Source organism: Francisella salimarina (genome assembly GCF_007923265.1).
Lineage (GTDB): Bacteria > Pseudomonadota > Gammaproteobacteria > Francisellales > Francisellaceae > Francisella > Francisella salimarina.
On record NZ_VOJA01000003.1, the window covers coordinates 403,701 to 461,371 of the forward strand.

Sequence of the window (57,671 nt, forward strand, 5' to 3'; positions counted from 1 at the left end):
AGAGGCATATCAAAATGGAGTAGCTCCAGAAGTAGTGCTTGAGTCAACTAATGAGAAAACTCTACAAGTAGTTAAGAAAGAATATCTGTTAGAAAAGACTCATTCTGTAGAGGTTTAGTGTATAATTTTACCTCAAGAAGATAAAAGGTATATTTACAAATATTAGATGGTCAAATTGCTAAAATAGACCTTTTATTTTAAATAATTCTTTAGGGTTGTGGATGACTATATCAGGCTGTAATTGAATGCACTCGTTAGTATCTCCATATCCATAACTTACAAAACAAGATTTTAAACTACAATTCTTGGCAAATTTGATATCTGTTAAAGTGTCACCAATAATATATGTTTTTTCTTTTTCAATGTTAGGATATTTAGCACTAATAACTTCTGAAATCAGCTTTGGGTTAGGTTTATTATACTTACAAGAATCAGCTCCAATAACTTCATCAATATATCTATCAATCTTATTGTACTTAAGAATCTTTTCTATTGATTCACTTCCTTTATTACTTAGAACTAAAATAGTAACGTCTTTCTTTTTGAGAAAATCTAGAAGTGCAGTAATACCTTCATAAACGTTTATATATTTATATCCATTATTATTATATAAGTTTCTATAGATCTTAACTAAGAAATCTATGTCGAAATCTAAGTTAAGACTTGTATTTATTTTTGAAAAAGTCTTTTCCAGTGAGCATCCTAGTTTTAAAGTATCCTTAATAAGATCCTTGGATATATTTTTATTTAGTGACTTGTATGTCAAGTCTGTAATATTTAAGATACTATCTTTTGTATCACAAATCGTTCCATCAAAATCAAATATGGCTAAAATCATAATGAGTTCCTGGGATAATTGATTAGTATAAGTTATAAGAAAAAATCATTTATTAAAAGAATTTTTATTCTGATTTATTAATTATAATAACGAATTTATGAATACTTTTTATTTAGTTTATAAATTCCAAAAAGTAGCATAACTGTTGCTAATGCAAAGATAAATTGAAAAATTGGAGATGCTATCACTAAATCTCTATCATGATAGAAACTTATAAAATAACTTCCGCTTGCAGCAATCATATTTTTGATAAAGTTAACAATCGAGTTAGCTGTGCCAAAACTATGGTCAATTTGATCAATTGCAAATGAATAAATAAGAGTTGAGCTAAAGGCTACATTTCCACATAAAACAAACATTATTAATGTATAAAAAAAGGCATTATCAAGATTTAGGCTATTAAAGATAATTGAAATAATACAGCTTATAGTTATAAGTGCGACACTATAGTATAAAAATTTAAGTTGTTGAACTTTGCTTGAGTGTCTTTTTATCAAGTAATTTGCAAATATAGCAGCAACACAGCATAAACCATAATATATACAGTACCATAAAGATCCTGTTGCATAGCTACCTAGGTAAATTAAAGCTGATGATGAAATATAGATAAAAAGAGCTGCAAAAATAGTACCACTTGCTACTGTAGCAAGCATAAAGCGTGGATTAGTTAAATGTTGAAAGTAGCTTGGTATTAATTTTAGAATACTAGACTTTCTATCTTTATGCTCTAGAGTTTCTTCAATTAGAAAAGCACATAGAAGCATAACTACACCATATATAGTTAAAAAGTGAAATGTACTTTGCCAAGTATGAGTTAAATTTGTAAGAATAGTACCAATTATTGGAGCTACTATTGGAGCTATTAACAATATTATTATTATTGATGCTACAAGGTTTGTAAGTTTAGCACCTTTGTAACAATCACGAGCTATTGAGAAGGCTATTACAGCACCTACTGAGTCAGATAATCCTTGTATCAAACGCATTATTTCAAGCATTTTGAAGTTATAACTATATGAACATAGGACAGTACTTATGATATAGATTACGCTACCAATGATAATAATCTTTTTGCGTCCATATTTATCAGAGATAGCTCCCCAAAAAAGCATACCGAATGAAAAGCCAATAAAATATGTTGCAAAGGTTGTAAGAACTGTACTATTGCTAACACCAAAGTCATTAGCTATCAGTGGAATAGCAGGAGCATAAGTGTTGACAGCTAGTGGTGGAAGGGCAGCAAACAAAGCCAGTACTATAGGGAATAATTTAGAATCTCGAGTTATATTTTTCATAATTAGATAGCAGAGAAAATGTCATATATTATTTTATGGTATCAAGTATATACTCTTTTAATTTTTTACCAACTATTTCATATCTCCAACCAACTAATAGCTTATTATTCGAGTAATTGGGATCGATACTAAGATTGTATGTTACTGAGCGAATATCTTTTCTTGATGCTATTAGTGAAGCATCGAATTTGAAGTTTCTTGTTTCAAGATCAAAAAAATTAGTTATTTTGTCATTTATCTCGGTGGATATTTTAGCTCCAGATTTTTGCTCTAAGTTTATATGCTCTAGATTCTGTTTAGAGTTTATAACTGTTATTATGCTTTTTTTGATCCAAGGCTTAAGTTTTTTTAGTTCTTCAGTATCAAATGAATTTAAAGACTTAGGATTTTTATGAGCTATTGCATAGAGAATTTTATTATCAAAAATAAATCTAACAGGAATATTTTTTTGTTGAGCGATAGATTCACGCCATTGAGCTACCAATATAGCGTTTTTTTGAGTTTTTTCATTAAATTTTTGGATATTACCAATTTTATTATGGATATTATCAACAGTGTTAAACTCTGTTTTTTGTATCTCTAATAGTTCTTCATGGAAGTATTGCTTATAATCAGTTTGATTAAGTTTTGATTCAAGATGGTATTTGATTTCTATAAGATGCTCAACATCTTTTAGAGCATAGTCAAACTGCTTTTGAGAAAGCGGTCTTTTACGCCAGTCTGAAAACTGTGATTCTTTCTCCACTTCAATATCAAGTATATCTTTGAGTAGAGCTTTGAGAGATATCTGCGATTGAGTACCTAAAAATGAAGCTGCAAGCTGAGTATCAAAAATATTATTAACCTCACAATCAAAAAATCTTTTTATAATTGGGATATCATTTGTTGCCGAGTGGATTATTTTTTGGATATTAGTATCCTCAAAAATATCTTTAAGTTTACTAAAATCAAGATCTTCTAGTGTGTCTATCAAGAAGATTTCATTTTCAGTAGCTATTTGTACAAGACAAAGCTCTGGGTAATATGTACGCATCCAGTAAAACTCTGTATCAACAGCTATTTCTTTTGCATTTTTGAGAGCTTTTACAACATCTTCTAATTTCTTATTTGTATCTATTATCATTTTTTTAATTTGTTGAGAGGTTTACGCCATGCAAGGGTGGCTATTTGTTTAGCATTTTGGGTGATTAAATCTCCGTGAGCGAGAATGATTTTATCAAAATCCCAATCTAGAATTTTCTGTAAAGAGTGAGCTGCAAGTTCTTTATCACTCCAACCGATTTGATATTCTGGAGCAGGTTTAGCTTTGTTCCACATTCTAAGAATTAGCCACCATATCTTTATACCCCAGCCTATATTGTTTGTATTACTACCTATATTTTCAATAACATCTACTAATATTAGAGTTTTGGTGTTTTTATGAAGAAAAGCAACTTCGTTCATAATTTTATTACCCAGAATGGGTTGCTGTAGTAATTCTTCCGAGATAGGCTCATCTGTAAGTATCTTATCATATTTTAGGCCAGGCTGTTTCTTATCCACACCTTGGCAGATATAAGTTTTAGCCTTAGGAAAAGCATCTTGTGCAGATTTGACATGTAAATGATGGAAGTTTCCAGGAGCTATTATACAGCTAACGTCACCAATCTTTAAAATCCTATTCTTTAAACTATTGTCAATCTTACATGGAGAGTGTATTAGTATGGAATCATCCTTTAGCTTTACTAGTGTTGTTCGGGAGCTAAATTTTATCCTTGAATACTTAACTGGATACTCAATAATCCATATTCTATCAGTTATAAAAGGGTATATTTCATACATTAGTTTGTATTTATTAATAAGTAGTAGATTAAACTAGGTATATGTTATCATTTTCATAGATTTATTGTTTAATAAAATTAGATGATTGCTGATAATTCTAAAGATTTTGATTTAAAAAGTTTCTTGGCTAACTTGACTACACACTCCGGTGTTTATCGTATGCTTGATAAGCACGGAGAGATAATCTATGTCGGTAAAGCAAAAAATCTCAAAAATCGGGTAAATAGTTATTTTTCTAAAGGTGCGAAAGATAGTAAAACTCTAATGATGGTAGAGCAAGTAGCTCGAATTGAGATAACTATTACTCCTAGTGACTATGAAGCATATTTGTTAGAAAACAATCTCATTAAGCAACATCGTCCTAAATATAATATTCTATTTAAAGATGATAAAAGTTATCCATATCTAGTAATTTCTCGTGATAAATTTCCTAGAGTATCTTTTTATCGTGGTAAATCAGCATATAAAAAAGGTCAATGTTTTGGACCTTATGTATCTATATCATCAGTTAAGAATACTCTAAATATCATCCAAAAAATCTTTCCAATCCGTCAGTGTGAAAACTCATACTATAAGTCTAGGGTTAGACCATGTTTGCAATATCAAATTAAACGCTGTCTAGCACCATGTGTAGGCTTGGTTTCTCAAGAGCAATATGATGAACAGTTAGCTATTTTGAAGAAGTTTTTAGCGGGGAAGTTTAGTAGTGTTTTAGAAGAAATTTTAGCTAAAATGTATCAAGCTTCTGAGGATATGGAGTATGAGAAAGCTCAAGTTTATCGCGACCAGTTAGTGATATTACGCAAGCTACAACAGCAGCAAATAGTTGATATTCAAGAAGATAAAACATTTGATGTAATTGGTATCTATATGCAAGATAGCTATGCAAGCATAGCATTATTACAAATTCAAAATGGTGATGTTGTCGCAGATAGACATTGGAGTATCGATGCCAAAGGCCAGGATAAAACTTCAATAATGCATGCATTCTTATCACATTTTTATTTAGGTGATGAAATTCGTAATATTTGGCCAAAAAATATAATCATATCAAAAGTTGAGTTTGCTGATATTACTGATCTTATGAATAGTATCTCTCAAAAAATCGGTCAAGCCATAAATTGGATAGTTGCACCAGCTGCTGACAATCTCAAATGGTTGAAATTAGCTGAGGTAAATGCACGACAAAAGTTAAACATCTACACAAGTTCAAAATCTCAGTATCAAAAACGCTTAGAATCACTCAAAGAATTTCTTGAGTTAGAAAAAAATATTAAGCGTATTGAGTGTTTTGATATTTCGCACTTTCAAGGTGAGGCAACCATAGCATCATGTGTTGTATATACAGATGAAGGTGAGGACCGCAAATCTCATCGCAGATACAATATCAAGGATATTAAAGCCGGAGATGATTATGCAGCAATTCATCAGGCAGTATCGCGTCGAGTTAGTTCAGGGTTAGAAGCTGATAATCTTCCTGATATTATGATAATAGATGGTGGTAAAGGGCAGATTCATCAAGCAGAAGCCGTTTTTAGAGAGTTTGGAATTCAAGATAAAGTCCAACTTGTAAGTTTAGGTAAAGGTGTTGAGCGTATAAGTGGTAAAGAAAAAATCTATAAAGGTTTTGATGATACCGAATATACACTAGATGAACACAATCCAGGGTTTTTATTATTACGACAAGTTAGGGACTCTGCTCATGATCATGCGATTAAAGGTCAGCGTAAAAAAGTAAGTGCAAATAGACAATCATCAATTATTGAAGAAATAGAAGGCGTTGGACCAAAGCGCCGTAAAGCTTTGATAATGTATTTTGGAGGCTGGCAAGAACTATCTAGAGCATCTGTTGATGAAATAGCAAAGGTTAAAGGAATTAGTAAAAAATTGGCTCAGGAAATATGGGAGTGCTTTCATTAAAAAAATACTAAACATCAGCAACATAATGGCGTAGAATATTCGCATTTTAAAAACTATCAAATTAAGAAAATGAATAAAAAAGGTTTGCTACTAATTATTTTAGGAATATTTTCAATACTCTTTTGTTACTACTTTGTCGATAGACAAATTGTTTGGTTTCTATATGCGCATAATTCTCGACAATACACGATTATGAAGTTTTTCTCAGATGATATTATTTCATTTATAAAAGTTTTGGTATTTGTATTTTATGTATACTATTTCATTAAGCTTATGCTCAAAAAAGTAGTAGATATTGATACAAAATTCTTGCTAGTAGCTAATGCAATTATAATTGGGCAATTTATCAAAGATATTTTAAAGGGTATTTTTGGTAGATATTGGACGGAAACTTTTAAAAATAATCCTTCTTTGATTAGAAATGATTTATATGGGTTCAATTGGTTTTCATTCGATAATATTAACAACTCTTTTCCATCTGGTCATGCTACATTTATATTTTCATTTAGTGTAAGTATGTGGATATTATTTCCAAAATATAGATGGCTTTGGGCATTGTTGGCATTTTTAGTCGTGGTTACACAATTGTTACAATACTTTCACTTTGCTAGTGATTTAATTGCTGGATCAATGCTAGGATCAATAACTGGGTATTATGCGGCCCAGTCTTATAGTCAGAAAACTAAACAGTCTTAAATAGAAATACAAATCTCACAAAACTATAGTTATAAAATATCGATATGTTAAAATTATTACAAATATTTAATATTTGATTTAATTAGACAAAATAACAATGGAAAACAAACAAGTTAAAGCAGTATCACTAATCTCTGGTGGTCTTGATTCGATGCTTGCAACAAAAATGATGCTAGAGCAGGGTATACATGTAGAAGGTATAAATTTTTTTACTGGTTTTTGTGTTGAGGGACATACTCATGCAATTCGTAAGCAAGATAAAGAAAAACAAAAACGTAACAATTCACTATGGGTTGCTGAGCAGTTAGGGATTAAGTTACATATTATTGATGTGATTGAAGAGTACAAAGATGTCTTACTAAACCCTAAATATGGCTATGGTGCGAATATGAATCCATGTCTAGATTGTAAGATTTTTATGGTGCGTAAAGCAAAAGAATGGGCAAAGGAAAATGGCTTCGATTTTATAATTACAGGTGAAGTAATAGGTCAAAGACCAATGTCACAGCGTAAAAGTACAATGCCAGTTGTTCAAAAACAATCGGGTGTAGATGATTTATTACTTAGGCCGCTAAGTGCTAAAAACTTGCCAGAAACAAAACCTGAAAGAGAAGGTTGGGTTGATAGATCTAAGCTAATGGGAATAACTGGTAGAGGTAGAAAAGATCAAATGAGAATGGCGCGTGAGTGGGGTATAGAAGATTATGCATCTCCTGCTGGAGGATGTTGTTTTCTTACTGATAAACAATACTCTGATAAACTAGTTGATTTATGGCAGGCGCGTAACTCAAAAGAGTATGAATTTGATGATATTATGCTTCTTAAAGTAGGCAGGCATATTCGTTATAAACCTGAGTATAAACTTATAGTCGGTCGCGAAGAAGGTGAGAATAATTATTTAAATGGCTATAAAAATCAATTTATACATGTTTACTGCTCATCCCATCAGGGTCCTTTAATTCTTATTGATGGCGACTTTGACAAGGCTGATGAAGATTTTACGGCACAAATTTTAGGCAGATTTACTCAGGGTAAAAATGCTGAAAGCGTAACAATGGTGTTTAACTATCTTGACGGTACCAGTAAGGAAGTTGTGGTCAAGCCGATGCCTGCTGATGAGATTAAAAAAGAGTGGTATATATAATGCAACAATTAAACTTAGAAAGACTTCTTTGTCCAATGCCAGTTATCAAAACACAAAATGCTTTGAAAGCCATGCAGTCAGGTGAACAACTAAAAGTAGTTTGTACAGATCCGGGGACTATGCATGATATTCCAGCATGGTGTAAAGTAAATGATTATATACTTGTCAAAGCAGAACAAGTAGCAGATAAATATGAATTTATAATAGAGGTGAAATAGTGGATCATTCGGTTTTAAATGTGTTGGTTTGTCCAGCTTGTAACTCAAGCTTGCATTATGACAAAGAAAATCAGCTTTTAATTTGTAAGGCTGACAAATTAGCCTATCCAATTCGTGAGAATATTCCAGTAATGTTAGTTGAAGAAGCCAAAAAACTAACGCTAGAAGAGGTAAAAAAATATGGCTAATATTCATGTTGTAATTCCTGCTAGACTTAAGTCAACACGTCTACCTGGCAAGATGCTTGCAGATATCGCTGGTAAGCCAATGATTCAAAGAGTATATGAACAGGTAGCTAAATCAAAATTTAAGAGCATAATCATAGCTACAGACTCAGAAGAAATAAAAGAAGTTGCAGAAAAATTTGGTGCAAAAGTAATCTTAACAAGAGACGATCATGAATCTGGTACAGATAGGATAGCTGAGGCAGTTACTAAGCTAGGTTTTGCTGATGAAGATATTGTTGTCAATGTACAGGGTGATGAACCTTTGATTCCAATTGAAAATATCGAGCAAGCAGCGCAATTATTAATCGAAAAGCCACAAGCAGTTGTCTCGACATTGTGTGAGAGAATTACTGAACCTGGAGACATATATAATCCAAATAATGTCAAAGTTGTTTTTGATAAAAATAATTATGCTTTATATTTCAGCAGAGCCTCAATCCCTTTTGAAAGAGGTTTTTCAGAGAATCATCAAGTTAGTATATCTGAGTTTTTTAGACATATTGGTATATATACTTATAGAGTTGGCTTTTTGAAGCACTATGCGGAACTTGAAATATCACCAATCGAAAAATATGAAGCTCTTGAGCAACTAAGAGTGTTATATAATGGTTATAAAATTGCTGTTGAGCAATCAGCTAAACCAACTCCTGCTGGTGTTGACACGCTTCAAGATTTAGAAAAAGTAAGGAAACTGTTTGATGTTTAAACTAGATTCTCGTTTAGAGGCAGATACATTTGAAATTTATGAACACTTAGACTGTAAAGTTTTGCTAATGAATAACTCAATAGTGCCTTGGTTTATAGTTGTACCGTTTACAGATAGAACAGAGTGGTATCAACTTGATGATTCACAGCAGTATAATATTAATAAGATTATTAATAAACTATCTAGCTTTGTAGTTAAAGAATATAATACAGACAAACTAAATGTAGCTACTATAGGTAATGTAGTTAAGCAAATGCATATTCATGTAGTAGGACGTTTTGAAAATGACCCTGTATGGCCAGCTCCAGTTTGGGGTAATATTCAGTCTAAAGCATATACTGAACAAGAAAAAAATAACTTATTAGAAAAAGTCAAAAATATATTCTAGTTAGATTAATCTTGATTAATCATCATATACTATTTATTTCAGTTAACATTTAAATTATTAATTAGCTATAATATTAAGTAAATAATTTTTTATTTTAAATGGCTTAAATTTCTATGAAATTAAACAAGATATTAATAACAGTTTCAATTTTATTTATCCCTATACAGTTTTGTTATAGTTTTGCCCTTACTACAGGTGGTCAAATCAAAGACATGGTCCAAAGCTATGCTGAAAAAAAATATAATAGACAATATAAAGTTGAGAGAACTTATGATCGAGGATTATCTGTAGTTTTAGGAGAGTATGTTGATACAGGCTGGTTATCTAGTAAAAAAGTAAATGAATGTACTGTGTTTGTGGCTAATCAACTTGATAATAATCTTGTGAATGCTAACCCTACTGTGCCTAGCATAGACGGGAAGTACAACGTGAATAGTGATAACTGTGGTGAGAATATACTAATGTCGAAAATCAAAAAGTATATAGAAAGTAACTTTATAAAAAATTACTATAGCTTAGATACTATAAGTCTTCATTTAAAAATAAGCTATAACTCATCAGAAAACTATCGTGATCTTGAAAGATTGTCTTATAAAAATAAACGTACTTATGAAATATTTAATCAAGACAATAATTGGCTATTAAGTGCAGAAGAATGGTTTGCTAAATATAAAGGCCAACTTAAAGTTAAAAGTATTGTTATAGATATTTATAACCAACCTAAAAATCCTATGAGTATGACAAAAGCAATAGAGTTTGGCTATAATCTTGATTCTTATTTACGTTATTTGACAGATAGTAATAATATACAAGGGCTTTATATTCACGTAACTTCTTTAAGTTCTCAAGAGCTGAAAGATAAAGGTGGTTCCAAAACTAAAGTTGAATTATCAAAAGAACATCCTAGAGGAGTTATTTATAATTACTATTTTGGTATAGCTAATGCAAAAAATGAGCCACTTACAAAATCAAATATATTTGAACATGCCTATCTTACAGATTCTAATAGTGAAACTGGTTACATACTTGTTAAAGATTCAAAATACTATCAGCCGATTGAGAAAATATTAGCTAAAAAATAAAAGCTATTGGTTAATAAGCTACTAAAGTTTATAGAAATGAATATATTAAGCCTGTTGTAACGATATTTACAGATGTATTGTTAAAATTTCTGACATAAATATAATTCACACCAACACTTAAGTTGTCGATAAATTTAACAGGTGTTCCTAAGCTAATAGGGAAAATTACAAATCCGGTTTGAGAGTTATCACTATTAAGATATGATTCAGGAGCATTATTCGCATTGTCTATATTGAGTATATTATTATGACTAAGGCCAGCTCCTACACCAGCACTTAAATTTAAGTAATTATTTATTTTATAATAGTATTTTAAGATGCCCATATAGTTATTATTGACTAATGTAGTAGAATACTGCTTAGATATGGCAGCAGCATAGCCAAATTCAGCACCAAAGGATTCTGTAAATCTATATCCAACAGTCGTAAATACTATACCACTGGGAGATCCAGCCGTAGCTTGCCCCCATCCTCCACTAACTCCTACAAATGGTGCGGGTTCGAAATCTTTACTATTGATATCATCAAAGTTATATACGTTGTAATAGCTTTTTTTATCAAGTATATCCTCATCATGGAGCGGTTCTGAAGCAAAAGAAAAGTGTGATGTGATCAAAGCTATAATAGTATAAAAAAATATCTGAATCTTATAATAAATTGTAGTCAATTTTGACTCTAATAATTTACCAAGAATAGTCATTCTAGAAATTCATAGAATATCAGTTATTTTTATCACATATTATATGTGTGCCTTTACAAGCTTTTGAAATATAAAAAGTTGGTTTTATATTAAACTTCTCAAAATAGTTTTTTTCTAAGTACTTTGTATAACTCTTCAAAAGTTTAGTTGGTAAAAGGTGTATAGTTGAGCCTCCAAAGCCACCGCCAGTCATTCTAGCTCCATAAACTCCAGTAAAACTTTGAGATAGCTCGACTAAGTAATCAAGTTCATTACAACTAACTTTATAATCATTTTTTAAAGAGTTATGAGATTGGTACATTAAATTACCTAAATCATTCCAATCTTTACTTATCATTGCATTAGTAGCATCTATTACTCTTTGATTTTCTGTGTAGACATGCAATGCGAGTTTATAGTCTTCGTTATTAAAATTAGCTTTAGTATGCTCTAATTTTTGTATATCTAGCTCACGCAGTGATTTTATATTATTAAATTTAGCTATATCTTCACAAACTTGACGACGTTTGTTATAGGCAGAGTCTGCTAGATTATGTTTGATATTTGTATCACAAATAAGCACCGATAGATTGTCAAGTTCAAAAGGTATGTTGTTACAATGATTATCATTACAATCAATCATTGTTGCAGCATTCTGCTCTGAAAATAAACAAGCCATCTGATCCATAATTCCACATTTTGTACCAATATATTCATGCTCGACTTTTTGAGCAATTTCTGCAAGCTCAAGTTTAGAGATGTTTAGTTTATAGATCTCATTATAAGCATAAGCTAATGCAGTATTTAAAGAAGCAGATGATGAAAGACCAGCTCCAAAAGGTAAATCACTAAAGATATAAATATCCGCACCTCTGATATCTTTATGGAAATCTAATTTAATTATATCTATAACGCCTTTTATATAGTTTTGCCATGTGTTTGATACTTCTTGGTTTATTTCATTGATATTAAAAGAAGTTGAGTCATCAAGATTTTCACTATAGACATTTACAACATTATCACTTCTTGTTGCTATAGATATAAAAGTGCCTTTGTTGATTGCAAATGGCATTACATAACCACTATTATAATCAGTATGTTCTCCAATTAAATTTACTCTGCCAGGCGAGAAAAAAACTTGGGGAGTTCTACCATAAAGTTTAACGAAACGATTGATTAGATTATCTTTGATACAGTCCATCATAATTATAGCTCTCTTAATACTTGTGCTGCTAGCTCTGGAGTAATATCTCTTTGCGATTCTCCAAGCATTTCAAAACCAACCATAAATTTCTTAACTGTTGCTGAACGCAATAATGGCGGATAGAAATGTGCATGAAGCTGCCAGTAATCAGATTCTGTAGCATTTATTGAACCGTGCCAGCCCATTGAATATGGGAATGAAGTATCAAATAGCTTATCGTATTTTACTAATAATGTTTTAAGAGCATTGGCAAGTGATCTTCTTTGCAAATTATTCAGATGATTAATATGAGCGCATTTGAATTTTGGTAGCAATAATGTTTCATAGGGCCATGTTGCCCAAAATGGTACAACGATTAACCAGTCATCATTTTGATAAACAATTCGGTCTTTTTCATTTATTTCTCTATTAGCATAGTCTAACAGCATATTAGACTTGTTTTTCTCAAAGTATTGTTGTTGCGATTTATACTCTTTTTGAGCCTCTGTTGGTAAGAAGTCACAAGCCCAAATTTGTCCATGCGGATGAGGATTTGAGCAACCCATAATTGAACCTTTATTTTCAAAAACTTGCACCCACTGATATTTTTTACTGAGTTCACTAACTTCGGCTGCCCATAAATCTACAACTTTAGTTATATCTTCTTCTTGCATTGATGCCATTGTCAGATTATGTTTAGCAGAAAAACAAACAACCTTAGCAATACCTGTAGCACCACTTAATTGAAATAAATCGTCATTTATTTCAAGTTTAGGGTCTATCTTTTCCTTAGAAAGTGCTGAGAAATCATTCTCAAATACAAAAGTTTCTTTGAAGTCAGGATTTACTTCTCCATTTGCTCGAGTATTAGTTGGACAAAGATAACATTTATCATCATACTCAGGAAGGGTGTTTTTTTGTGTTTCTTCTGATTGACCTTGCCAAGGTCTATTTAATCTGTGAGGAGATACTAATACCCATTCGTTAGTCAAAATGTTTTTACGACGATGGGAGAATTTTAGTTGTGAGACTGTAGTCGAAATCTTCATTTATAATTAAAAAAATGTTGTTTTGTATTTTGAGTATAGTATATCATGAGTAATTGTAGTGTTTAGTAAAAATTAATGTAGGAAGTTTGTATGCAGAGTGAGAAAAAAATAAATTTTGTAGTCATTCGTGTGGCTATAATAGCAGCACTTGCTGGGTTACTTTTTGGTATGGATATTGGGTATGTCAATGGTTCATTACATTTTATATCCCAGACATTTGACTTAAGTGTTGCTGAGAGTGGTCATGTATCTAGCGTATTGTTGCTAGGTGCTGCTTGTGGAGCGTTATGTAGTGGCTTTTTATCAAAGCACTATGGACGTAGAAAAGTTTTATTAATTGCAGCTGCTATATTTTCTATATTTACAATCGTGGGTATTTTAGCTCCAAATTATGAAGTGTTTATTTCATCAAGATTTGTTTTAGGTATAGCAGTAGGTATAGCTTCATTTATAGCTCCATTATATTTATCTGAAATCGCTCCAAAAGAGTTTAGGGGAGCGCTTATAGCTTTGTATCAGTTAATGATTACTATTGGCTTATTTTTGGTTTTCCTGACAAATTCCGCATTAGAAAGTACTGGTTCATGGAGAATAATGTTAGCTGTATTAGCAGTTCCATCTGTGATAATGTTTTTTGGGTGTTTGACGTTACCAAGAAGCCCAAGGTGGCTAGTATTAAAGGGCAATAATCAAGAAGCTGCGTTAGTCCTTAAAAAGATAAGATCAAGTGAAGCTGAAGCTCTAGAAGAGCATGAGGAAATTAGACAAACAACTCATACAGGAGTTAGTGTCTTTTCACTACTTAAGAAAAAGTTTTTTATAAAAGTAGTATTACTAGGTATTGCTTTACAGGCATTTCAACAGTTTACTGGTATGAATGCTTTTATGTATTATTCAACAGATATTTTCAAACTAGCAGGATTTACTAATCCTTCAACATCAACAATAGTAATTGGTTTACTGAATATGTTGACTACGTTCTTAGCTATTAAGTATGTTGATAAGTTTGGACGTAAACCTATTTTATACTTTGGATTAAGTTTACTTATTACATCATGTCTTGTAGTAGGATTTATATTTAAAGCTCACTTTGAATATGGCCAACCAATGGTTTTATCTCAAACACTACAATGGACTGCTCTAATTTTCTGTTTATTATTCATTTTTGGGTTTGCTATATCTATGGGTCCTGTAATTTGGATTTTATGTTCAGAGATTCAGCCTATCGAAGGTAGAGACTTCGGTGTTACAGCTTCAACTATGAGTAACTGGATTTGTAATGCTATTATTGGTAACTTTGCATTAACTTGGCTGACATTTCATCCAGATAGTACATTCTTTGGATTTGCTATATCTTGTATAATTTGCGTTTTATTTGTGAAGTTTTTTGTACCAGAGACAAAAGATGTATCTCTAGAGGAAATTGAAAATAATCTAAGAGCTGGCAAACGTCTAGCTAAAATTGGTAATTAATTTGTTAATTATTGAGTAACTAGTGAGGTTAAAGTATGGATGCTCATCAAGAATATAGAAAAATAGTTTATCTGATAGCGGCAATAGCGGCATTAGGCGGGTTGCTATTCGGTTTAGATCAGGGGTTTATTGGTAATGCTGGTGACACTCTCAATAAGCTTTATGGTTTAGACCCAAATGCTGCTGGTAGCTTCAATGCTATATTAGCAACAGGAGGTATTTTAGGTACTATTTGTAGTGGCTTTTTTACTAGATTCTTTGGTAGAAAAAATACATTAATGATTGCTGGATTTGCTTTCCTAGTAGGTGCTTTAATTTCATCTTTTTTGCCACCTATTAATATATTAACTTCATGTAGATTTTTACTCGGTTTTGGAGTTGGTTTGGCATCATTTGCTACTCCATTATACCTTGCTGAAACAGCACCGACTAAGATTAGAGGAGCAATTTCAACACTATTTCAGCTAATGATAACTTTTGGTATATTTTTGATTTCTCTGACCAATATTATTATTGTGATGTGGTTGGGGCATCAAGAAATTTCATTAACTATGATGTTTAGTGTTATTACGCTCTTCGCATTTTTAATGTTTGTTGGGTGTTTTTTCTTACCTAAAAGTCCAAGATGGTTATTATCAAAAGGTAGAGACAGTGAAGCTCATAAGGTTCTTTCAAGATTAAGGGCTGCTCATGAAATTGATAAAGAAATTGCTGAAACCAAAAAAGTTCTTAATACAGATCATGGTTCAGTTGTAGAGAGTTTAACCAAAAAATATTTCTGGAAAATATTAATCGTTGGTGTAATTATTCAAATGTTCCAACAATTGGTTGGTATTAATATGATGATTTATTATGCACCTCATTTTTTATCTGATGTTGGACTTAATGTATTAGTAGCAGCTCTTGCCGTGTATTTGGTTAACTTCTTATCTACATTCCCAGCTATAAGATGGGTCGAAAAATGGGGAAGAAAGAGGTTGTTAACAGTCGGTGCTATTGTGATGATGTCTTCATTGATAGTGTCTGCTATATGTTTTTACTTCATCAAGCATACTCAAGATCCAGCTGATTTTATCAAATATGTATTGCTTATATCTTGTTTGGTATATATTTTTGGTTTTGCTTGCTCATGGGGACCGGTTGCATGGACCCTTTGTTCTGAGATTTTCCCTATTAAAACTAGAGAGATAGGTATGACAGTTACAACAGTTGTTAACTGGACATTTGCAGGATTTGTGATTGCAAATTCAAATGTTATTATGACAAAAGTAGCATTTGGTGATGTTATCATATTCCTAGTTTATGCAGCATTTTGTTTAGCAGCTATATTTTTCTTAAAAATGTTTGTACCGGAAACTAAGGGCACTAGTTTGGAAAAAATTGAAAATAATCTTATTTCAGGTAAAAAACTTCGTGACTTAGGTCATTAGTCGCTTCTTAATAAAGTTGTATATTTCTACCAAATAATGTATCCTAAGCTTTGTAATTACTAATAGTTAAATCAAAAAATAAGGAACTATAATTATGAAAGCTTCAGCTAGACATTTACTAGTACAATCAGAGTCTGAGTGTCAACAAATTAAAAAAGATATATCTGAAGGTAAAATAACTTTTGAAGAAGCAGCTAAAAAACATTCTTTATGTCCATCAGGAGCTAGAGGTGGTGATTTAGGTACTTTCTCTCAAGGTCAAATGGTTCCTGAGTTCGATAAAGTTGTATTCAACGATGAACTTCACAAAGTTCACGGTCCTGTTCAAACTCAATTTGGTTATCATTTATTAGAAGTTACATCTCGCGGATAATTTTAAATTTCTCAAAATTTTCAAATTATTAAATAAATTTCTCATATAAAAATTTACGGACAAAAATGAATTCTGAAACTAAAAAAGATTTTAGTCAGCTTGGGCTGAATCAAGATATTATAGACACTGTTATAAAATTAGGATACGAAAACCCAACACCTATTCAACAGTATGCTATTCCATATATCTTATCGGGTAGAGATGTGCTTGGTCAAGCACAAACGGGTACAGGTAAAACAGCAGCTTTTGCATTACCTTTAATAAACAATATGGATATGGAATCTCGAGATAGAGCTCCTCAAGTATTAGTACTTGCTCCAACAAGAGAACTAGCAATACAAGTAGCAGAACAGTTTGAGGCTTTTGCTAAAAATATACCAAACCTAGATGTTACATGTATCTACGGTGGTCAAGAATATGGTTCTCAGATAAGAGCACTTAAGCAAGGAGTAAAAGTTGTAGTTGGTACTACTGGTCGTGTGATGGATCATATCGAAAAAGGTACATTACAACTAGATAATTTAAGAGCATTAGTATTAGATGAAGCAGATGAAATGCTCAGAATGGGCTTTATTGATGATGTTCGATACGTTCTAAGTCATGTATCAGATGAGTGTCAGAGATTGCTTTTCTCAGCGACTATTCCTACTGATATAGCAGATATTATCCAAGAATATCTTAGAAATCCTTGCAAGATTCAAGTAAAAGCAAAAACAAAAACAGCAAATACTGTGACGCAGAAGTTTATGGTTATTAAAGGCTTTAGAAAGATAGATGCTTTAGATAGATTGCTTGAAGTTGAAGAAACTGACGGAGTTATTATATTTGTCAAAACTAAAACAAGTACCATAGAGGTAGCTGATAATCTAAAAGCTCTTGGTTATAAAGTGGCTGCTATTAATGGGGATATGCAACAATCTCAGCGTGAGTATATAGTTGATCAATTCAGAAGTGCTAAATCTGATATCTTAGTAGCTACAGATGTGGTTGCCAGAGGTATAGACCTTGAGCGTATTAGTCATGTAATTAATTATGATATGCCAAATGATACAGATACATATGTACATAGAATTGGTCGTACAGGTAGAGCAGGTCGTGAAGGTACATCTATCTCTCTAGTTCCACTAAAAGAAATGAGATTTTTGCGTACTTTAGAGAGATTTACAGGCTCTCCGATGCAAGAAGTATTTATGCCAAGTGCCAAAGATTTAGCACAAAGTAGAATCGATCACTTCAAAACTAGAGTCGCTTCAGCATTAGATAAAAACAAGTCTTTGGATAAATACAAAGAAATTATCACGGGTATTCGCGATGAATTAGAGTTAGATTCAGATGAACTTCTAGCAGTACTTACTTTATTAGCGCAAGGTAAGAAGTCGTTTTTCCCAAGAGAAATTCAAGCTAGAGATGACAGATCTCAAAGAGATAGGAATTCTAGAAATAATCCTAGAGATGGTCGTAGAAATGATAGATTTGAGCGTAGAGGTGAGCGCGGTGATAGAAATAACCGTTTTGAAAGATCAGATAGAAAACCTCGTAGAGCTGTAAATATTGATTTGACGACATATAAACTTGAAGTTGGTCGCGATAATGATGTTCAGCCTAGAAATATTGTTGGTGCAATAGCTAATGAGGGAAATATTGATAGTAAGCATATTTGTAACATTTCTATTCAAAAAGATCATACATTAGTAGATCTTCCAGCTAACTTATCTCCAAAAGTTATCAGTCATCTCAGAAAAGTTTGGGTTGCGGGTAAAAAGTTAAATCTTATAGCTCAGTAAAAAACTTTCTACTTTTATTTATTATTTTTTAATCTGTATATCTTAATTCCATCTTTTATGTTTAGGATCATTAATATTATATTTATTAGTCCTGCTAATAGTTCAATTATTTGTATTATATAAAAAGTTTGATTGAAAAACATTCTAGATGCTAGATAGTTTAGGACTATAGCAGAAGGTATAAGTATAAATATTCCATTAAATGTAATAAGAATCATTCTTTTCTTTTTTTTAGTTACGATACCTTTTTTTGATTTTGTCATTATAGACCCACTTATGCCAGTTGCTACAATAAAGGGTATTAAAATAAACAAACCTGGAAATAATATAAGTTTTTTTACTATTGCTATATTTTCATAATTACCTAATACCTCACTAACTACAGTAGCAGAGAAGAACAAAGTGATACAAAAAGTAGCCATAAGTGCAGAAAGTTTATGTATTATAATTTTCATGATATGTAAGTTAGATTAAAGTATTATATAGATTTGATGCTATATTACATTTTTTAAAATGTCAACATGTTGTCGGATTTGGAGTTATGAAAAAAGAAATAATATTTACTAACCTCGTACTAGAAACATTTAAAGCTAGTGGAATACTAAATATACAGGGTGATAATTTAACAAAAGAGTTTGGACTTACATCTTCTAGATGGAAAATATTAGGAGCAATTAAACTATCTAAAGCTCCTATGACGATAGTAGATATATCTAGTTATATGGGACAAAGTCGTCAGGCTGTACAAAGAATAGTAAAGACAATGATTAACGAAGGTTTAGTGAAGCAAGTAGATAATCCAAGGCACAAACAATCTAAATATATAGAGCTAACAAAAAAAGCTAATGATATATATGAGCCCTTAGATGAAAAGCAGTCAAAATGGGCTAAAGAAAGTTCTAGCTATTTTAATGAGTCAGATTTGTGTATTGCTTTAAATGTTTTGAATCATATAAATAAACTATATTCATAGTTGAATTTATAAAATTTAATAGATAAAGGAAATAGAAAATTTTGTAAAGCTGCCGGTACTGATTTCTTATATTCTCAAATAAATAATTTCTTGTGTATTATTCTATTTACTGATCTAAAGTTGTATAATTCATCGGACTATCTATACAATAATTTTTTTCTATAAATGAGTAACTATATTTTTATAGTTTCTGCGCCTTCTGGTGCTGGCAAAAGCTCCTTATTAAAAGCTTTTTTAGAAACTGAAATAGGCAAAGAAAATTTTGCTGTTGCAACATCACATACAACTAGAGATCCTCGAGTGGGTGAAACTAATGGTAAAGAGTATCATTTTGTTTCAATTATAGAGTTTGAAAAGATGCTAGACGCTAATGGCTTTATTGAATATGCCAAAGTTTTCAAAAATTACTATGGCACATCTAAATCTGAAATAGATAAGTTGCTTGCGCAAGGTAAAAATATAATACTTGAGATTGATTGGCAAGGTGCCCAACAAACAAGATCTATATATGGAAACAAGGCAAAGAGTATATTTATTTTACCTCCGTCTATGGATGAGTTGAGAAAGCGTCTAGAAATTAGAAATACAGACTCTAAAGATATTATAGACTATCGAATGAGTCAAGCAGAGTCTGAAATCTCTCATGCAGGTGAGTACGATTATCAGCTTGTAAATGATGATTTTAGTCAATCATTAGAGCAACTATGTAAATATTTCGAAGAAAATATCCAAAGCTAATAACTAAGGAGACATTTGGATGTTAAATCAAAAACTTATAAAAGACAAAATATCACAAGCTAGACAAGAGTTACCTAGTTTGAAAATAAAAGATACTGAAAAGCAACAATATATTCATGAAATACAAGAGCTATTGAAGCAGAATAATGCTTGCTTGGTAGCACATTATTATGTTGATGCAGAAATACAAGAGTTAGCAGAAAAAACTGGTGGTTTTGTTGGAGATTCGCTTGCTATGGCAAAGTTTGGTCTTGAAAGTGAATGCGATACTCTCGTGGTTGCGGGTGTTAGATTTATGGGTGATTCTGCTAAGATCCTTAGTCCTGAGAAAAAAATTCTTATGCCAACTTTAGAAGCTGAGTGTTCGCTAGATTTAAGCTGTAGTAATGATGAGTTTAAAAAGTTTATAGCAGCTAATCCTGATAGGGAGGTTGTTGTATATGTTAATACATCTGCTGAGATTAAAGCACTAGCTGACTGGACCGTAACATCATCAAATGCTTTAGAAATATGCTCACATCTGCATAAGCAAGGTAAAAAATTACTTTGGGGACCTGATAGATTTCTTGGGGATTGGATTATAAAACAAACAGGGGCTAATATGCTACTATATGATGGTAGTTGCATAGTACATGAAGAGTTTAAGGCACAAGCGCTTGATGATCTGATGCTTGAATATCCAGATGCTGCAGTTTTGGTACATCCAGAGTCACCTGCTGAGATCATAAAAAGAGCCGATGCAGTAGGATCAACTTCTCAATTAATAGCTGCAAGTAAAGAGATGGAAAATGATAAGTTTATCGTAGCAACTGATACAGGTGTGTTTTATAAGATGAAACAGTTATCACCGCATAAACAATTTATTCCAGCACCTACAGCAGGTCGTGGTGCAACATGTCAATCATGTGCAAAATGTCCATGGATGAAGCTAAATCAACTTAAGAATCTAAAAGATTGTTTGATTAATCAAGATAATGAGATATTTGTAGAAGAAACAGTGCGCCAAAAAGCTCTTATTCCTCTAAACAGAATGATAAATTTCTAAGGAAGTATTATGTCTGAAATAATGTTAAATACTAATCAGATTACTAGTGTTCCAGAGAATGTTATTAAAAAATTAGTATCAGAGTCTTTAGTCGAAGATATTGCAGATGGTGATATTACTGCGCAGCTTGCCGAAGATGTAGATACGACAGCATTTTGCATTACACGTGAAGATATGATTTTATGTGGCCAAGAGTTTGCTAATGAAGTTATAAATCAAGTGGATAAAAATATCCAGATAATATGGTTTTATGATGATGCAGACAAAATATCTGCTGGTGAGAAGATTTTTGAGCTTAGGGGTAATGCTAGGAGTATTTTAACAGCAGAGAGAGCAATGCTTAATTTTATTCAGATGCTCTCCGCTACAGCTACAGCAACAAATAATTTAGTTGAATTAATTGCTGATTATAAGACAAAGCTTCTTGATACGCGTAAAACTGTTCCATGTTTTCGTATGGCTCAAAAATATGCTGTTAAATGTGGTGGAGGATTTAATCATCGCATAGGCTTATTTGACGCATATTTGATTAAAGAGAATCACATCCGCTCAGCTGGCGGCATTACAAAGGCTGTTTCAAAAGCTGCTCGTTTACAACCTACAAAAACTATAGAAGTTGAAGTGACTAACCTTGATGAGTTAAATCAAGCGATTCAAGCTGGTGCTAATATCATTATGTTAGATAATTTCTCGATCGAGGATATAAACAAAGCAGTCGAGATTGCTAAAGGTAGAGTAGCGCTTGAAGTATCAGGTAATATAGATAGTAAGTCTATAGTGAAGATGGCTCAAACGGGTGTGGATTTTATATCTGTTGGGGCAATTACTAAACATATTACAGCGATAGATTTATCTATGCAGGTTCAATTATAACAATGATTACTAGAAAGCATGATGTAGTTATAGTTGGCGGAGGATTAGCTGGTATAGTAGCCACTATTGAGTTAGCTGAGCATGGATTAAATGTGGCTTTAATTTTTGATCAAAAATTAAGCCATAGCGCAAGCTCGTATGCTCAAGGCGGAATCGCAGCAATAGTTTCTCAAGAAGATACCATACAATCACATGTAAACGATACATATATAGCTAGTGGTAAGATTGCAAATCTTGATAGTATTACAAAAGTAGTGACAGAATCTAACTCCGCAATATCGTGGTTAGAAGAGCATGGCGTAGAGTTTGATAGGAAGTCAGATGGTGAATATAGCTTACATTTGGAGGGAGGGCACTCCTTAGCAAGGATTTTGCATATTAAAGATTATACTGGTCGAGCTGTTATTACTAAGTTGTACGAAAATCTTGATAGATTAAAGAATATCACTATATATTCTGAACATAATGTTATTGAATTGATTAAAAAAGATAATAAATGTATAGGCTTATATACTCATGATGTAAATCATAATGTGACCAAGTTTATTGCAAAGAAAGTAATGTTAGCTTCAGGAGGTGCATCAGGGCTATACAAATATGTAACTAATGCAACAGCTGGCACTGGAAACTCTATGATAATGGCTTATGATATTGGTTGTGAGCTTGAGAATTTAGAATTTACACAATTTCATCCAACATGTTTTTTTGCTCGAAATGGAGATCCTGTATTAATATCAGAGGCTATTCGTGGTAGTGGAGCAGTACTAGAAACTGAGAAGGGCTTACGAATAATGAAGTCAGTCCATGAAAGACAAGACTTAGCTCCTAGAGATATTGTTGCACGACAAATATACATAAATATGCAAGCTGGAAGAGATATTTACCTAAATGCTACTCACTTGAGCTCTAGTCAATGGCAAGAAAATTTCCCGTATATATATCAGAAGTTATTAGATAATAATATTGATCCTACAAATGATAGAATCCCAATATCTCCGGCAGCGCATTATAGTTGTGGAGGGATTAGTGTAGATAAATATTCTCAAACAAATATCGATGGACTTTATGCAGTTGGTGAGGTTTCTTGTACTGGTCTTCACGGAGCAAATAGGCTTGCGAGTAATTCTCTACTAGAGTGTATTGTGTATGCACTTGCAGCTAGTAAACATATTTTAATAAATATAAAAGATACTTATCTAGAGGACAATCAACAGTTAAAATTAGTTGAATCTCACTGTGATTATACAAAACAAATCACTCATATACGCCAGTTAATGTGGGATAGTGTTGGATTAGTTAGAAAGCAAAATGAGTTAATAAATGTCTATAAAGAGCTAAAAGTATTAGAAAAATCTATTGTCCATAATTATGATTTAGGAAATTACGATTTAAAATTAGAGGCTTATCGTAAAGTAATCAAGTTAGCTAAACTTTCTGTAGAACAAGCAGTAAATAGAAAATATAGTGTAGGAAGCCACTTTCTTAGGTCTTAATTTTTAAATATTAATTGTTTTATTCTAATCACAGTTACTCCAATTAACATTGCATATGTAAAATTGATGAAAATAGGAATAACATAGCCAAAAGAATACATAAACACACCATCAAGAAAGACTAAAGTTTGCTCTGGAGTTTTATCAAAATATATAGCAAACCATTGTATAAAATTTTCACTAAAGAATAACTGATTTGCTACATGAATTTTTGTAGTAAAGATAATATTGCAAAGAGCTCCAACAAATATTCCAGGATCAGTTAGTAAGTGTCTATAATCTATACTACTAATTTTTATAGTTTTTGTATGAACAATTTGTAAATGATTATATTCACATAAAACAAAAACTATCAGAAAAATAATAATGTAGATTTTAAAATTAGTGGGTGGTAGTTTGTTTAACAAATATAGCTTGATTATTAAAGTTACTAGAATGCAAAATATAAAAGAGAAAATATATATTTGTGCACTTAAGTAAGAGGCTAGTATTAAAATAAACGAACAGAATATCAACCAGTTAAATAATCTAAGTAATTTTGGTTTGATAATATTTGCATGATCTTCTATGTTATCAGAGCTTTCAGGCTCTGAAGAATCAGTAGAAATTTTACTTTTAAAAAACATAAGGCAATTAATTAATTTTTTACATATTATGGGCTTTTAAAAGTTTTTGTAAACCATTATAGTATCTTTACTATATTAGGAGTTTTATTATATATGAAAAAGTATCTATTAATGTTGGTGAGTATATCAATATTTGGTATGTCATTTGCAATGACACCAAGTAGCTTTATAGCTAAACCTACGCCAAGCAAATATGAGTCTGAAATCATGCACGCCGATGAGCAAATTATAAAGAGTATAGCTGAGCGACAGGAGTTAAGAAGTAAGATGTTGGATTTACAAAAAGAGCAAAACTTACCAGATTCAGATCCGTTCCAAGATAAGGACTTAGAAGCTACGCGTACAAATTTTGCAATAGAGTATAATGTTAATCCTAAACTTGTGGATGAGATTTTTAGTATTTTGAATTCTCCGGATCAGAATACACCAAAGTAGTTTTTAAATAATGTATATAAGAGGTGATGGAATGTCGATTTACGACTTTAAACTAACTAAAAATGATGGTTCGGAATATTATTTACCGAAAGATAAAGTCCTTTTGATAGTTAATGTTGCAAGTAAGTGTGGGTTTACTAAACAATACAGGGGACTTCAACATTTACATAAAATACATCCGGATTTAGAGATAGTAGCTTTCCCTTGTAACTCGTTTGGAGGGCAAGAACCTGGTAGTGATGAAGAAATTAAAAACTTTTGTGAAACTAACTATGATGTTACTTTCCCAATAATGAAAAAGACAAAAGTAAATGGTAAAGATGCTGAACCTATATTTGAATATCTCAAGGATAAGGCAAGAGGCGTACTAGGTACAGAACGTATAAAATGGAATTTTACAAAATTTTTAGTATCAAAAGATGGTGAGACTGTCATTAGATATGCGCCTAAAACAATTCCTGAAGATCTAATATCTGATATCGAGAATTTTCTTAAAGATTAAGTTCAAAAATCTGTATAATTTATTTATCTCTGTTTTAAATTCTAAAATATGATTTCAACTTCATTATCTTATATATCATCTTTATTACTTATATGTAGTCTTATAGTTTTGTTATCAAGTAAATCAAAATCAAAATTATTTGAATATTTTCCAGCGATTGTAATTATTTATTTTGTCATAGTAGTACTTTCAGCTATGGGATTTTGGGATTCAAAATCTTCAGAAATTATTCAAACAAGATTACAGCTTCAAGACTTAATATTGCCTGTGATGTTATTTTTGATGCTTATTCGCTGTGATATTAGAGTAGTTATAAAGCTAGGTAGAAAGTTACTTATAGCATTTTTTGGAGCTACAGTAAGTATCATGATAGCTTTTATCATAATGTACTTGACTGTTGGTAGGTACATATCACCAGATGCTTGGAAAGGATTCGCAGCTTTATCAGCAAGTTGGATGGGTGGTACTGGTAATATGATCGCTGTTAAGCAAGCTCTAAGTACTCCTGATAATCAGATGGGCTATATACTATTGACAGATTCTATTAGTTATTCTATTTGGTTTGCTTTTCTGTTTGCGCTAATTTCTCGAGCAAATATATTTGATAAATGGACAAAAGCCGGGTGTATTGAGGAACATATACGCAAAGTAGATATCAATAACCCTTATGATGTCAAAGGCGATATTAACTTTGTTGGAATATTTGTACTAATTGCAATGGCATTTACTGCTACTGATATAGCAAAGATTTTATCAAGTTATTTACCAGCAACAGATTTAATATCTGCTAAGACTTGGACAATACTGCTAGTAACACTATTTGGGTTTGTAGGTGCTATGACTCCATTAGCCAAAATTAGAAGTGATAGTATTATTGCAAGTATCTTCTTATATTTTTTGGTCGCACTTATAGCATCAGGCTCAAGTTTCAAAGGGTTTTCTCAAGCACCGATATACATAGTTTGTGGACTTATGGTCCTTGTTATTCATGCTATACTTATGATAATAATTGCCAAGATATTTAGGCTGAATTTAGCAATATGCTCTATTGCCTCTTTAGCAAATATTGGTGGAATAGCAGGGGCACCTATATTAGCAAGTGCATATACAAGAAGTTTGGTATCTATCGCAGTTGTTATGGCTTTACTTGGGTTTTTGATTGGTACCCAAGGTGGATTAATTGTAGCTAAGATACTTTCAGGATTTGCAATATGAGTAAGATAATTGATATAAAAACATCTATCATCAAAATACCTCTTAAAAGAACATTTATAACAGCTGTACGAAGTACAAACCATATTGATTCCTTAGCAGTTGAGTTAACTTTAGATAATCAAGTTAAAGGTTATGGTGTAGCTCCAGCAACCACAGCGATTACTGGAGATACGTTGCAGGGTATGCAATATATTATTCGTGAGATATTTGCTCCAGTGATACTTGGCTCAGATTTATCTGATTACAAACAAACTTTAGAACTAGCTTTTAAAAAAGTGATGTTTAACTCCGCTGCTAAAATGGCTATAGATTTGGCGTATCATGATTTATTAGCCAAAGAACAAGATATATCTGTTGCTAAATTACTTGGAGCTAAGGCAAACTCTATAGTAACTGATGTTTCTATAAGTTGTGGAAATGTTGCAGAAACTACACAAAATATTCAAAATGGTGTCGAAGCTAACTTTACGGCTATTAAGGTTAAAACAGGTGCTGATTTTAATAGAGATATCCAGTTGCTTAAAGCTCTTGATGATGAGTTTAGTAAAAACATTAAATTTAGGTTTGATGCTAATCAAGGTTGGAATCTAGCACAAACAAAGCAATTTATCGAGGAGATAAACAAATATAGTTTAAATGTAGAGATAATCGAGCAACCTGTTAAATATTACGATATAAAAGCAATGGCAGAGATTACTAAATTTAGTAATATTCCTGTAGTTGCAGATGAGTCAGTATTTGATGCCAAAGATGCAGAGCGAGTTATAGATAAACAAGCGTGTAACATGATTAATATTAAACTTGCAAAAACAGGTGGTATTTTAGAAGCTCAAAAAATCAAGAAACTAGCAGACATTGCAGGTATATCATGTATGGTGGGTTGTATGATGGAGTCACCAGCAGGTATTTTAGCTACAGCTAGTTTTGCATTAGCAGAAGATATTACAGTAGCTGATCTTGATCCTTTAGACTGGGTAGCTAAAGATTTGTATAGTGATTATATTACATTTAATGAGCCTAATATTATTCTAAAAGATAATCTAAAGGGTTTTGGTTTTAATCTGTAAGTAATACATATAACGATGAGTAAAGATAAAGTTGTAATTTTGGTACATGGTTTTATTAAAAATAGTAAAGACATGTCATCTTTAGCTAATTTTTTGAAAGATGGTTATGATGAGGTTATAGCAGTTGACTTACCAACAACATTTGTAAGTATTGATATAGCAGTTAATAAACTATGTCAAATTATAGAAAATATTCCATCATCAAAGTCGTTGATATTTGTAGCTCATAGTATGGGTGGGATAATATCATGTATGACTATTGATAAGTTACAGCTTACGAATGTTGAAAAGTGTGTATTTATAGCTTCGCCATTTGCTGGGTCAAGAGTCGCAAATTTCGGTGACAGGATTCCATTTTATTCCAGAGTGCTAAAACCAAATAAAGATCTCAAAGTAACTAATAAATATTTAGAAATTTGTAATCGAGTAGCAGACAAAGTATCAGTAGGTCTTATTGCTGGTAATAAGTATTCAAAACTTAATCTCTTAGCAAGATTATGTCTGAGAAGTGAGCATGATGGTTTGGTAGAGGTATCATCAGTGTTTTCTATAAACAGTATTGACAGAATTACTCTAAATAAAAATCATAGTGAAATTCATCATGATGAGGAAACTCTTACTAAAGTATCATTTTTTTTGAAGACAGGTAACTTTTATCTTAAAAGTTAAGTTTCTAGTATTAAGAACGAGGCTTGCACGCGAGATTCATTTCAGGCTCTGAGAATGAATTGTGACCCACCTCATGAGCATATCTACAATTTTTACTATTAAGCTGGGTAGCTTCAAAGAATTTGTTATCATTAGTGTGTATTGAGAATCCTTGATTAAACAAGATTATAGATGTGATCAATAGAGCTATTTTTTTCATTTTTTTTCCATCAAGTTTTAATTTTATTGGTATTATGGCAGGTAAATCATATATGTAAAACTAATGATTTTTATATTTCATATTAGTTTAACTTATAAATGGATATTGATTTAGAGATCTTTTATCTGATCATATATCATGCTGGATACTAGATAGATAATAGATAGTCATTAATATACAATGATTTAGTCGTAAAAATACAAGGAGATGTATATGAATAAAAAGAAAGTTCTTTGTATAGGATGGGAGCCAAATTCTGTTGATTACTCCAAATATCCTGGTATGGATCCCGAAAGGCTTCGTAGTGTACTTGAAGTAGATTTACAAAAGTTAAATGATATTGGTTATGATGCTCAAATGGGATATATAACTAGTGAAGAATCTGCAGTTAAAGAGGTTGTTGATCTACTTTCCAATAGAAGGTTTGATATTGTTCTAATAGGTGCAGGTGTACGTAAAGATGATGATTGTTTTTATCTATTTGAAAAATTAGTCAACGTGGTTCATCAATATGCAACTACTGCAAAGATTTGTTTTAATACAGGACCAACTGATAGTGTACAAGCGGTTCAGCGCTGGGATTTATAACTTACTCTAAAAGGTATTTTATGATATCAAAAGTTTTATCTTTCACTTATTATATTTATAGACTTAGTAATTTTTAGGATTTTTAAAAGTGTATTTCTTAACAGAAAAACAAAACCGTGAAATTGAAGAGTATGCTATTTTTCAAGGATTAAATCTAATCGAAAATGCTTCAGATGAAATTGTTAAATTGATTAGTGCTAAGTTTGATAAACAAAGTAAAGTTTTAGTAATAGCGGGTTCTGGCAATAATGGTAGTGATGGAATTGCAGCTGCGATCAAGCTTTTAAATAATGGCTATAGTGTTGATGTTTATAGAGTTTTTGCTAAGGGAAATCAAGACAACCAAAACTATTATCAAAAGTTTTCAAAGTTAAAGGCTCCTTTAGATAAATTGCTGGATATTAATAATTATGATGTCGTAATAGATGGAATATTTGGCATAGGGCTAGATAGAGATTTACAAGGAGATATTTTAGAACTTGTTAAAGTTATAAATCAAAATTCAAAATACACATTAGCTATAGATGTACCGAGTGGATTAGGTGCTTTTAATGCCAAAGTATATGGTGAGGCTATTCAAGCTAATGAAACAATTACATTTTTAGCTAATAAGCAAGGGCTACACACAGGTGATGGTTTAGATTATGCTGGTCAGGTAACTGTCAAAGAGCTGATTGACAATCAAAATATCAATATTACTCAATCAGGCTATCAAGTTTATAAAAATCATGTTCAAGATATAAATCTTGTTAATATCCTTAGGAAAAAGAAAAATACCAATAAAGGTACTTATGGTGATCTAGCTATAATAGGCGGTAATGTTGGTATGAATGGAGCTTTGCAATTAGCTGGTAAAAGCTCGTTATATTGTGGTTGTGGTAAGGTCTCGATGATATCTCTAGATAAAGACTTTCGTGCTGATATGTCTATACCTGAGCTAATGACAAAACCATTAAAAATTATTAGCAAAAATTTAGCGATTTTCTCAGCTTTGGCAGTAGGGGTTGGTTTTGATACAACTGATAACTCTCAACAGGTTTTAGAGTTAATAATTGATAATTTAACTCAACCTGCAATTTTTGATGCAGATGCTTTAAATATAATCTCAACTAATCAACAAATTAGAGAAAAATTTATCCAGTTAGAAAATAAAATAATAACACCACATCCCGCAGAAGCAGCAAGACTACTTGGTTGCACTACCAAGGAAGTCCAAGATGATAGATTTGTAGCAGTTAGAGCATTAGCTAAAAAGTATAACGCTACAGTAGTACTAAAAGGAGCTGGAAGCCTAATTTGTAAATCTGATGAAATCTATATAAATACTACAGGCAATCAAGGTATGGCAGTAGCAGGGCAAGGCGATGTATTATCTGGAATCATAGGAGGATTTTTAGCTCAAGGTTTGGATACGCTATCAGCAAGTAGATTAGCTGTATATATTCATGGTTTAGCTGGAGATAATATCGTTAAAAAACTAGGTGGCTATGTTGGAATATTTCCTAGTAGAGTGGCTGAGGAGATTAGTATTATTTTGAATAATTATTAGTTGTCAATAAGTCATTTTTAAAACTCTTATCCAAAATCGTCGACACATCATCATGAAATCTCTCTCTTTTTTGCTGTGTAGATCTACCACAGAACAACTCAGCGAATCTGCTAGTTGGCCATTCAGCATCGACATGTACAGCTCCATCAATTTTGATAAGAGTATTATCTTTTAGACTTGTTATGAAGCCTTCGTAGTTATTATTGGCATTACATGCGCTTGCTGGGGCAGCTATTATATAGGTTGGGCAATTTATATTCTTGGCGGCTTGAGAGCCAAGATTGCCTACATCTACAGGGTCTAATCCTATCCAAAGCTTGACCCTAGTATTCTCTGATGTCGCTATCAAAGTAGCTAATCCTCCAGCAGAGAAACCAACCAAAGCAAGATCATTATTTATAATGCTCTTATAGTCGCTATTGCTATAGATATAGTTTATTAGCTCAGATATAAATTTAGCATTTCTATTATGATTAGCCCAAAATGGTAGATTAGGCACTACTACAAAATATCCGTGGCTAGCTAGGAAATTTCCCCAACCAGACATATTATCTTTTGATCTTGAGAAACCATGTACGACTATAACTACTGGTAAATTTCGATTAGATTTTTGATAAAAAATATCGTAGTTGGAACTCGCAATATTTAGAGAAATATTAGCCGTTTCTTTGATAATTTTAGATGAGTTTTTGCTATCTTGAGCATTTGACATACTAAAAGTAAAAAATATAGAAAATAAAATAAAACTAAGAGAAAACTTAGTTTTTAGCATCAGATTTAATTAAGAGTCGATTTCTATATCACTAAATTGGATATCCATAACATTATTTTGAGCATCAACTACTTCTACATAAGTTATAGTTTCACCACCTTTTAGAGTTACTTCTTTAAGAGCTTTTGACAGTAATTCAGTCTTAGGAGTTAATACTAATGTCCAATCATCTGTAGTACCGCTAAATTTAGTATTGAAATTATCGTAGATTACTTTTGAGTCACCCTCTAATACAGATAAGAATACTTTAGAGAATGAGAATACCATTGGGCTATCTTCTTCACCAAATACAGATTTTGGACTATCTGCAGTCTTAATTGTAATAGTATCTTTTGTTGCTTTTAGAGAAGATTTAAACGGTTTCTCTTGGTTCCACTCTAACCCATCTTTCTTAGATAGCTCAAATTCACCAGATGCAAGAATAGGCTTGTCTAAACCTTGAATTTTGCGTGATTGGATGAAGTGACCAGAGTAATTATCATTTTTAACTAGCTGTTCTTCTACTTTAGCAAAGTCTGCTGAAGGGGCAGCATAAACTAATCCACTAACTAATATACTTGTAGCAATCGCAACTTTCTTTAACATTTTATATCTCCTGTATAATTTTTATAAATTTAGTTCCAAACTAAGTATTATTAATATTGCATATATAACCTTAGTATACTAGACTTATAGATAAGTAAATTATAAAAATTAACAAATATTAATAATCTTATTCATATATGAATAGATACTAATAGTAATTCTTAGCTTAAATTAAAAAGGTGTAATATCGTGGAAAACATCATCTACAATTTGAAAAGGAAGCTTCAATATACAGCTATTTAAACTGATGCAACAGATAGCAATTGAGCAAGCAAATAAGACTTTTTTTAATTTCATAACTTATGATTAATATATTAAATTTTCTATATATATTATAGGACTAAAAATTACTTTTCTAGAGATGTCTTTTATTTGTTATAATATTTCATAATACCTAGATAGGCAACTATAGTGAAACATCAACTTAAATGGATGGCATGGGAGACAACTAGGCGTTGTAATCTCAAATGTGTACATTGCCGTTCATCTTCAGAATGTGAGGTGCTTGGTCACCCTGATTTTTCTACCGAAGAAGGTTTTAGGATCATCGATAATATAGTCGAGTTTGCAAATCCTGTATTAGTATTATCAGGAGGTGAACCACTTTTACGAGCAGATATTTTTGAGCTAGCAAAATATGGTGCTACTAAAGGTCTACGTATGGCTTTAGCTACTAATGGCTCATTAGTTACAGATGAAATTTGTGAGAAAATCAAAAACTCAAGTATAAGTATAGTATCTTTAAGTATAGATGGTGCTACAGCTGAGACACATAATGATTTTAGAAGCCAAAAAGGCGCCTTTGAAGCAACTGTAAGAGCTGCGGTACTATTCAAAAATCATAGTATACCATTTTTGATAAACTCATCATTTACCAAACGTAATCAACATGAAATTAAAGATGTTTATAAACTAGCAAAATCTCTTGAAGCTACAGCATGGTACCTTTTTATGATTGTACCAACAGGGCGTGGCGAAGAGCTTATGCAAGAGTTAATAGATGTCGATGATTATCAAGATATCCTAAATTGGCACTATGATATGGAAGCCGATGAGCAGGATATGCTTGTGCGTCCAACTTGTGCGCCACACTATTATCGCATTAGATTTGAGCGTAATAAGGAAGATAATGCAAAAGTTCGTTCACGAGCTCTTAGCTTTGGTACTGGAGGTGGTAAAGGTTGTATCGCCGGCCAAAGTATATGTTTGCTAGATGTTGATGGTAATGTTTATCCATGTAGTTATTTACCTGTGAGTGCAGGTAATGTCAAAGAGAAATCATTTGCAGATATTTGGCAAAATAGTGATGTGATGCATGATATGCGTGATTTTAGTGCTTATGAAGGTAAATGTGGCTCATGTGAATTTATCAAAATTTGCGGAGGCTGTAGAGCTAGAGCTTATAATATTCATGGTAGCTATCTTGCAGAAGAGCCATTTTGTAATCATATGCCAATTAGAATGAAATAAATAAGTAAGAATAATTTTATTATAGATATTACTGTCTTTCTAAACCAACTACATCACTCATATTAACAATTTCAATAACTTTTTCTTTTGGAGTAGGCTTAATTATATGCTTGTTTGCTTCTAGAGGGACATCAGTAAAATTCATAGCATTTAGATCATAACTAATATATCCTTCGTTAATACTTGCTGCATAAACTCCAGTGGGGCTATTACCTTGATATGCTGCAATATCTTTATATGAGACTATTAGGTTTTTTAGATCTTTAATAGTAGTCCATAAAGTCATAGAAACCTCATACGGTGGTACAGCGACATTATTAATAATTGATGAAGCATGGAAACAAGCTTCTCTATTTGATTGAGGCTCAGGAACTAGTTGAGAGAGAATATAAGCTCTGACAAATCTAGATACACCACTGAAGTCTCCAGGCATACCTATCAATTGAGCAACCTCAGGACGAGAGCTTGAAACAGTATCTTTATAGTTTATTGTTTTATTAGAAAATTGACTATTGCTACCCTCAAATGGTTCTAATAGAGATTTATATTCTTTGATATTCTCTAAATGCCAATCATAAGTAGGTGCGTTAGTTAAAATATTGCCTTTGTTTTCGTATACTTTAACTTCACCATCAACAAACTCTACAACTGCAGTATTACCTTTTGAGTCTCTTAAACTAAAGTGTATAGGAATATTTTTCACAAAAGTTCCAGGCTTGAGTTCTAATGCTCCACCAACTAACTGATGTTCTGCTATAAGCCTTAGAGCCTCTGGAACATCTTTTGCCATAGATAGCAAAAAATTACCTATATAATAGACAGATAAAACCTTTCTTTTATCTTCTGGGTTAAAAGTAGGATGCTTTGTAACATCTAAATATAAGAAACTAAATGATAAGCCTTGAGTGTTTAATCCATCTGTAAGACATTTATTAAAGGCTAATCTACCAAAAAAACCATAGCGAGTCTTCCAACTAGTCAACTGAGAATCAGGTATTTTATCAGCATCAATAACTATATCCATAGTATTATCAATACCTACATAGCTTATACAGTTTTGAAAAGCTATATTCATTGGGAAATCCATAGATCTTGCTTCGATTTTGTATTGATTTTTATTTATAAAAACATTAGTGCACATAGTATTCTTACCTTTCAAATTTCATTGCTGGTGCTATACTTTATAATATCAACACTACATTATTATGGAGTTTAAATCAATGACTCAACAATTTAACAAAATAATCTTATATCGCATGGTAACACCTGAGAAAACTTGCCCGTATGGTCTAAAAGCAAAAGCGTTATTTGAAGAAAAGGGTTGGTCTTTTGAAGATCATATTTTAAAAACTAGAGCTGAAACAGATGCTTTTAAACATAAGTATAATTTAGAAACTACACCTTTAATATTTATTGATGATAAACAAATTGGTGGTTATAGTGATTTGCTTGAGTTCTTAGGTCAGAAATGAATCAGCAGTTAAAATACTTTGTTTTGTCAACTAAGGTATTACCTGAACATATCGATCCAAATAATCATCTTAATAATATTGTCTATCTTCAATGGATGCAGGATGTGGCTATTGAGCATGTCAAGGCTAATAAGGTTTTTGACTTAACGGAGTCTCAAGGACTTACATGGTTTGCTAAGAAGCATACTATAGAGTATCTATCGCAAGGATTTTTAGGTGATGATATCGCTGTAGTTACGTGGGTAGAGAGTATTACCAAGATTTCTACATTTAGAAAGTATCATATTTATAGAAAGTCAGATAAAGCTCTTCTGTGTAAAGCAGATACCCTTTGGGTAATGATAAATGCTCAGAAAGGCAGACCTGCAAAAATACCAGCAGAATTAGTTGAAATATTTGATAAATATAATGACTATGAGATTGATAATATTGATAGCTTAATCTAGAAATTAGCTTTTAAATAATTTTTTATTATTTTTGACGACTTCTACTGGACCATGATCATCACAATGATCTCCATGAGGATGATGTAATCTACCATCAACAATATAGTCTATATGGTCCCCATGAGGTACTGCCTCATGTCCACAATCTGGACCATGAACATGATCACAACATTCATCCTTGATTGGCTTACACCCATCTGGATTATTAGCTGTGACATCTAGCGTATGCTCATCATAGTGACCATTGTGCTCATGATGAAGATGCCCATCATGTATATAATCATAGTGATCACCATGTTTAATCTTAGTATGACCACAACCATCCTTATGTTCATGATCGTGATTTTCGTGTACTTTACATTTACTCATAAACTTCTCCTATGTAGGTTTACACTGTTATTTTAACATTTTTTGTCTTAGACCCTCAAATAAATATATAGTGGCTGCTTGGGCTACATTAAGAGATTCAATATCACTTAATGTTGGTATCATCGTCTTTTGGCCTACTGAAAAGTCTTGGATACCATTAGCCTCCTCACCAAATACTAAGATACTATCATTTAATCTAAATTCTCTAGAATAGCAAGAAACTCCCTCATGTGGTGTTGTTAGCCAAATTTTTCGTTCTTTCAGTGCTGGATAATTTCTTACAGCACTTAGATTTTCAAAATATCTAAAATTAAGACTAAACTGTGCTCCCATACCAGCTCTTATAGCTTTGGGGTTAAAAGGATCTACAGTACCATTTATAAGCATTATCTCTGTTAAGCCAACTGCAATGGCTGTCCTTAATATTGTGCCAATATTTCCAGGGTCTTGTATTCTATCTAGTACTAGAATGAAATCATCCTTAAATTCAATGTCAGATGGGGTATCTCTTTTCTTAGCTAAGATTAGCACTCCTTGGGAGTTTTGTGTCTGTGTTAGTTGATGGAAATCTTTCTCTGGAAGAGTATGTTTTATATCAGTAGGGTAGTCATCACTATCGGAGCTTTCTGTTGTTAATAATGCGACTATGTCTTTCTTGGGTAGTCTTGTTAAAGCTTCATTACAGCATCTTAACCCTTCTATAACATAGTATATAGACTTTTTTCTACCTTGAGGTGAATGAAGTTTTTTGATTTCTCTGAGTAGTTTTTGACTTAGATTTTTCATTGAGTAAATATCTAAAATATTTTGATTGATATTGTATGGGTTTTAATCATGAGATTAAATAGTTACGGTATGTATTTTTGATATAGATACATATAAATGTTATGGTAATATAAATTTTATTCAATATTGGGAATTATTATGCAACGAGAAAAAGGTGCCTATGCGCCAGTTTTTTATCCTGCAATTATTTTAGCTATCATTCTTTCTTTATCAGGGATTTTTTATCCAAATGAGTTTGCCAGTCATATTCAAAATCTACAAAATTTAATTTTGGAGAAATTCGGTTGGACATACATATTGGCAATGAGTATATTTTTGTGTTTGTGTTTGATATTAATGTTCAGTCGCTTTGGAGATATCAAACTCGGTCAAGATCATGATTTACCAGAGTATTCAAATGTTTCATGGTTTGCTATGTTATTTGCAGCAGGTATGGGAATTGGTTTGATGTTTTATGGAGTTGCAGAGCCTTTGAAGCATTTTTTAGCGCCACCTAATATATCCTCAGACCAATTAGAAGTCGTTAAAGAAGCTATGAATACGACATTCTTTCACTGGGGAGTAGAAGCCTGGTCTGTATATGCTATTGTTGGTTTATCGCTAGCTTATTTCGCTTATAGACATGATTTACCATTATTACCTCGTTCAGTACTTTATCCAATTTTAGGTAAACATATATATGGTCCTATAGGTCACGCAATAGATGTATTTGCTGTTTTAGGAACCTTATTTGGTGTTGCTACATCTCTTGGTTTTGGTGCAATGCAAGTAAGTGCAGGAATGAGTTTTTTGACAGGTTTACCTGATACCATAAATATGCAAGTTATATATATTGTATTTATTGTAGCATTAGCGACTATATCTGTTGCATTAGGACTTGATAAAGGTATTAAAGCATTAAGTAACTTTAATATTGTATTAGCAGTAGTACTGTTGGTTTTTGTATTATTGCTAGGTAATACAGCAGGGTTGGTACGTGATTATATCCAAAATATTGGCTACTATTTGAGTACTATAGTGAATCAGACCTTCAATCTCTACGCATATAATCGAGAGAATCAAGAATGGTTACAAAACTGGACTCTATTTTATTGGGGATGGTGGATAGCTTGGTCTCCATTTGTTGGGATGTTTATTGCTAAAGTATCCAAAGGAAGAACAGTTCGTCAGTTTACTATTGGTGTACTATTTATACCCGTTGGTTTTACATTTTTGTGGATGACTGTTTTTGGAAATTCTGCTATTGAAATAGCTATGAATGGTAACGGTGAAGCTTTGATAGATGCTGCGAATAATAATATACCCGTAGCATTATTTGAATTTTTACAACATTTTCCATTTTCTACAGTATTATCAATATTAGCAGTATTTTTGATTGTAACATTCTTTGTCACATCTGCAGATAGTGGAGCCTTAGTTATAGATATCTTAGCCACAGGTAATGCCAAACAATCAATAACATTACAGCGTATTGCTTGGTCAGTACTTAGCGGCTTGCTTGCAATATCTTTAATATTAGCAGGTGGATTACAGGCTCTTCAGTCTGCAACTATAATTAGTGCGTTTCCGCTATTATTTATCTTACTCTTAATGTGTATTTCTTTAATTAAATCTTTAAGGTTGGATTATTTGAGGCTTAAAAGTATTGAGACACATTCAACTGTTGTTCAATTTGCAAAAGCAAACACATCTTGGCAAAAAAGATTAGAAGCAATTGCTCATAAGCCATCGAAAGATCAGGCCATAGAGTTTTTACAAAAAGATGTCACAACAGCTATAATCGAAGTTGCAGATGAAATGGAAAAAAATGGTATTAATACAGAAGTGATTAGAGACCATGATCATATACAATTAACAATTTCAATAGAGGGTAATGAAGACTTTATATATAGTGTTATGTTAAGAGCATATCAGTCGAAGCTGGATAATTATAATAGAGTCGAGGTGCTTTTGAGTCATGGTGGACAGTACTATGATATTATGGGATATTCAAAAGATCAGGTTATTGCAGATATAGTGAATCAATATGATAAACATTTGCATTACTTACATTTAGCTGTTGCTGATAAAGATATTCTTAATTAAGCATTGCGTAGTTGAGATTAAGTATCCACGCAAAACCTACCCATAAAAGATATGGTATAAGCAAGTACCCAGCAATTTTGCTTATATCTAGAAATACCTTTAGGTTCCATGCTATAAGCACCCATAAGATAGACATCTCAATAAGAGCTAAATCAATGTTTTGCCAGCAAAAAAATATGAAGCTCCACAAAAAGTTTAAGCCTAACTGAATTGCGTAAATAATAAAATTTTTTTCTCTTAGAGCCTTTTGTTTGAATACTATCCATCCAGATACTGCAATCATAATATATAAAACTGTCCAAACTGGGGCAAATAACCAGTTAGGTGGTGCAAAAAAAGGATGTTCAAGTTTTACAAACCATGTTGGAATGTTTGTTGATGTTAGGGCGCCGACACACATGCCTATTCCTAAAATAACTATTATAAAGAAAGTTAAAGAGATATAGTCTTTACCTTTTATATTACAAGTCAATTTGCTTTCTCCTTAATCGTGCTGAAAAATAGCTTTTAATATCATATAAATATTGTAGATTAGAATATACATTTTTTTGAGTTTATATGATAATTATTAACAATATTTAATAGCTAGAGGTCTTATAATGTTAAAAACTAAAAGTTTAACACCAGAACAATATGAAATTATAATTAATAAAGCTACGGAGCATCCTTTCACAGGAAGATACAATGATTTAGATCAAGCAGGTACGTACATCTGTCGTAATTGTGGTACACCATTATTCAAGGCTGATAGTAAATTTATTTCAACATGTGGGTGGCCTAGTTATGATATACATATTGATAACAATGTAAAAGAGTTACCAGATGCTGATGGCAGAAGGACAGAAATTCTGTGTAATAAATGTGATGGCCACCTGGGACATATATTTCATGGAGAAGGATATACTAAACTAAATACGCGTTACTGTGTCAACTCAGCATCTGTAGATTTTGTTGCAACAGAAAATTTAGGTGAAACTGAAGAAATTATCGTAGCAGCAGGCTGTTTTTGGGGTGTGGAATATTACATGAAAAAACTCAAAGGAATTGTATTTGCTGAATCAGGGTATTGTGGTGGAGACCAGCCAAACCCAGATTATAAAAAAGTTTGTGCAGGAAATACTGGATATTTAGAAGTTGTCAGAATAATTTTTGAGAAAGAAAAAATATCACTAGAAGAAGTTCTAAAATATTTTTTTGAAATACATGATTTTGAGCAAGTTGATGGTCAAGGTCCAGATATTGGGGAGCAATATAAATCAGCAATATTTTATTATAATGAAGAGCAGAAAAAGATAGCTGAAAGCATAAAGTCTGAGCTTATTGATAAAGGATATAAGGTTGTTACAGATGTTAGAGAAGCTAAGCCATATTATGTGGCTGAAGAATATCATCTAGACTATTATATGAAGCAAGGTTCTCTTCCATACTGTCATGCACGCAAAAAAATATTTTAAATAAAAGATTTTTCTTCTGGAAAAAGTCTGCTCTTAATGCTCATAAAGATAATAATTGAAATTACAATAAATGCGAGTTGTTGAGCTGGGATACCAACCATTAGTTTTGATATTGATATAAAGCTTAAGAAAAACCCTGCTAAGGCAGCAACCATAAATTTTACTAGTCTAATTATTGCATTGCCGGCAGCATAACCTTCTTTAAGAATATCAAGAGCTTTTGATGTAGTAATAATATTTACTAAAGCAAAGCATCCTGTTGCTAAAGCATTTAATATAATAAATATATAGATATTATTAAATAAGTATGAGTTTAATATGTTAAGCGATATTACTGCTATGGCTAAATAATATCCAGTTACAATAAGATCTTTTTGATTATGTACTGTCTGTTTTCTCTTGATAAAGCTGCCTGCAAATATTATGCCAAACATATTTAATGCAAATAATATGCAATATTGAGTGTAGCCAAGGTGATAATATTCAATTATCAAATTTGATGATGTGCTAATAAAGCTAAATAATGCGCCAAAACATAAAGCTCCTGTCAGAGCTCCGACAACAAATGGTAAGTTAGCCATGTGAATGATATATACTTTAAAACTTCTAGCTAAACTCTTAGAGCGCTTATGTGTAGGGAGTGTTTCTGGCATAATCAATGTTATAACTAATAAAACAACACCATAGATAGTTAGGAAGTGGAAGATATCTTGCCATCTTCCAGTTGTATAAATGATAATACTACCTATTATAGGAGCAACTATTGGAGCAATCATAAATATCATCACCATTGTTGCTACAGTCTTGACTAGTTTTTGACCTCTATAACAGTCTTTTAATATTGCCATAGCTGCAACAGATGCTGGAGAATCTCCAAGACCTTGTAAAAATCTCATGAATATCAAAGTATCAAAACTATGTGTAAATGAGCATAAGATAGTACTTGCAATGTAGATAATCATACCGATAATAAGTATCTTCTTACGACCAAAGCTATCTGATAACGCGCCCCAGAAAAACATACCTACACCAAAACCTATAAAGTATGTAGAGATGGTAATAGCAAGTTTATTTACATCAACATTAAAGAAGTTACCTATATTACCAAAAGCTGGGATATAAGCATCTATGGCAAAGGGCGGTAGAGCCACAAAGATTACGACAAAGAAAACAAGATACTTACTACCTTTTCTAATTTTTAACATAAGAATTATTTTTACTAATTTTGATGATATATCTTATCAGATAAATTAGGCAATATTTAGTAATTAAGTGCCATGAATAATAATAAAGAAATGATTAGAGTAAGTATAGATAGATACTAATTAAGCTTCAACGTTATCATCTGAACTGCTAGGTTGATTAGCTGCAACAGAACTGCCTGAATCTGTAACAGGAGCTTCAGTTAGGCTTGGTTGAGTAGTATTTGTATCACTACTAGTTGTAGTCGTGCTAGGAGCCGATGTATTATCTGTGACCGTTCCATTAGTAGTTGTTGATTTTGCTTTGTCAATTGCTGACTGAATATCGCTAGCACCTGTGTAGCCACCTATCACAGTTGTATTATCAGCATTAGCATTAGTTGCTGGAGCGATTACTAAGAATGGAGTTCCTTGAATACCAAGATCCTCAAAACCTAATTTCAAAGTATCTTTTAGATGATCTGCAATCTTATCATCTTTGATTGCTTTTTTGACTTTAGCAAGATCAGCACCTGACTGAGTAGCTACTTTGTCTACAGTAGAGTTTTTGAGTTTACCTTCATCCTCACCTGTAGCGAAGATACCGTTATGGTATTTCACATAAGCATCAGCACCATACAGTTTATATATAGCAGTACCTACTTCGGCAGCGTATTCAGAAGCTGGAGCTCTTTCACCAAATATTGGGAATTCTGCAAAAACGATTTGTACATTGCTATTATCTTGCATTATTTTTTCTATTTGTGGAGCAAGTTTCGAACAATACATACACTGATAGTCAAAGAATTCATATACAACCACTTTCGGATTTTTAACATCAGATTTCGGTGTAAGATCAGATCCATAAATACTATCTCTAACCTTTAAGAAGCTAGAAACTCTTTCTTCACTCATTTTTTGCTGTACTTTGTTACGTAGAGTTTCCATATTTTTTGCTATTTCTTCAGGAGAGATAGCAGGTTTTTTCGCATTTAGAGCATCAGAGAAGCCCTCAACAATTTTGTCATCGTTAAGGTTGTATGATTTTACATTTTTATCAGCTTCTACAGTAGCACCCATACCATATCCGATAGTATAACTAGCATTTTTAGTAATAGTGTCTGTATTCTGTGTTGCAACGTCAGCAGTCGGAGTAGCAACTGAAGATCCAGAGTTTGTAACAGCATCAGTAGTAGACTTATCTTTACTTGAGCTATCAGAACATGCAACTAAGCTTGTTGCTATTGCAGCTACAGCTAAAGCTTTTAATAGTTTCTTTTTAGTCATTATAATTAACTCCCTTAATTATTTCTTCTGAGCAGCAACGGCTTGTTGTTGGAATTGCAACATTGCATTTTGCATTTGATCTGGAGTAAGCTTAGATTTACTTCCAGAAATACCATCTTTTAGACCACTAACAACTTCTTGGTTGTCAGTAGTAATATTGTTTTGGTCCATTTGAGTTTTCAATGCTTGGCCCATAGTGTAGCCAACTGAGTAGCTAAGATCATCCTGATTATCTGCAGCTGCAAAAGCGCCACCAATAAGTGAACCAGCAACTAATGGTGCTATAAGTAGAGTTTTAGTTAATTTCATTATTTAGTTTCTCCTGTAGTTTTGGAAATGTCTATCCTAAGTTATTCTAACAAACCGGTTGTAAATCACAATCTTTTATCTATTTTACTTAGCTTAATTTGTTTATTTAATGCCCACTCAATATGTTCTAAAATGATTTTATTGTCTATAAATTCATTTTTCTTATTTTCTAATGATAGTATATTTTCTTGCTTATATGGTGAATTTCCAATACCAACTGCTATATTCCTTATCCAAGCATCATAACCAATTCTTCTAATTGCCGAACCTTGTGTATATTTATCAAAATCTTTTTTAGACCATGAGAATAGTTCAAGAAGTGGCTTGTTTATTAAAAAATCTCGCTGTTGGAAGTCTTTTTCTGTAGTTACTGGAGCATTATTGTTAAAAGGGCAGACTAATTGGCAGTCATCGCAACCGTATATTCTTGTGCCAATTTTATCTCGAAGTTCTAATGGTATAGGCCCTTTGTTTTCTATTGTTAGATATGAGATACATTTTCGTGAATCAATCATTTTACCATGCTGAATTGCTCCAGTTGGACATAACTTGATACATGCTTGGCATTTGCCACAAGAATCTTGATGCTTTGGTAAGTTGGGTAAGTCTGACAGATCAAGATTACTATAAATAACACCGATGAAAAAAAATGAACCTTGTAACTTATTCATGAGCATAGAACTCTTGCCTTGCCAGCCCAAACCTGCTTTTTCGGCTAGTGGGCGTTCTAAGACTGGGGCACTATCTGTAAAAACTCTAAATTGATGGCCACCTGTAAGATCGTCTATATATTCTCCGAGTTTTTGAAGTTTTTTTTTCATTACTTTATGATAATCTCTACCATGAGCGTATATCGAGATTTCTGCAATGTTAGTTTGCGATCTTAGTCTTTTGACTTCATTTTTAATAGTTACGGGTCTATTGAGGTAGTTTAATGTAGCAACAATTACACTATTAGTTCCAGGGACTAGTTCATCTGGTACAAATCTTTTTGAACCATGTTTGGTCATATATTCAAGATCGGCCTGATAGTTGTTTTCTATCCATTTATCATAATGAGGAATATATTCAGATAAGTCGCAATCAGATTTAGAAACGGATGATAAACCAAGATTTGCAGTAGCAAATTTTTGTACTTGTTGCCACTGCTCTAGAGAAAGCTTTAGCTTCATTATTAGTCTTCTTTACGTTGAATATCCCAAAGCTTTTCTAGTGCATATAATTCTCTAGTTTCTTCAAGCATTACATGTACAACAATATCGCCAATATCGACCAAAACCCAGTCAGATTTATTGTCGCCTTCAACACCCAGTATTGATACTTTATTGTTTTTAAGTTCTTGTTCTAGATTTCTTGCAAGTGATTTGGCGTGAGTCGTTGATGATGCTGTAGCGATCACTATTTTATCCATCATGTCAGTAAGGTGCTCTACATCAATTGCTTGAATGTTTTGGCCTTTTAAATCATCTAGAGCATCTAGAATAATCTGTAGTCTTTGATCAGTAGTCATGAATTTGATTTAATCATTGTTTATAAATTTAGCCTAAGATTATACCATAAGTTAGTTTAAATAATGATATCATTATATAAACAAATAGTTTCAGAGGATCAAAGATGAAGAAAAAGAATTTATTTCTATTCATACTTTTAGTAATTTTGACTGTAATAGTTTTGGTTTTATTCTATAGATTTGCTCAATGGTATGAACAAAAGTTAGGAACAATATTTTCATATATTGTAATGATAGGAATTACTCTGTTTGTATTTACACCTTTTAAGTTTATTAAAGATAACAAAGCAAAAGTAAATATAATCAATTACTTTAAATATTTAGGAGTAAGTATTCTAAAAGTAGCTCAAATAGTTGTCACTATTATTAAAGAAGCTAGTTTAACCATAATGTATCTTGTTACACGATTATTTGCTAAAGACTCATCAGAAAGTAAGTAAGACTAAACTTATAAATGAAATACACAGCTGAACAACAAAAAATCATTACCCATGATTTGAATAAGCATGCCTTAGTCTCTGCAGTCGCAGGCAGTGGAAAGACTCAAACCTTAATAGCCAGGATTGAGTATCTGATTAGTAATAATGTTCCACCTAATAGGATATTGGTTCTAATGTATAACAAATCAGCTCAACTTGATTTTGCAGAGAGACTTAGAAAAGTCATTAAAGCTGATATTGCAAGATTAATTAATGTCAGAACAATGCATTCTTTGGGAAATAGTTTTTTACAAGCTTTCGCAAAAGCAGGGTATGTCAAAGTAAATAAAATCCTCAAAGAATATGAGGTTGATACAATAATTCTAAAGTTACTTAAACTGCACCAAAAAGAATTTAAAATAACTAAAGAAGTTGATAGTGAGAGAGTAGAGGTATTTAAAGAGTATATTTCATTATTGAAATCAGATTTATCTCTCAGCAATAAGAAAATCAATGATCTTAATGCTAAAGAGAAGAAACTTTTAGATAAGGTGTTCTCAGAATTTCTTAAAGAGTGTGAGATTCAGCAAGCCATAACTTATGATGATATGATATATCTTCCAGCTAAGCTGTTTGAAAAAGATAAAAATAGTGTTACTCAGGCTAGTAGTTTATACTCTCACATAATTATAGATGAGTATCAGGATATTAATCAGGCTCAACAGTTTTTTTTAAAGTGTTTGGTTGGGCAGAATACCTATATTATGGCTGTAGGAGATGTTGATCAGACTATATATCAGTGGCGAGGCTCTACTCCGTATTATATGTTAGAGGGTTTCAAAAAAGATTTTAAGGATGTAAAGCAGTATAGTCTTTCATATACGTTTAGATATGGGGACTTAGTATCTTTGATGGCAAATAATATTATAACTAATAATAAAAAACGTCATGATAATTTATGTATAACATATCCAAAACTAGATAAAACAACTGATATTAGTATTCTTGATAGTAGTGATAAAGTTGTCCTTAAACTTAAAGCATTGATTGATAGTGGTGTTAAAGCTAGCGATATAGCAATTCTTGTGCGTAAATATAACTCAACAACAGTGTTTGAATTAAGTTGTCTTTATCATGATCTAGCTTACAATGTCATTGCGGATAAAAATATTTTTAGTGAAAACCTATTTAAAGCGATATATGGTTATTTGATGTTATTTAACAAAGCTAAAGGGTTTGCAAAGCATAGTGTTGAGCAAAGAGTCGATTTTATTAAATCTATGCTTGACTATCCATCACTATATCTCAAAAAAGATGCTAAACAAAATTTAGCAAATAAAATAGCACAAGATATTTCAGCTAGCATGAATATAATTTCAGAACTCACCAAAACAGTTGATAAACCATTTAAAGAGAAAAATATATTAGCAGTATCAGCTAGTTGGAGAGCTATTTTTAATAATACTCGGATTAAAAAGTCTGAGAGAGCTATAAATTTTATATTAGAAACTCTAGATCTTGAAAAACAAATTTCTAAAGTCTCTGGTGAAACACATTCAAGTAAATCTAAACTACAGATTATAGACGGAATGAGTAGTTTTGCTAAGGGTAAGAAGAGTTCGCTATCAGAGTTTATAGAGCTTTTATATCAGCTATATATAAAATCAGATCAACAAGGTGAAAATGATCCAAATCAAATTCAGATCATGTCAATGCATAGAGCAAAAGGTCTGGAATGGGATTATGTTGTTGTTCATGATGCTACAGAAGGAGGTTTTTTTGGAGAAAAGAACTCTAAAATTAGTGATGAGACAATTGAAGAAGAACGAAGATTGTTCTATGTGGCAATTACACGAGTTAAAAAACACCTCTTTATAGTATCCTCTGATGATATTAGTCGTTTGTCATCGTGGTATGAAATCAAAAAAAACACATACCCAAAGGATTTGAAATGTAAAAATAGCTTGAGATTTCTATATGAAGGTAATCTGAAAGACTGTCAATTACATTTAGAAAATATAAATGATAATGAAAGAAAGTTTTCTAACAAGATCTTCAGACGATACTATGAAAAGCTATCAAAAGAGAATTAATTAGATTTATCTTGTAAAGATTCGTTTGGGGTGTCAACTTTTGGTGCTAAATCATCTTTAGATTCAAAAGGTTGGTCTGAGAAATACATAGCTGGATGAGCTATGATTTTGTTGTCATCTATCTTGTTACACCACTGGCCATTCTTATCAATGCTAGCCGAAAAGCCATCAAGAATTTGAATATATTTCTTCCAACACTGTGCTTTAAACATGGCTTTTTTACCTGTGGTAACATTAGTTTTGTGCCAGGTTTTACCGTTATCAGATGACTCTAAATATGTTATCAAGCAGTAATCATGTGGTTTTGGCATTTGAGCTTCTTTTTCTGCTTCAGCAGCTTTTTCCTCTAGCTCAGACTGATAGTGAAAATAATAAGTAATACCTGAAACAGCTATTATTAGACCTACTATTATTGTGAAGATAAATAACTTCTTTTTCATTTTAAAACTTACATGGAAATAACAACTTATTTACGATTATATACTTAATTATATCCAAATGCGATTGGTAGAGTTTATTTTGTTTACTAAAATAGTTTATAATACTAGCTGTTTTGAATTTAATTTAAATATCTGTAGGCGCTATCTACTGGAAGGTAAACTATGATTTCTACTAAAGAGTTACGTACTAAATTTATCAACTATTTTGAGTCTAAGAATCACTCACACCAGCCAAGCTCATCTTTAATACCATTTGGGGATGATACGTTGTTATTTACAAATGCAGGTATGGTGCAATTTAAAGATGTATTTTTGGGGTTAGAAAAGAGAGATTTTTCTCGAGCTGTAACAGTTCAGAAATGTCTCAGAGCTGGTGGTAAACATAATGATTTAGATAATGTTGGCTATACAGCTAGACATCATACTTTTTTTGAGATGCTTGGTAATTTTAGTTTTGGTGATTATTTTAAAAAAGATGCTATTAGTTTTGCTTGGGAGTTTCTAACTAAAGAAATTAAACTACCTGCGGAAAAACTATGGGTGACTATATATGTTACAGATGATGAAGCATTTGATGTGTGGCATAATCATATTGGTTTACCAAAAGAAAGAATCATACGAATAGACTCAAATGATAATTTTTGGTCTATGGGAGATACAGGTCCGTGTGGTCCTTGTACTGAAATCTTTTATGATCATGGTGAAGATGTTGCAGGAGGCTTACCTGGTACACCTGAAGAAGATGGAGATAGATATATTGAAATCTGGAATATAGTGTTTATGCAGTATAATCGCCATGCTGATGGTACAACTACTGATTTACCTAAACCATCTGTTGATACTGGTATGGGGTTAGAGAGAATCGCAGCAGTACTACAAGATGTTCATAGTAATTATGATATAGATTTATTTCAGGCGCTAATTATGAAAGCTCAAGAAGTTACTAATGCGTGTGATACAAGTTCACCATCCTTAAAGGTGGTTGCAGATCATATACGTTCATGTGCTTTTTTAATTGCAGATGGTGTTTTACCATCAAATGAAGGTAGAGGATATGTTTTAAGAAGAATTATTCGTAGAGCAATTCGTCATGGTAATAAGCTTGGCGCTAAGGATATATTCTTCTACAAGTTAGTGGCAGAGCTTATTAATCAAATGGGTGAGGCATATCCTCAGCTAATAGATAAGAGAGAGGTTATTGAAAAGACTCTTATCAAAGAAGAAGAATTATTTTTAAAAACAATTGAAAATGGTATTAAAATTTTTGATGCAGAAGTATCTGGATTAAAAGGGGATATTATTTCTGGTGAAATAGCATTTAAGCTCTATGATACTTATGGTTTCCCTTTTGACTTGACTGCAGATATGGCAAGGGAAAAAGGTTTGAAAGTTGATGAAGAAGCATTTAAAAAGCAAATGCAACAACAAAAACAAAGGTCAAAAGAGGCTGGTAAATTTAATATTGATTATAATAATACTATTAATTCACAAGTAAAATCAGAGTTTAAAGGTTATTCAACGTTATTTGAAGATGCTAAAGTGCTAGAGATATTCCAAGATGGACAACAGGTAAATACTATTAGTAATGGATCTTCGGCAGTTATTGTCCTTGATAAAACACCTTTTTACGCTGAAGCAGGCGGACAGGTTGGTGATAAAGGCATATTAGAGGGTGTAGGTGTTGAATTTATAGTTGATGATGTCCAAAAGTCTGGTGAAGCAGTTCTACACATCGGTAAATTGGCTAAAGGAGTTTTAAACACTAGTGATGAAGTTTCTGCAAGAGTTAATGATTTGAGACGGCTTGCAACTGCTGCTAATCATAGTGCGACACATCTGCTGCATAAGGCTTTAAAAGTTGTTCTAGGTGATCATGCGGAACAAAAAGGCTCACTTGTTGACGATAGTAAGTTAAGGTTTGATTTTACTCATGATAAGGCCATATCTCGTGCTGAAATTGAACAAATTGAAATTTTAGTTAATCAGCAAATTAGAGCGAACTATCCTGTGGCTACTATTGAGACATCACAAGAAAAAGCTAAATCACTAGGAGCAGAGGCTCTGTTTGGTGAGAAATATGGAGATATAGTAAGAGTAATTTCAATGGGAGATTTTTCTATTGAGCTTTGTGGAGGAACTCATGTTGCATATACTGGAGATATTGGATTATTCAAAATAGTGTCAGAAAGTGGTATTGCATCTGGTATTAGAAGAATAGAGGCTATTACCGCAGATAAGGCTATAAAACATACATTTACTTATGAAAATAAGTTGACAACTGTGAAAGAAGCTATCAAATCAAATGATGCTAACTTATTAGAAAAGCTACAATCATTGTTAGAGCAGTTAAAAAAACAAGAAAAAGAAATCACAAAGCTTAAAAAAGACCTACTATCTGGAACAAGTAATGATATTAAAGAGTCTATAATTGGTGACATTAAAGTTGTAGTAGCTAATTTGAAAGAAGTGGATATTAAGACTTTGAGAGAAAAGATTGATGATTATAAATCTAAAAATGATAAGATAGTTTCAGTGTTGAGTACTATAAATGCTGATAAAGTGCAATTTGTGATCGGAGTGAGTAAATCTATTACATCATTAATCAAGGCTGGAGATATAGCTAAGGAGTTTAGTGGGTATATAGATGGTAAAGGCGGTGGTCGTCCAGATATGGCTCAAGGTGGAGGGAACAACTCTGCTAACATTGATGAGGCTCTAAGTAACTTAGAACAATATATCATAAATAATATAAGACAGTAGAGTTTGATTTTGAAAAGGCTGTATAGACACTTATTAATATCTTTTGGAATATTTGGCTTTTGTGTTAGTTCTGTAGCTAATACTATTGCTGATTATACAGATACAGTAAAACAATCTATACAAAATTCACCACAATACAAGTTTATTGGCTTTCAGTTAAACTCCAGGCAGATGGATCCAGCGATTCAACTAGGTAGATTATTACCTAGGATAGATATTGGAGGATCTATTAAAGCAACAAACATTATAGATCAGGAAACTATGGCAGATGGGGATATTGCTGGAGGGCGTTTTGATTCTATCCAAGGAAATATTTCACTAACTCAGCCATTATATGATTACGGAGCTTATAAGGATCTTCAGTCAGCACAAGAAACAGCACAGTTTGCTCAACAGGATTATAGAACTAATTATCAGCAGTTCTTATATGACACAAGTTATGCTTATTTTAATTTAGCCAAGACAATAAAAAATGTTGAGTATACTTCGTATAACTTAAAATCAAATAAACAAAGCTTAAATGAATTAGAAAGTAAATTTAAAGCGGGTACAGCCGATATCGCTGATTATGAAACAGTAAAAGCAAACTACTATATTGCTGAAGCTAGCTATGCAGCAGCTAAAAGAGAAGAAAAAGTTGCTCGAGCAGAGTTGCGTAAGTTCACTAATAATGATGATGATGTTGTTTTATATAGTAATGACTTTAAGATTAAGGATCCGTCACCTAATACTGAAGAAGGTTGGGAAGAGCTTACAATGCGAAGTAGCCCATCATATTTAGGTTCTGTACATACAAAAGAGAGTAATTACTATAACTATCAATCTGCGACAAGCTCATTTATGCCTAAAGTTAATTTTGAAGTTAAATACTCTCCAGGTTTTAATGATGTTAGTTCGCTGGGTAACCCCGTATTTGATAATTTCCTATCATCAAAAGGTACAGTAAATGCTTTTTATTTTGGGATTAATCTTACTTGGAGTATTTTTTCTGGTGGTACAGATTATGCTCTACTTAAAAAGGCTGCATATAATTATCAGTCCTCTGAATTTGATATGATCCAAACAGGAAGGGTTGCTCAGAATGACGCGATGTATGCTTTTAGGTTTGTTCAGCTTAAAAAGAAAGAAATTGAATCTCTGCGTAAATCTGTTGCAGCTGCAAAAATAGCTTATGAAAAGTATAAAGAAAGATATAATCAAGGTACGACAACTATTACTCAGTACTTTATACTTTTAAATAATTATTATCAATTTCTTATCCAGTTAAATAATACTGAGTTTGATTATATTATGGGCTTTTTGAGCTTGTATAAAACTGCAGGTATTTTAACTTCTAATACCGTTCAGGATTTTAATAACTGGTTAATACTAAATCAAGATGTGGAGTTATAATTATGTATATTTCAACTAAACTACAGTGTTTTTTATATCAGCAAGAAAGTGACTCTAAGCCTGTTTACCTAATTAAAAAATCAAATTTCTCAGATTGGCTTTGCAAGCAAGATAGTTTAACTCAAAATTTTGTAAAACTGTTTGAAAGCAAAAAAACAGTTCTAGCTATTCCTGATAATAACGGCAATATCGAGAAAATAGTATGTATAGTTACAAAAGATATGTACAGTTTAGCTGCACTAACTAGTGAATTACCTAGAGGTAATTATCATATAGAGTATTCTGAGGTTGGGGATTTATCCCTCTACTATATTGGCTTTGCATTAGCTAGCTATAAGTTTGAAAAATATAAATCTAAATCACAGCCGATTAATGTTAAATTATTCTTACCAGAGAATTATATTCACCTTTTAACAACAGTTGAGGCAAATTATATAGTTAGAGATATGATTACGACTCCTGCTGAAGATATGGGTCCTGAAGATATTTCTAATATTATCAAAAATGTTGCTAAAGAGTTTGGGGCTACAATTGAAGAAGTTGTTGGTGAAGAGCTTAAAGAACAAGGGTATATGGGAATTTATACTGTTGGTAAGGCTAGTCATAGACCTCCAAGATTAGTTAAATTAAATTGGGGTAATGATAATCATCCTAAAATTTCTATAGTTGGTAAAGGTGTGGCTTTTGATACAGGTGGCCTTGATGTAAAAGCAGCTCAGTTTATGTTGCTGATGCATAAAGATATGGGTGGTGCTGCAAATGCTATAGGTCTTGCTTATATGATTATGAAACATAATCTTCCAGTAAGATTGACTTTATCAATACCGACAGTTGAAAACGCTGTAGATGCGAAGTCATATCGCCCTAGTGATATCATTAAGATGAAAAATGGAACAACAGTTCAAGTTACTAATACTGATGCTGAAGGAAGATTGATTTTAGCTGAACCACTACATGAAGAGGCTACTAAAAATCCTGAATATCTAATAGACTTTTCAACTCTAACAGGAGCTGCAAGAGTCGCAGTGGGTGATAAAATTTCAGCATTTTTCTGTAATAATGATGATGTTGCAAGAGATGTTTACAATTATGGAGAAATCGAGCAAGATCAGACTTGGAGACTCCCGTTAGCTGATTGTTATAGAAAAAATCTTGATACTGAGTTTGCAGATATATCACACTGTGAGCTGTCAACTTTTGCAGGAGCTGTAAAGGCAGCACTGTTTATGGAGCACTTTGTAGGTGTTGAGAATGCTCCTACTTGGATTCATTTTGACATAATGGCTTGGAATGTTGCTAACTCTCCAGGTAAGCCAAAAGGTGGAGAAATGATGGGTGTTAGAACAATGTTTAAAATGTTGGAAGAGAAATACAGCAAATAAATTTTAAATAATTAATATTTACTTTATTTACTAATATTTTCGAAGTTGTATACTTTATTAATGAATTATAAAAATCTTATTATATAACTATGCAAAAATCGTTATTAGAACAGCTTAAAGAAGTAACTATGGTAGTCGCTGATACAGGTGACTTTGAGTTAATTGAAAAATTCAAACCAGTTGATGCTACTACAAATCCTAGTTTGATTTTAAAAGCTGTTAAAGATCCAAAATATTCTAAGTTAGTTACAGATACTATAGATAAATTTAAGCAAAATAATCCTGAGCTCAAAAAAGATGATCTTATTAAAGAAGTTGCTATTGAGATATTAGTATCTTTTGGAATAAAAATATTGGATGTGATTGATGGGAAGGTGTCTAGTGAAGTAGATGCAAGAGTATCCTTTAACTCTGCAGAAACAATTGATTATGCTAGAAAAATAATTAAAAAATATGAGTCTTACGGAGTTTCAAAAGATCGAATTTTGATAAAAATAGCAGCTACTTGGGAAGGTATAAAGGCTGCTAAATTATTACAAAAAGAAGGTGTTAATTGTAATTTAACACTTATTTTTGACCAGATTCAAGCTCAGGCATGCGCTGAGGCTGGAGTTTACTTAGTATCACCATTTGTTGGAAGAATCACAGATTGGCAAATGCAACAGAGCAAACTTGATGATTTTCCTGCTGTAGTTGATGATGATGGTATAAATTCTGTTAGAGCTATATACAAATTGTATAAAGATTGTGGTTTTAAAACCATTGTGATGGGAGCAAGTTTTAGAAGTGCCAAGCAGGTGGTAGCATTAGCAGGTTGTGATGCTTTGACTATATCACCAGCATTGCTTGAAGAGCTTGAAAATAGTTTTGAAAGCTTGGAAGTTAAATTAAAACGTTCTAATGACGTTAGTACCCAAGTGCCACAAGTTGCAGAATCTGATTTTCGTTGGCAAATGAATGAGAATTCTATGGCAACTACAAAATTAGCTGAAGGAATTAGGCAATTTGCAAAAGACACCGTTGAATTGGAAAACATAATAACAAAACATTTATAAATAAGAGGTTAATATGAAAAAAACTTTATTAGTATCGGCATTGAGTTCTATTTTTATGGCTCCGTTTGTTTCTTTTGCTAATGATGATCAAGAATACTTAAATCCTAGAAGTGACACACAATTGCATTCTCAGCGTCAGATGATCAACCAGAGAAATAGTCAAGCTTCACAAATGCCTAAGAAACATCAATTAGGTATCACAGAAGAAGATATGAGAGTTCCCGGCGAATCAAGTAGTAAATCTCGTAATATGAGTACTAAAAAGGGCTGGGGAAGTGCTAATGAACAAGAAAAAAAGTCAAAGAGTAATGAAGACTCGGATGATGAAAACCCTAACTTATCTGATTTAGCTAATCCTGCGCCTAAAAATATTCATAGTAATTTATCAATAAGTGATGAAGATAGAGCATTAAATAGGCAGATGATGTTATCTGGCCCTAAAGGTGGTTTTCAAAATAATCAGCCAAGAGGTATTGGTGGCTCGAGTGCTAACCTATAGTCAAAACATAATTGCTTACATTATCCAAATATACTAAAATCTATTAGTTTAAATAATTTAATTCGCTTAGGTCTTTAAATGAACTTTCAGTATAATAATTTTAAAATTTTAGAAATAAATGGATTAGATACCATAAAGTTTCTTCAAGGTTTAGCAACATCAGATTTAAGTCAACTATCTAATGATAATAACTTATTGATGACTGCTTTTGCCAACTTAAAAGGACGAATAATTTCCTTATGTTTTGTGAAGTATATTTCTAGCGAAAAGCTATTGCTTTCAGTTGAACAGAGCATCGTTGATAATTTACTTACTTGGTTAAAAAAGTATGGAATGTTTTCAAAAATTAGTTTTGCAGTTAATGAAGATTATGCATTGTTTTTTACTAAAGAAGGATTTTTAAATCATTATATTTTAGTTAAGAATGCTCTAAATTCTGATACTACATACGAGCAAATACAAAAAACTAATATTTTGAATAAACTTGCTGTCATCAATCAAAATAATATTGAGAAGTTTCTTCCAGCAGAGTTAGATCTTGATAACGTAGAAAAAGTTATTAGTTATACTAAAGGTTGCTATATGGGACAAGAAGTAATAGCTAGGATGCATTATAAAGCTAAGTTAAAAAAAGAGCTTGCAGTTGTAAAAGCAGACAAAGATATTGAAGCTTCGGATCTGAAGACTTGTGGTAGTAAACCTCTAGCAAATGTTGTAAATAAAGTCTATGTAGACGGTGTATGCTATATGCTGGTGGTGTTTCATAAAGAAGCAACAGAGGTTGAGTATCAGCTAGAAAATGAAATAATTATAACTAAATGCTAAATAATCTTAATCAGCAGCAACAGCAAGCTGTAAAATATACTAGTACCCCCTTACTAGTACTGGCTGGAGCTGGTAGTGGTAAAACTAGTGTGATTATTGAAAAAATTTCTTATTTAATAGAACAACTTTTGTATCCCGCTAAGAGTGTTTTAGCTGTTACATTTACGAATAAAGCAGCTAGAGAGATGCAAGAGCGCGTTAAATCTCGGCTTGATAAAGAAAAATCAAAGGGGTTGATGATTTCAACGTTCCATTCACTTGGTTTAACAATTTTAAAAAAACATTTTTTAGATTTGGGGTATAAGAAAAACTTTACACTTTTTGATAGTCACGACTCACTTGCGTTAATATACGATATTGCATACGAGGAATATCAGTTACCTAAACAAAATGCTGGATTTATTCAATCAAAAATATCATTTTGGAAATCAGCGTTACTAACACCTAATGAAATACAACCTAAGGACGATCTTGAAGAGCAAGCAGCTTTTATATATAAAGAATATCAGAAATATCTAAAATCTTATAACTCTTTTGACTTTGATGATCTTATATTTCAACCGATACAGTTATTTAAAAATTACTCAAATATTCAGAAATTATGGTCAGACAAGTTTAGATATATTCTCATTGATGAGTATCAAGATACCAATGAGTCGCAATATCAGCTTTTAAAGTATTTGACTCAGGGTAAAAATAAATTCACAGTTGTAGGAGACGATGATCAGTCTATATATGCATGGAGAGGTTCTCGACCTGAAAATTTACGCCATTTGCAAGAAGATTTCAAAGACCTAAAAGTTATTAAGCTAGAACAAAATTATCGCTCTACAGGCAGAATACTTAATGTTGCAAATAAGCTTATTGAAAATAACAGCCATATTTTTGACAAAAAACTTTGGTCAAATAAAGATTATGGTGAGCAAATTAAGGTTATTAGTCTTACAAATGATGAGGATGAGGCACAATTTATAACTAGTGATATTTTTTTTGATAGGGTAAAAACAAAATCTAAAAACTCTGATTACGCCATACTAATTAGAAGTAATTACCAAGCATACTTACTTGAAAGATATATGCAAATGCACAAAATCCCTTATACAATTAGCGGCGGAAGTTCATTTTTTTCCAAATCAGAAATCAAAGATATCATTTCGTATTTAAGGTTAATAGTTAATCCGGATGATGATAGAGCATTTTTACGTGTTGTAAATACTCCCAAACGTGAGGTTGGAAGTGCTACTATTCATAAATTAGGACAGTATGCAAGTTATCATCACTGTAGCTTTTTCCATACTTTATATAATTTAGAAGAGTTTGAAATACGTGATTTTACCAAAAAAAACTTATCATCTTTTAAAGATTTGATACTGAATACACAGCAAGAAATAAATTCAAGTATATCTGCTCAAGAGTTAAAAAATATAATTAATAATTTTATTGATAATATTTCATACCGACAGTGGCTTATAGATTCTAGTTCTTCAGAGAAACAAGCAGAGTTTAGATATGCGAATGTTATTGAGGTTGTTAAATGGATTGTTAACCAGCTTGAAGGTGAATCATATAATGCTCTTGAGTCACTTGCTTTAGTTTTAAATAAAATGCTTTTGATCGATATCTTAGATAGAGATAATGAGGATAAAAATGATAATCAGGTTCAAATCATAACTATGCACGCCTCCAAAGGTTTGGAGTTTAAAAAAGTTTATATAATGGGAATGGAAGAAGGAATTTTGCCGCATCAGCAAAGTATTGAGGAAGATTCCATAGAGGATGAGCGCCGATTAGCTTATGTTGCGATCACTAGAGCTAGAGAAAATTTGACTATAACAATGACAAAGCATCGTAAAAAATTTGGTGAAAAACAGATTTCTATTCCAAGTAGATTTATTGATGAATTGCCAGAGTCGGATCTATATTGGGTAGGCACAGAAAAAGAGTGTGCAGAAACGCGTCAGCAAAATTCTAAGCAGAATATATCAGCACTTAAAGATATGTTTAGCTAGATTAATATTTTTTCTTAGAAATTATAATTATTCCTCGTGACTTGTTAGTCGAAGAGTCTTTGGACTGGATTGCTTGATATAAGTCAATAGTTCTTATCCAAGTTGAAGGGTATTTATATCTGGCGACGTCCATAAGCAACCACATATCTTCTCTAGGGTTGTATGCTGCTAGTGGTGAAAAATGTCCTCCTCCTTGAACTCCCATATCACTACGTTTATAATTTATAATTATATAATCTCCTTTTTTCATTGATGATAGCATTGTATTAAGGAACTGTTCTTGATTTTTAAATTCGCTCGCGTGAATTACTTTTGCATAAGCCTTAGGGCCTATCGTTTTTTGTTTGTTGATTAGCTCAGCAGTTTGCTCAATAGATAACCCTTTTGCATATACCCATTGAGGAGTTATACCAGATTTAATTAAAGCTTTATTATAGAAAATATTATTTTGATCAAATATTGAATATTGCATGTGAGCTGGTGATAGACTTGGCTCAATTTTTAGAGCATTTAATACCATGACAGCGGAGGCTGGACCACAGAATGTAGTGCCTTTCTCAGTGGTAAAATATTCTGCAAGCTGCCAATATTGTTGTGAGTATTTTTCTGGTGCTGATTTTAATAAATACTGTCCTTGTAAGCTAGAGAAAGCGATTGTATTTTTAGGTAGGACTAGTTGTTTTGCAAAACAACAGTTGATTAAAACTACTAAAAAGATAACTATATTAAAAGCTTTTTTCATATTATTTTAGAAATTTTAATTTGAAGTGTGTAATTAGACTATAAAAGAAAA

At 32.1% G+C, this 57,671-nt stretch carries 62 protein-coding genes (1 of these 62 only partly in view); 39 read left to right on the plus strand and 23 right to left on the minus strand.

What is annotated here, in order from left to right; all coding sequences use genetic code 11:
- A protein-coding gene (locus tag FQ699_RS04285) for a DUF2237 family protein (RefSeq protein ID WP_146421265.1) crosses the window boundary here: on the plus strand, positions 1-118 show its final stretch. The gene continues 257 nt to the left of window position 1, outside the view; only the last 118 of its 375 coding nucleotides appear in the window; the start codon falls outside the window, past its left edge; its stop codon occupies positions 116-118.
- Positions 119-178: 60 nt separating this feature from the next.
- On the opposite strand, the gene FQ699_RS04290 is transcribed toward FQ699_RS04285, so the two are convergent.
- From FQ699_RS04290 to FQ699_RS04305, 4 genes are all read right to left on the minus strand, one after another.
- Positions 179-838, minus strand: coding sequence for an HAD family hydrolase (locus FQ699_RS04290; RefSeq protein WP_146421266.1), 660 nt, complete (start codon positions 836-838; stop codon positions 179-181).
- Positions 839-933: 95 nt separating this feature from the next.
- Positions 934-2,133, minus strand: coding sequence for a multidrug effflux MFS transporter (locus FQ699_RS04295; protein WP_146421267.1), 1,200 nt, complete (start codon positions 2,131-2,133; stop codon positions 934-936).
- Positions 2,134-2,161: 28 nt separating this feature from the next.
- Positions 2,162-3,256: a ribonuclease D gene (locus FQ699_RS04300; RefSeq protein ID WP_146421268.1), complete on the minus strand. Its 1,095-nt coding sequence runs from the start codon at positions 3,254-3,256 to the stop codon at positions 2,162-2,164.
- Complete coding sequence (locus tag FQ699_RS04305) at positions 3,253-3,954, minus strand: DUF4336 domain-containing protein (RefSeq protein ID WP_146421269.1); 702 nt, start codon at positions 3,952-3,954, stop codon at positions 3,253-3,255. The genes FQ699_RS04300 and FQ699_RS04305 overlap by 4 nt, the downstream gene beginning before the upstream one ends.
- Positions 3,955-4,035: 81 nt before the next feature.
- Here FQ699_RS04305 and uvrC point away from each other — a divergent pair, with 81 nt between their 5' ends.
- The 8 genes from uvrC (at position 4,036) to FQ699_RS04345 (ending at position 10,335) form a co-directional block, all read left to right on the plus strand.
- Positions 4,036-5,874, plus strand: a complete 1,839-nt coding sequence (gene uvrC, locus FQ699_RS04310) for an excinuclease ABC subunit UvrC (protein ID WP_146421270.1) — start codon at positions 4,036-4,038, stop codon at positions 5,872-5,874.
- A 69-nt stretch (positions 5,875-5,943) separates the two neighbouring features.
- Entirely contained in the window at positions 5,944-6,570 is a 627-nt protein-coding gene (locus FQ699_RS04315) for a phosphatase PAP2 family protein (protein WP_146421271.1), read from the plus strand.
- Positions 6,571-6,667: 97 nt separating this feature from the next.
- The gene (locus FQ699_RS04320) at positions 6,668-7,714 is read left to right on the plus strand and encodes a tRNA (5-methylaminomethyl-2-thiouridylate)-methyltransferase (RefSeq protein WP_146421272.1); all 1,047 of its coding nucleotides are present in this window, start codon (positions 6,668-6,670) and stop codon (positions 7,712-7,714) included.
- Positions 7,714-7,932 carry a sulfurtransferase TusA family protein gene (locus FQ699_RS04325; RefSeq protein ID WP_042518577.1) on the plus strand — a complete coding sequence of 73 codons (219 nt, stop codon included), beginning with the start codon at positions 7,714-7,716 and terminating at the stop codon, positions 7,930-7,932. The genes FQ699_RS04320 and FQ699_RS04325 overlap by 1 nt, the downstream gene beginning before the upstream one ends.
- The gene (locus tag FQ699_RS04330; RefSeq protein ID WP_146421273.1) at positions 7,932-8,120 is read left to right on the plus strand and encodes a Trm112 family protein; all 189 of its coding nucleotides are present in this window, start codon (positions 7,932-7,934) and stop codon (positions 8,118-8,120) included. The genes FQ699_RS04325 and FQ699_RS04330 overlap by 1 nt, the downstream gene beginning before the upstream one ends.
- Positions 8,113-8,865, plus strand: a complete 753-nt coding sequence (gene kdsB / locus FQ699_RS04335; protein WP_146421274.1) for a 3-deoxy-manno-octulosonate cytidylyltransferase — start codon at positions 8,113-8,115, stop codon at positions 8,863-8,865. Before FQ699_RS04330 ends, kdsB begins: the two co-directional genes overlap by 8 nt.
- A complete protein-coding gene (locus FQ699_RS04340) occupies positions 8,858-9,253 on the plus strand; it encodes an HIT domain-containing protein (protein WP_013923251.1) in 396 nt (131 codons plus the stop codon). Before kdsB ends, FQ699_RS04340 begins: the two co-directional genes overlap by 8 nt.
- A 113-nt stretch (positions 9,254-9,366) precedes the next feature.
- The gene (locus FQ699_RS04345; protein ID WP_146421275.1) at positions 9,367-10,335 is read left to right on the plus strand and encodes a hypothetical protein; all 969 of its coding nucleotides are present in this window, start codon (positions 9,367-9,369) and stop codon (positions 10,333-10,335) included.
- Between the two features lie 28 nt (positions 10,336-10,363).
- Here FQ699_RS04345 and FQ699_RS04350 read toward each other — a convergent pair whose 3' ends face one another.
- Genes FQ699_RS04350 through FQ699_RS04360 form a run of 3 tightly spaced genes read right to left on the minus strand, consistent with a single transcriptional unit; the run spans position 10,364 to position 13,246 of the window.
- Positions 10,364-11,035 (minus strand): outer membrane beta-barrel protein, encoded by a 672-nt coding sequence (locus tag FQ699_RS04350; RefSeq protein WP_146421276.1) that lies wholly within the window; start codon positions 11,033-11,035, stop codon positions 10,364-10,366.
- A 19-nt stretch (positions 11,036-11,054) separates the two neighbouring features.
- Positions 11,055-12,218, minus strand: coding sequence for a galactokinase (galK, locus tag FQ699_RS04355; RefSeq protein ID WP_146421277.1), 1,164 nt, complete (start codon positions 12,216-12,218; stop codon positions 11,055-11,057).
- 2 nt (positions 12,219-12,220) lie between these two features.
- A complete protein-coding gene (locus FQ699_RS04360) occupies positions 12,221-13,246 on the minus strand; it encodes a UDP-glucose--hexose-1-phosphate uridylyltransferase (protein ID WP_146421278.1) in 1,026 nt (341 codons plus the stop codon).
- 90 nt (positions 13,247-13,336) lie between these two features.
- Between FQ699_RS04360 and FQ699_RS04365 the strand changes: the two genes are divergently transcribed.
- The 4 genes from FQ699_RS04365 to FQ699_RS04380 all read left to right on the plus strand — a co-directional run bounded on the left by FQ699_RS04365 (position 13,337) and on the right by FQ699_RS04380 (position 18,306).
- Positions 13,337-14,719 carry a sugar porter family MFS transporter gene (locus FQ699_RS04365; RefSeq protein WP_013923246.1) on the plus strand — a complete coding sequence of 461 codons (1,383 nt, stop codon included), beginning with the start codon at positions 13,337-13,339 and terminating at the stop codon, positions 14,717-14,719.
- Positions 14,720-14,754: 35 nt separating this feature from the next.
- Entirely contained in the window at positions 14,755-16,149 is a 1,395-nt protein-coding gene (locus FQ699_RS04370) for a sugar porter family MFS transporter (RefSeq protein WP_146421279.1), read from the plus strand.
- Positions 16,150-16,243: 94 nt separating this feature from the next.
- Complete coding sequence (locus FQ699_RS04375) at positions 16,244-16,522, plus strand: peptidylprolyl isomerase (RefSeq protein WP_013923244.1); 279 nt, start codon at positions 16,244-16,246, stop codon at positions 16,520-16,522.
- A gap of 65 nt (positions 16,523-16,587) precedes the next feature.
- Positions 16,588-18,306 (plus strand): DEAD/DEAH box helicase, encoded by a 1,719-nt coding sequence (locus FQ699_RS04380; protein WP_146421280.1) that lies wholly within the window; start codon positions 16,588-16,590, stop codon positions 18,304-18,306.
- 14 nt (positions 18,307-18,320) lie between these two features.
- On the opposite strand, the gene FQ699_RS04385 is transcribed toward FQ699_RS04380, so the two are convergent.
- Positions 18,321-18,761 carry a hypothetical protein gene (locus FQ699_RS04385; RefSeq protein ID WP_146421281.1) on the minus strand — a complete coding sequence of 147 codons (441 nt, stop codon included), beginning with the start codon at positions 18,759-18,761 and terminating at the stop codon, positions 18,321-18,323.
- A gap of 86 nt (positions 18,762-18,847) precedes the next feature.
- Here FQ699_RS04385 and FQ699_RS04390 point away from each other — a divergent pair, with 86 nt between their 5' ends.
- The 5 genes from FQ699_RS04390 (at position 18,848) to nadB (ending at position 23,428) form a co-directional block, all read left to right on the plus strand.
- Positions 18,848-19,279, plus strand: a complete 432-nt coding sequence (locus tag FQ699_RS04390; RefSeq protein WP_146421282.1) for a MarR family winged helix-turn-helix transcriptional regulator — start codon at positions 18,848-18,850, stop codon at positions 19,277-19,279.
- Positions 19,280-19,444: 165 nt separating this feature from the next.
- On the plus strand, positions 19,445-20,017 hold the full coding sequence (gmk, locus tag FQ699_RS04395; protein ID WP_146421283.1) for a guanylate kinase: 573 nt from the start codon (positions 19,445-19,447) through the stop codon (positions 20,015-20,017).
- A 19-nt stretch (positions 20,018-20,036) separates the two neighbouring features.
- On the plus strand, positions 20,037-21,062 hold the full coding sequence (gene nadA / locus FQ699_RS04400; protein ID WP_146421284.1) for a quinolinate synthase NadA: 1,026 nt from the start codon (positions 20,037-20,039) through the stop codon (positions 21,060-21,062).
- 9 nt (positions 21,063-21,071) lie between these two features.
- Positions 21,072-21,935 (plus strand): carboxylating nicotinate-nucleotide diphosphorylase, encoded by an 864-nt coding sequence (nadC, locus tag FQ699_RS04405; protein ID WP_146421285.1) that lies wholly within the window; start codon positions 21,072-21,074, stop codon positions 21,933-21,935.
- 2 nt (positions 21,936-21,937) lie between these two features.
- Positions 21,938-23,428 (plus strand): L-aspartate oxidase, encoded by a 1,491-nt coding sequence (gene nadB, locus FQ699_RS04410; protein WP_146421286.1) that lies wholly within the window; start codon positions 21,938-21,940, stop codon positions 23,426-23,428.
- Here nadB and FQ699_RS04415 read toward each other — a convergent pair.
- On the minus strand, positions 23,425-24,054 hold the full coding sequence (locus tag FQ699_RS04415; RefSeq protein WP_146421287.1) for a hypothetical protein: 630 nt from the start codon (positions 24,052-24,054) through the stop codon (positions 23,425-23,427). The genes nadB and FQ699_RS04415 overlap by 4 nt on opposite strands.
- A gap of 93 nt (positions 24,055-24,147) precedes the next feature.
- Between FQ699_RS04415 and FQ699_RS04420 the strand changes: the two genes are divergently transcribed.
- The 5 genes from FQ699_RS04420 to FQ699_RS04440 are packed head-to-tail and all read left to right on the plus strand — an operon-like array spanning position 24,148 to position 27,942.
- Complete coding sequence (locus FQ699_RS04420) at positions 24,148-24,489, plus strand: chorismate mutase (protein ID WP_146421288.1); 342 nt, start codon at positions 24,148-24,150, stop codon at positions 24,487-24,489.
- A 31-nt stretch (positions 24,490-24,520) separates the two neighbouring features.
- Positions 24,521-24,991, plus strand: coding sequence for a glutathione peroxidase (locus FQ699_RS04425; RefSeq protein WP_146421480.1), 471 nt, complete (start codon positions 24,521-24,523; stop codon positions 24,989-24,991).
- 48 nt (positions 24,992-25,039) lie between these two features.
- Positions 25,040-26,206 (plus strand): DUF819 family protein, encoded by a 1,167-nt coding sequence (locus FQ699_RS04430; RefSeq protein ID WP_146421289.1) that lies wholly within the window; start codon positions 25,040-25,042, stop codon positions 26,204-26,206.
- Positions 26,203-27,273 (plus strand): dipeptide epimerase, encoded by a 1,071-nt coding sequence (locus FQ699_RS04435; RefSeq protein ID WP_146421290.1) that lies wholly within the window; start codon positions 26,203-26,205, stop codon positions 27,271-27,273. The genes FQ699_RS04430 and FQ699_RS04435 overlap by 4 nt, the downstream gene beginning before the upstream one ends.
- A gap of 15 nt (positions 27,274-27,288) precedes the next feature.
- Positions 27,289-27,942, plus strand: coding sequence for an alpha/beta fold hydrolase (locus FQ699_RS04440; protein ID WP_146421291.1), 654 nt, complete (start codon positions 27,289-27,291; stop codon positions 27,940-27,942).
- Positions 27,943-27,952: 10 nt separating this feature from the next.
- On the opposite strand, the gene FQ699_RS04445 is transcribed toward FQ699_RS04440, so the two are convergent.
- Positions 27,953-28,141 carry a hypothetical protein gene (locus tag FQ699_RS04445; RefSeq protein ID WP_146421292.1) on the minus strand — a complete coding sequence of 63 codons (189 nt, stop codon included), beginning with the start codon at positions 28,139-28,141 and terminating at the stop codon, positions 27,953-27,955.
- A gap of 213 nt (positions 28,142-28,354) precedes the next feature.
- On the opposite strand from FQ699_RS04445, the gene FQ699_RS04450 reads away from it, so the two are divergent.
- Both FQ699_RS04450 and FQ699_RS04455 read left to right on the plus strand, forming a co-directional pair.
- The gene (locus FQ699_RS04450; protein WP_146421293.1) at positions 28,355-28,729 is read left to right on the plus strand and encodes a hypothetical protein; all 375 of its coding nucleotides are present in this window, start codon (positions 28,355-28,357) and stop codon (positions 28,727-28,729) included.
- Positions 28,730-28,817: 88 nt separating this feature from the next.
- Positions 28,818-30,278 (plus strand): NAD(P)H-hydrate dehydratase, encoded by a 1,461-nt coding sequence (locus tag FQ699_RS04455; protein ID WP_146421294.1) that lies wholly within the window; start codon positions 28,818-28,820, stop codon positions 30,276-30,278.
- Here FQ699_RS04455 and FQ699_RS04460 read toward each other — a convergent pair.
- Together FQ699_RS04460 and FQ699_RS04465 are read right to left on the minus strand one after the other, a co-directional pair.
- Complete coding sequence (locus tag FQ699_RS04460; RefSeq protein ID WP_224728095.1) at positions 30,259-30,990, minus strand: dienelactone hydrolase family protein; 732 nt, start codon at positions 30,988-30,990, stop codon at positions 30,259-30,261. The genes FQ699_RS04455 and FQ699_RS04460 overlap by 20 nt on opposite strands.
- A 69-nt stretch (positions 30,991-31,059) precedes the next feature.
- Positions 31,060-31,635, minus strand: coding sequence for a LolA family protein (locus tag FQ699_RS04465; RefSeq protein WP_146421296.1), 576 nt, complete (start codon positions 31,633-31,635; stop codon positions 31,060-31,062).
- Between the two features lie 411 nt (positions 31,636-32,046).
- Here FQ699_RS04465 and FQ699_RS04470 point away from each other — a divergent pair, with 411 nt between their 5' ends.
- Positions 32,047-33,105 (plus strand): radical SAM/SPASM domain-containing protein, encoded by a 1,059-nt coding sequence (locus tag FQ699_RS04470; protein ID WP_146421297.1) that lies wholly within the window; start codon positions 32,047-32,049, stop codon positions 33,103-33,105.
- 28 nt (positions 33,106-33,133) lie between these two features.
- On the opposite strand, the gene FQ699_RS04475 is transcribed toward FQ699_RS04470, so the two are convergent.
- A complete protein-coding gene (locus tag FQ699_RS04475) occupies positions 33,134-34,246 on the minus strand; it encodes a linear amide C-N hydrolase (RefSeq protein ID WP_146421298.1) in 1,113 nt (370 codons plus the stop codon).
- A gap of 79 nt (positions 34,247-34,325) precedes the next feature.
- On the opposite strand from FQ699_RS04475, the gene FQ699_RS04480 reads away from it, so the two are divergent.
- Together FQ699_RS04480 and FQ699_RS04485 are read left to right on the plus strand one after the other, a co-directional pair.
- The gene (locus FQ699_RS04480; protein WP_146421299.1) at positions 34,326-34,577 is read left to right on the plus strand and encodes a glutaredoxin domain-containing protein; all 252 of its coding nucleotides are present in this window, start codon (positions 34,326-34,328) and stop codon (positions 34,575-34,577) included.
- Complete coding sequence (locus FQ699_RS04485; RefSeq protein WP_146421300.1) at positions 34,574-35,023, plus strand: acyl-CoA thioesterase; 450 nt, start codon at positions 34,574-34,576, stop codon at positions 35,021-35,023. Before FQ699_RS04480 ends, FQ699_RS04485 begins: the two co-directional genes overlap by 4 nt.
- 3 nt (positions 35,024-35,026) lie before the next feature.
- On the opposite strand, the gene FQ699_RS04490 is transcribed toward FQ699_RS04485, so the two are convergent.
- A complete protein-coding gene (locus FQ699_RS04490) occupies positions 35,027-35,392 on the minus strand; it encodes a hypothetical protein (protein ID WP_146421301.1) in 366 nt (121 codons plus the stop codon).
- 27 nt (positions 35,393-35,419) lie between these two features.
- Positions 35,420-36,178, minus strand: coding sequence for a TrmH family RNA methyltransferase (locus FQ699_RS04495; RefSeq protein ID WP_146421302.1), 759 nt, complete (start codon positions 36,176-36,178; stop codon positions 35,420-35,422).
- A gap of 138 nt (positions 36,179-36,316) precedes the next feature.
- Between FQ699_RS04495 and FQ699_RS04500 the strand changes: the two genes are divergently transcribed.
- Positions 36,317-38,263: a BCCT family transporter gene (locus FQ699_RS04500; RefSeq protein WP_146421303.1), complete on the plus strand. Its 1,947-nt coding sequence runs from the start codon at positions 36,317-36,319 to the stop codon at positions 38,261-38,263.
- Here FQ699_RS04500 and FQ699_RS04505 read toward each other — a convergent pair.
- Positions 38,256-38,735: a TspO/MBR family protein gene (locus FQ699_RS04505; protein WP_146421304.1), complete on the minus strand. Its 480-nt coding sequence runs from the start codon at positions 38,733-38,735 to the stop codon at positions 38,256-38,258. The genes FQ699_RS04500 and FQ699_RS04505 overlap by 8 nt on opposite strands.
- A gap of 127 nt (positions 38,736-38,862) precedes the next feature.
- On the opposite strand from FQ699_RS04505, the gene FQ699_RS04510 reads away from it, so the two are divergent.
- Positions 38,863-39,717 carry a bifunctional methionine sulfoxide reductase B/A protein gene (locus tag FQ699_RS04510; RefSeq protein ID WP_146421305.1) on the plus strand — a complete coding sequence of 285 codons (855 nt, stop codon included), beginning with the start codon at positions 38,863-38,865 and terminating at the stop codon, positions 39,715-39,717.
- On the opposite strand, the gene FQ699_RS04515 is transcribed toward FQ699_RS04510, so the two are convergent.
- From FQ699_RS04515 to rsfS, 5 genes are all read right to left on the minus strand, one after another.
- On the minus strand, positions 39,714-40,922 hold the full coding sequence (locus FQ699_RS04515; RefSeq protein ID WP_013923217.1) for a multidrug effflux MFS transporter: 1,209 nt from the start codon (positions 40,920-40,922) through the stop codon (positions 39,714-39,716). The genes FQ699_RS04510 and FQ699_RS04515 overlap by 4 nt on opposite strands.
- Positions 40,923-41,042: 120 nt before the next feature.
- Positions 41,043-42,185: a DsbA family protein gene (locus FQ699_RS04520; RefSeq protein ID WP_146421306.1), complete on the minus strand. Its 1,143-nt coding sequence runs from the start codon at positions 42,183-42,185 to the stop codon at positions 41,043-41,045.
- 18 nt (positions 42,186-42,203) lie between these two features.
- Positions 42,204-42,494 carry an FKBP-type peptidyl-prolyl cis-trans isomerase N-terminal domain-containing protein gene (locus FQ699_RS04525; RefSeq protein WP_146421307.1) on the minus strand — a complete coding sequence of 97 codons (291 nt, stop codon included), beginning with the start codon at positions 42,492-42,494 and terminating at the stop codon, positions 42,204-42,206.
- 65 nt (positions 42,495-42,559) lie between these two features.
- Complete coding sequence (gene queG / locus FQ699_RS04530) at positions 42,560-43,666, minus strand: tRNA epoxyqueuosine(34) reductase QueG (protein ID WP_146421308.1); 1,107 nt, start codon at positions 43,664-43,666, stop codon at positions 42,560-42,562.
- A gap of 2 nt (positions 43,667-43,668) precedes the next feature.
- Positions 43,669-44,004, minus strand: a complete 336-nt coding sequence (gene rsfS, locus FQ699_RS04535; RefSeq protein WP_146421309.1) for a ribosome silencing factor — start codon at positions 44,002-44,004, stop codon at positions 43,669-43,671.
- Positions 44,005-44,108: 104 nt separating this feature from the next.
- On the opposite strand from rsfS, the gene FQ699_RS04540 reads away from it, so the two are divergent.
- Entirely contained in the window at positions 44,109-44,444 is a 336-nt protein-coding gene (locus FQ699_RS04540; protein ID WP_013923212.1) for a hypothetical protein, read from the plus strand.
- A 14-nt stretch (positions 44,445-44,458) separates the two neighbouring features.
- The gene (locus FQ699_RS04545; RefSeq protein WP_146421310.1) at positions 44,459-46,516 is read left to right on the plus strand and encodes an ATP-dependent helicase; all 2,058 of its coding nucleotides are present in this window, start codon (positions 44,459-44,461) and stop codon (positions 46,514-46,516) included.
- Here FQ699_RS04545 and FQ699_RS04550 read toward each other — a convergent pair.
- Positions 46,513-46,956, minus strand: a complete 444-nt coding sequence (locus FQ699_RS04550; protein ID WP_013923210.1) for a hypothetical protein — start codon at positions 46,954-46,956, stop codon at positions 46,513-46,515. The two genes, FQ699_RS04545 and FQ699_RS04550, sit on opposite strands and share 4 nt — an antisense overlap.
- A gap of 162 nt (positions 46,957-47,118) precedes the next feature.
- Here FQ699_RS04550 and alaS point away from each other — a divergent pair, with 162 nt between their 5' ends.
- The 7 genes from alaS to FQ699_RS04585 all read left to right on the plus strand — a co-directional run bounded on the left by alaS (position 47,119) and on the right by FQ699_RS04585 (position 56,878).
- Positions 47,119-49,716: an alanine--tRNA ligase gene (gene alaS / locus FQ699_RS04555; RefSeq protein WP_146421311.1), complete on the plus strand. Its 2,598-nt coding sequence runs from the start codon at positions 47,119-47,121 to the stop codon at positions 49,714-49,716.
- Positions 49,717-49,725: 9 nt separating this feature from the next.
- Positions 49,726-51,108 carry a TolC family protein gene (locus FQ699_RS04560; protein WP_146421312.1) on the plus strand — a complete coding sequence of 461 codons (1,383 nt, stop codon included), beginning with the start codon at positions 49,726-49,728 and terminating at the stop codon, positions 51,106-51,108.
- Positions 51,109-51,110: 2 nt separating this feature from the next.
- A complete protein-coding gene (locus FQ699_RS04565; RefSeq protein ID WP_146421313.1) occupies positions 51,111-52,490 on the plus strand; it encodes a M17 family metallopeptidase in 1,380 nt (459 codons plus the stop codon).
- An 89-nt stretch (positions 52,491-52,579) separates the two neighbouring features.
- Positions 52,580-53,545, plus strand: coding sequence for a transaldolase (gene tal / locus FQ699_RS04570; RefSeq protein WP_146421314.1), 966 nt, complete (start codon positions 52,580-52,582; stop codon positions 53,543-53,545).
- A gap of 13 nt (positions 53,546-53,558) precedes the next feature.
- On the plus strand, positions 53,559-54,044 hold the full coding sequence (locus FQ699_RS04575) for a hypothetical protein (protein ID WP_146421315.1): 486 nt from the start codon (positions 53,559-53,561) through the stop codon (positions 54,042-54,044).
- A 78-nt stretch (positions 54,045-54,122) separates the two neighbouring features.
- Positions 54,123-54,869: a CAF17-like 4Fe-4S cluster assembly/insertion protein YgfZ gene (ygfZ, locus tag FQ699_RS04580; protein ID WP_146421316.1), complete on the plus strand. Its 747-nt coding sequence runs from the start codon at positions 54,123-54,125 to the stop codon at positions 54,867-54,869.
- A complete protein-coding gene (locus FQ699_RS04585; protein ID WP_146421317.1) occupies positions 54,863-56,878 on the plus strand; it encodes a UvrD-helicase domain-containing protein in 2,016 nt (671 codons plus the stop codon). The genes ygfZ and FQ699_RS04585 overlap by 7 nt, the downstream gene beginning before the upstream one ends.
- Position 56,879: 1 nt before the next feature.
- Here the strand turns inward: FQ699_RS04585 and FQ699_RS04590 are convergent, their stop codons facing one another.
- Positions 56,880-57,620: a phytochelatin synthase family protein gene (locus FQ699_RS04590; RefSeq protein ID WP_146421318.1), complete on the minus strand. Its 741-nt coding sequence runs from the start codon at positions 57,618-57,620 to the stop codon at positions 56,880-56,882.
- Between the last annotated feature and the right edge of the window lie 51 nt (positions 57,621-57,671).

Coding starts and splice junctions, on each gene's coding strand:
- FQ699_RS04295 (WP_146421267.1), bottom strand. CDS start 2,133: ATGAAAAATATAACTCGAGATTCTAAATTATTCCCTATAGTACTGGCT.
- FQ699_RS04300 (WP_146421268.1), bottom strand. CDS start 3,256: ATGATAATAGATACAAATAAGAAATTAGAAGATGTTGTAAAAGCTCTC.
- FQ699_RS04525 (WP_146421307.1), bottom strand. CDS start 42,494: ATGAAATTAACTAAAACTCTACTTATAGCACCATTAGTTGCTGGTTCA.
- FQ699_RS04390 (WP_146421282.1), top strand. CDS start 18,848: ATGAAAAAAGAAATAATATTTACTAACCTCGTACTAGAAACATTTAAA.
- FQ699_RS04350 (WP_146421276.1), bottom strand. CDS start 11,035: ATGACTATTCTTGGTAAATTATTAGAGTCAAAATTGACTACAATTTAT.
- FQ699_RS04290 (WP_146421266.1), bottom strand. CDS start 838: ATGATTTTAGCCATATTTGATTTTGATGGAACGATTTGTGATACAAAA.
- FQ699_RS04375 (WP_013923244.1), top strand. CDS start 16,244: ATGAAAGCTTCAGCTAGACATTTACTAGTACAATCAGAGTCTGAGTGT.
- FQ699_RS04445 (WP_146421292.1), bottom strand. CDS start 28,141: ATGAAAAAAATAGCTCTATTGATCACATCTATAATCTTGTTTAATCAA.
- FQ699_RS04325 (WP_042518577.1), top strand. CDS start 7,714: ATGCAACAATTAAACTTAGAAAGACTTCTTTGTCCAATGCCAGTTATC.
- FQ699_RS04510 (WP_146421305.1), top strand. CDS start 38,863: ATGTTAAAAACTAAAAGTTTAACACCAGAACAATATGAAATTATAATT.
- kdsB (WP_146421274.1), top strand. CDS start 8,113: ATGGCTAATATTCATGTTGTAATTCCTGCTAGACTTAAGTCAACACGT.
- FQ699_RS04365 (WP_013923246.1), top strand. CDS start 13,337: ATGCAGAGTGAGAAAAAAATAAATTTTGTAGTCATTCGTGTGGCTATA.
- FQ699_RS04425 (WP_146421480.1), top strand. CDS start 24,521: ATGTCGATTTACGACTTTAAACTAACTAAAAATGATGGTTCGGAATAT.
- FQ699_RS04565 (WP_146421313.1), top strand. CDS start 51,111: ATGTATATTTCAACTAAACTACAGTGTTTTTTATATCAGCAAGAAAGT.
- queG (WP_146421308.1), bottom strand. CDS start 43,666: ATGAAGCTAAAGCTTTCTCTAGAGCAGTGGCAACAAGTACAAAAATTT.
- FQ699_RS04465 (WP_146421296.1), bottom strand. CDS start 31,635: ATGTTAAAGAAAGTTGCGATTGCTACAAGTATATTAGTTAGTGGATTA.
- FQ699_RS04485 (WP_146421300.1), top strand. CDS start 34,574: ATGAATCAGCAGTTAAAATACTTTGTTTTGTCAACTAAGGTATTACCT.
- rsfS (WP_146421309.1), bottom strand. CDS start 44,004: ATGACTACTGATCAAAGACTACAGATTATTCTAGATGCTCTAGATGAT.
- FQ699_RS04380 (WP_146421280.1), top strand. CDS start 16,588: ATGAATTCTGAAACTAAAAAAGATTTTAGTCAGCTTGGGCTGAATCAA.
- FQ699_RS04590 (WP_146421318.1), bottom strand. CDS start 57,620: ATGAAAAAAGCTTTTAATATAGTTATCTTTTTAGTAGTTTTAATCAAC.
- FQ699_RS04540 (WP_013923212.1), top strand. CDS start 44,109: ATGAAGAAAAAGAATTTATTTCTATTCATACTTTTAGTAATTTTGACT.
- FQ699_RS04320 (WP_146421272.1), top strand. CDS start 6,668: ATGGAAAACAAACAAGTTAAAGCAGTATCACTAATCTCTGGTGGTCTT.
- FQ699_RS04450 (WP_146421293.1), top strand. CDS start 28,355: ATGAATAAAAAGAAAGTTCTTTGTATAGGATGGGAGCCAAATTCTGTT.
- FQ699_RS04480 (WP_146421299.1), top strand. CDS start 34,326: ATGACTCAACAATTTAACAAAATAATCTTATATCGCATGGTAACACCT.
- FQ699_RS04520 (WP_146421306.1), bottom strand. CDS start 42,185: ATGACTAAAAAGAAACTATTAAAAGCTTTAGCTGTAGCTGCAATAGCA.
- FQ699_RS04315 (WP_146421271.1), top strand. CDS start 5,944: ATGAATAAAAAAGGTTTGCTACTAATTATTTTAGGAATATTTTCAATA.
- tal (WP_146421314.1), top strand. CDS start 52,580: ATGCAAAAATCGTTATTAGAACAGCTTAAAGAAGTAACTATGGTAGTC.
- galK (WP_146421277.1), bottom strand. CDS start 12,218: ATGATGGACTGTATCAAAGATAATCTAATCAATCGTTTCGTTAAACTT.
- nadC (WP_146421285.1), top strand. CDS start 21,072: ATGTCTGAAATAATGTTAAATACTAATCAGATTACTAGTGTTCCAGAG.
- FQ699_RS04495 (WP_146421302.1), bottom strand. CDS start 36,178: ATGAAAAATCTAAGTCAAAAACTACTCAGAGAAATCAAAAAACTTCAT.
- FQ699_RS04360 (WP_146421278.1), bottom strand. CDS start 13,246: ATGAAGATTTCGACTACAGTCTCACAACTAAAATTCTCCCATCGTCGT.
- FQ699_RS04430 (WP_146421289.1), top strand. CDS start 25,040: ATGATTTCAACTTCATTATCTTATATATCATCTTTATTACTTATATGT.
- FQ699_RS04305 (WP_146421269.1), bottom strand. CDS start 3,954: ATGTATGAAATATACCCTTTTATAACTGATAGAATATGGATTATTGAG.
- FQ699_RS04490 (WP_146421301.1), bottom strand. CDS start 35,392: ATGAGTAAATGTAAAGTACACGAAAATCACGATCATGAACATAAGGAT.
- FQ699_RS04435 (WP_146421290.1), top strand. CDS start 26,203: ATGAGTAAGATAATTGATATAAAAACATCTATCATCAAAATACCTCTT.
- FQ699_RS04460 (WP_224728095.1), bottom strand. CDS start 30,990: ATGTCAAATGCTCAAGATAGCAAAAACTCATCTAAAATTATCAAAGAA.
- FQ699_RS04385 (WP_146421281.1), bottom strand. CDS start 18,761: ATGAAAATTATAATACATAAACTTTCTGCACTTATGGCTACTTTTTGT.
- FQ699_RS04340 (WP_013923251.1), top strand. CDS start 8,858: ATGTTTAAACTAGATTCTCGTTTAGAGGCAGATACATTTGAAATTTAT.
- gmk (WP_146421283.1), top strand. CDS start 19,445: ATGAGTAACTATATTTTTATAGTTTCTGCGCCTTCTGGTGCTGGCAAA.
- FQ699_RS04370 (WP_146421279.1), top strand. CDS start 14,755: ATGGATGCTCATCAAGAATATAGAAAAATAGTTTATCTGATAGCGGCA.
- ygfZ (WP_146421316.1), top strand. CDS start 54,123: ATGAACTTTCAGTATAATAATTTTAAAATTTTAGAAATAAATGGATTA.
- FQ699_RS04420 (WP_146421288.1), top strand. CDS start 24,148: ATGAAAAAGTATCTATTAATGTTGGTGAGTATATCAATATTTGGTATG.
- FQ699_RS04440 (WP_146421291.1), top strand. CDS start 27,289: ATGAGTAAAGATAAAGTTGTAATTTTGGTACATGGTTTTATTAAAAAT.
- FQ699_RS04575 (WP_146421315.1), top strand. CDS start 53,559: ATGAAAAAAACTTTATTAGTATCGGCATTGAGTTCTATTTTTATGGCT.
- FQ699_RS04585 (WP_146421317.1), top strand. CDS start 54,863: ATGCTAAATAATCTTAATCAGCAGCAACAGCAAGCTGTAAAATATACT.
- FQ699_RS04545 (WP_146421310.1), top strand. CDS start 44,459: ATGAAATACACAGCTGAACAACAAAAAATCATTACCCATGATTTGAAT.
- alaS (WP_146421311.1), top strand. CDS start 47,119: ATGATTTCTACTAAAGAGTTACGTACTAAATTTATCAACTATTTTGAG.
- FQ699_RS04500 (WP_146421303.1), top strand. CDS start 36,317: ATGCAACGAGAAAAAGGTGCCTATGCGCCAGTTTTTTATCCTGCAATT.
- uvrC (WP_146421270.1), top strand. CDS start 4,036: ATGATTGCTGATAATTCTAAAGATTTTGATTTAAAAAGTTTCTTGGCT.
- FQ699_RS04550 (WP_013923210.1), bottom strand. CDS start 46,956: ATGAAAAAGAAGTTATTTATCTTCACAATAATAGTAGGTCTAATAATA.
- FQ699_RS04415 (WP_146421287.1), bottom strand. CDS start 24,054: ATGTTTTTTAAAAGTAAAATTTCTACTGATTCTTCAGAGCCTGAAAGC.
- nadA (WP_146421284.1), top strand. CDS start 20,037: ATGTTAAATCAAAAACTTATAAAAGACAAAATATCACAAGCTAGACAA.
- nadB (WP_146421286.1), top strand. CDS start 21,938: ATGATTACTAGAAAGCATGATGTAGTTATAGTTGGCGGAGGATTAGCT.
- FQ699_RS04345 (WP_146421275.1), top strand. CDS start 9,367: ATGAAATTAAACAAGATATTAATAACAGTTTCAATTTTATTTATCCCT.
- FQ699_RS04475 (WP_146421298.1), bottom strand. CDS start 34,246: ATGTGCACTAATGTTTTTATAAATAAAAATCAATACAAAATCGAAGCA.
- FQ699_RS04515 (WP_013923217.1), bottom strand. CDS start 40,922: ATGTTAAAAATTAGAAAAGGTAGTAAGTATCTTGTTTTCTTTGTCGTA.